Source organism: Fusibacter sp. A1 (genome assembly GCF_004125825.1).
Taxonomy (GTDB): Bacteria; Bacillota; Clostridia; order Peptostreptococcales; family Acidaminobacteraceae; genus QQWI01.
The window spans coordinates 1-40,397 of the sequence record NZ_QQWI01000019.1; the positions used below are offsets into that span (position 1 = coordinate 1).

Sequence of the window (40,397 nt, forward strand, 5' to 3'; positions counted from 1 at the left end):
TGCTCTTATTAGACGTAGCTCTTTTAGCTGTGGCTTTTCTTGGTTCTGCAGTCTTTGGTTCAACCACTTTTGTTGGCACAACCTTGGCGTTCGGGTCTTTTTTTAGTAGAACGACTGTTTCCACGTGGTAGGTCTGTGGGAACATGTCTACCGGTTGGATCTTTTCTACCTTGTAGCCTTTGTGGCTTAGCTGGCCTAGGTCTCTTGCTTGTGTCACAGGGTTGCACGACACGTAGACGATTGTTTTTGGACCAAGTTCTGCTAGGCTGTCGATAAACTTTTTATCACTGCCGCTTCTTGGTGGGTCCATGATGACCACATCGGCGTGTTTGCCTTGGTCGGCCATTTCTACCATAAAGTCGCCGGCATCCGCCTGATAGAATTTGATGTTCTTTACATTGTTCTTCTTGGCGTTATCGATGGCGTTTCTTACCGCCTGCTTGTTCAGCTCGACTCCAATGACCTCTTTTGCATGTTTGCTCGCGATCAGGCCGATGGTTCCGATTCCGCAGTAGGTGTCGATAACTACCTCGTCGCCTGTCAGACCTGCCATTTGGATGGCCTTTTGATAAAGTTTTTCTGTCTGTACAGGGTTGATCTGATAGAAGGATTTTGGCGAGATTTCGAAATGAAGTCCGCTAAGTGTATCTTCTATGAATCCTTTTCCGTACAATATCGTTTCGTGTGAACCAAGTATCATGCTTGTCTTTTGGTTGTTTACATTCATGACGATCGTAGTGATTTCTGGGTGTCTTTCAAGCAGCGCACTGACGAAGTTGGCTTTAGATGGGAACAGTTTGTCCGCCACTACAAGCACCACCATGATCTGGCCGCTGACTCTGCCTGTTTTAATCAGGATGTGTCTTAAGAATCCGTGTCCTTCATCTTCGACATAAGCTTTCATTTTAAAGGATTTCATCAGTTCTTTTATCGTAAGGACGATGTTGTCGGCTTTTGGGTTCTGGATCAGACAATGGTCGATCGATATGATCTTATGGCTGTATTCAGCGTAGATTCCTGAGATGACTTGTTTTTTATAATCAAGCCCGAAGGAGTAATGGCTTTTGTTTCTGTATTCATATGGATCTTCCATGGTGATGATCGGCATTGCCTTGCCATATGGTTTAAGCTGTTTGGTGACAGCCTTTTGCTTAAATTTATTCTGTGCGTCAATCGACATGTGCTGTAACTGACATCCACCGCACTGCTCGTAGTAGGGGCATGGTGCTGCGACTCTGTCTGGAGCTGCTTTGATTATTTCTTTCACACGGGCGGAAAACCCGAATTTTTGCTTGAATATAAGTAGTTCGGCCTCTTCTCCAGTAAGAAAATTTGAAACTTCAATCAACTTACCTCTGTACTTGAAGAGTCCTTTTCCTTCTTGGGTCATGCCTTCACACTTCGCTCTGTATTCGATCGGTTTCATCAATAGCCTTCTTTCATTATGGTTCTAATTAACAACACTCTATTATACATGACCACTAACCAAATAGCTACATCGAATTTGAGCCCTACTTTGGCAGTTCCATGACCAGTGACAAGAACCCGTCGTCCGTTTTTGAGGCACGAATGCTCCCACGCATTCTTTCTGTAACCACATGATGAACGGTATACATCTCAAATCCCGTGTTTTTCTTCCCCCTTGAATAGTTGGACAATGGATGGAACAGACTCTCCAGGTCAATATGCTTGTAGTCATTCGAGTCGATATAGGTGAACTTGACGCTGTCCTTATGAAGTTCTGTACTGATGCTGATTTCTGGCTTTGTTGTTTCTGAAATATTAGACCTTGTAAAAGCAAGTAGCTGACCCATGATCACATCAAATGACTTTGGATAGGTTTTGATGGTCACGTTTTTTGAAACATCAATGTTCGCCTTGATCTGATCGGTCATCCCATCTACTGTGAAGGTATTCAGCGATGTCACTACCGATTCATATAAGTTGACTTCTTCCTTGGCTCCGTAGTTTTGAGTGCTTAGGACCTCACGCATGCTCGTATTGATTTCAATTAGCTGGTCAATGCTTTTTTTCATGACATCATGGGAATACCTGAAGCCTTCGACCGCTTGCTCATCGATGTATCGGATGAGCTCGTTCCTATTTTCTGTGATCAGTTCATCAAAAAATGAGAAGCTCATGAACAGGTTGCCTAAGGGGGTTCCCAGTCGATCATTCAATCCTTTGACAATGGCTGTTACCGCAAGCTTGTTTTCATTCTCAATAAGTTTCATCTGCGTATTTTGTAGCTCGTCAAGCGTTGCTAAAAGCTCTTCGTTCATCGAAGTCAACTCGTCTGTGCGTTCAACAACCATTTTCTCCAGTTGCTGACTTCGTTCAAGTTCGCTTTCTATGTACTCTTGATACTGCATCTCGTGTGCGATCCTAACAGAAAAAGTGGTCAGTAACTGTTCTGTCAGTTCTTCGCTTAAGAATTTTTTTCGCCCCAATAGGACAATGAGCCCTAAGGGCTCACCGCTCGCCTTCCATAGGGGTAATCCAGCGTAGGACTTGAAGTTGTTATGTACAAGTGCCATGTCCTCAGGGAAACACTCGCATACGTCCAGATGATAATAGGTGAACTGTTTACCGATCACGTTTTCGCATGGGGTGCCATGAAGATCGTAGGTAAAGTTTGGCTTTACTACACCCCTATCGACCACCGCTAGAGTTTGTACTTGGCTAGGCGGTTTGAACTCGTTGATCATGACTTGATCGACTTCCAAAAGTTCTGCAATAAAGGTTGCAGTTCTGATTAAAAAACTTTCCCCAGTTTCAGACCAACCCGTTTTTGCTATATATGTATTCGCCTTGTCGATTAAGAACCTTTCATGCAGTTCTCTGGCGATTTTCTCATTCTGAACCGTAGCATTCTCGTTGTATCTTATCGAATCGGTGATCTTACCTAACCACAGATCCATCAGGCTGTTGAAAAACGCGATATGGCTATTGATCTGTTTTTTAGATAGGACAGGAAGTTCCTCATAAAAAAGCTCCACATCACTTTCGCTGAAGCCCAAAATCGATGACACTTCTGTGACAGTATTTTGATCAATTTTGTTTGATAATACCTGCCCCACATATGCATAACCCAAGACCTGGTCATCAATGACCAGCGGTCTTGCGTATTCAATTAGCTTTAAGGGGCATTCGTATTGCTGAAAAGAGGGTATATCAGCATTAAGCTTTCCTAAATCCCTTTGCATGCACGATTTCTTCACATCAAGATCTTTTTCATTGACCAGATGACAGATGGTGCGCCTACCTGCACCGATGAACTCTCCATAGCCTTCTAACTTGATCAGGCAGGTCATTCCAGAGATCTCATGATACTGTTTTATGAATCGGTCCAAGTTCAATACTTCCGCCTGCTCTAAAAATGCATCTAAATACTTCATGGGTCACCTCGACTAAATAACAACGATTGGCATTATAAAACAAATACCCTACCAATATCTAGTTTACTCGTTTAAATCCCTTTTTCATAATAATTTTTCATTACATCTTCTGGCACCATTCCACCACCTGTAGCCCACATGATATGGGTCGAATTTTCAGTAGCCAGTTTACGCTCAGTTACTAGCACAGGACCTTTCATTCCAGCAAGTGCCGAGGGCTCAAGCCATATTTGCTCGGTGTCCGCCATCATTTTCAGTAGGATGAACAGCTCGTCATCATCAATGGTATAGATGCCTTCCAGCAAGCCCTGCATAACATGTCCTACAAAGCCTGATGCTCTACCTACTGCAAGGCCATCCGCTTGGGTGCTGTTGCTAAGTCCAAATTCCTGTACGCATACCTTATCATGTAAACCAGTCTCCATTCCTATCAACATGCAAGGCGATTGTACCGGTTCGACAAAATAACAGTGGACGTCATCTCCAAATATGCACTTTAAACCGAATGCAACACCACCCGGGCCACCGCCTACTCCGCATGGCAGGTATACAAAGAGCGGATGATCCGAATCTACGATGATATCGCGTTCTTTCAGTTGCTCCTTGAGTCTCAGGGCAGCTACTGCATAACCCATAAATAGGTCTTTTGAATTCTCATCATCCACAAAGTGCATGTCGGGATCGTTTTCACTCTGTTTTCTACCCTTTTCTACAGCAACGCTGTAGTCGGAATCATACTCCACGACGGTAACCCCTTTTGATCGAAGCATCTCCTTTTTCCAGGCTTTCGCGTCTGATGACATATGCACAAACACGTTGAATCCGAGCTTTGCACTTACGATTCCAATGCTTAGTCCTAAATTTCCTGTTGAACCCACTGCAATGGAATACTGCGAGAAAAACTCATGCATTTCACTCGAGTTAAGCACTTCATAGCTGTCTGTCAGTTTGAGTCTACCGCTTGATAAGGCCAATGCTTCAGCGTGTTTAATGACTTCGTAGATCCCTCCGCGTGCCTTGATGGAGCCAGCGATAGGTAAATGAGAATCTAGTTTTATGTATAGGTTTCCGGGTATGTCTTGTTGGTAGTGCCTTTCAACCTCAGATTTGAAGTTAGCGACTTCTTCCAGTTTCGATTCGATGATTCCACCACTGGCGGTCGTCTGAGGAAAAGCCGCCTTGAAGTAAGAGGCGAATCTGTCTAGGCGCTCGCTTGCGTCGTACACGTCGTCGATGCTTATCTCTAAATGGTCCATGACCTCGCTTGTAGATTTCAGTTTGGGATTGATCCAAAATACCTGTCTTGCCTCAACTACCTCTTGAAGAACTTCATGTTCTTTAATAAGTTCAATTATGTTTGGGGTCATCGTTTCTCCTCATTATCTTGTGTCGATGTCAGTTAATTAATTCTAAACTATCGATGATTGTTCGTCAAATAAAGGAAGTTAAAAAAGGCACCCTTTTGTAGGATGCCTTCTCATCATCTATCAGTCGCCAAAGATTGTTCCTGCAAGCTTTGCAGATTTGATCGCAATATGGTCCTTTGGTACGAATTTTGTTCTTCTAGCAACCTCCTCAAGCGGAACCGCTACGATTTCCATACCCCTTAAGGCAACCATTTTTCCGTAGTTTCCCTTTGCCATCAGTTCTGCGCCCTTTGTACCGAACTGTGTCGCAAGCACCCTATCATATGCCGCCGGCGAACCGCCTCTTTGCATGTAGCCAAGTACCGATACCCTAGCTTCGTAGTCACCTAAGGCGTTTAGTTCTTCAGATACCCTGATCGCGGCACTGGACTGCTTGGTTCTGATTTTTTTCAACTCTTTTCTGGAAAGCTCGCTATCCTCAACAGAAATCGCACCCTCTGCGACAACGATCACAGAAAATCCTGCACGGCTTTCAAGTCTCTCGTCCACATGTTTTTTTAGTTTTTTGATGTTGTAAGGAATTTCTGGGATGATGATGGCATCCGCACCACCAGCCACTCCCGCATACAAGGCAAGCCACCCCGCAGCGTTTCCCATGATTTCTGCAATCAGCACGCGTTTGTGTGAAGCGGCCGTTGTATGCAACCTGTCCACAGCGTCTGTGGCCATATCAAGTGCTGTATGAAAACCGAACGACATATCAGAACCAAACACATCGTTGTCGATTGTTTTTGGCAAGTGTATCACATTCAGTCCCAGTTCACTGCACATCAGGGCTCTTTTTTGAGTGCCATTGCCACCAAGGCATACAAGACAGTCGAGTTCCCATTTTTTATAGTTCTCGACGAGTTTCTTCACTTTCTCAGGGTCCTTGAAGGGCCTTTCTCTAGAGGTACCTAAGATCGTGCCCCCCTTGTGGATGATGCCAGAAAACTCACTGGGTTTCATCAAATGCATATGCCCTTCGACAAGCCCTTTGAATCCGTCTTCGATCGCTACTATCTCCATACCGTATTCATTGTATGCCGCCTTACATATGCCTCTAATAGCAGGGTTTAGGCCCGGCGCATCTCCACCGGCTGTCAATATCCCAAATCTTTTGGTAACTGAATGTTCCATGAGTTCCTCCTTAAATGGCTGATTTAAGTTTGTTATACCCAATAAATAAAAATAAACGCACAACCGAAGTTGTACGTTTGTCTAGGAGATCATGTTCTGATCCAGAATCACCAGTGGCTTTTCCTGCATCATCTTATGAATCATTTTTTCAAAGTGGTTGAAGAGAACACTGTCAAACTTGACTGACTCTTCTTTTAGGATAGAAAGTGCATCCTGCCAGCTGTAAGCGGGTCGATAGCACCTATGCTCTGTGAGGGCATCAAACTTGTCTACCAGGCTGATGATTTGAGCCGGATATGGAATGTCGTTTCCTTTGATTCCGTAATATCCCCGACCGTTGAAGTCCTCATGATGATAAAGAACCCAATTGGCAAATTCAGAAAGAATCGGATGATTGTAAGCGATCGAATAGCTGAGCCACGAATGAAGTTTTATCACTTCATACTCCTTAGAAGTCAGCGGACTCGTCTTGCTGTAGATCACAGGATCTGTGCAGATTTTTCCTACATCGTGCCATTCGCAGGCCAATCTGATTTGATTGAGCACCTTCGCATCGTAACCAAGTTCTGCCCCCAATATCTGAGAAAGTTCAGAGACCCTGCTGCTGTGTATGATCACTTCTTTGAAAATGGCATCTAAGGAATGGATGTCATAGCTGATATGGCTAAGTTGCTCCTTGAGTGTCTTGAACGCGCGAATCACAAACTGATCCACATCGATCTTACCATAAACGATCAGAAGCACATCCAAAGAAGCCGTGAAAAACACTTCGTCGTATAATCTTGCAATTCCTGTAAAGACAGTCCTGACTTCTTCAAACTGCTCTTCTGTAAGCAGTGTAGAGTTCATAAGCTTGAACCTGAAGATTGAAGTTGAGGTCTGTTGCCTAAAGGATTTTGATACCAAGTTCGACAAGGACGTGGCTGACTGCTTCAATACTTGAATATCCGAAGTAGACACGGTAGTTTTATTTCTTCCACACTGCTTTGACACATATAAGGCGTCATCCGCCTGCTTCAACAATTGGCTGTAGGAATTGATGCAGCAGGACGTCCCAACCGTACTAATCCCAGCGCTTACCGTGTATCCTGTCTCTTCTGTAAAGGTCTTTCTGACCTGATCTGCCAAGTGCAGCGCCTTGGATTCCCCACCGTCGGTTTTGATGACGAACTCTTCACCGCCGAACTTGAAAGTGAAGGATCCCGGCGTGTCAGAATACCTTGCCAAAATCTTTGAGAAATGCTTTAAAATCTCATCGCCGAACTGATGCCCGCACGTATCGTTTATCTTTTTAAAATGGTCGATATCGAACATGATGATACTTTCACCTAGGATAGGCTGAGTCGTCGCTTCAATATTTGAAAAGTAAGACCTGTTATAGATACCGGTTAAAGGGTCTATCACCGCTAGGCTTTTAAATTCATCAATCAGTTTGGCACTTTTCAAGTACATGCTGACCTGAGTGCTGATGATCTGTAAAAATACAAGGCTACTCTTGCTTAACTCGTTTGCAAACGCCCAGTGACAAGCTAAAAATCCGTAAAGCTCATCGCCGACACTTAATCTGATTAGAATAAGCGTTCCTTTATCAAGCGTAGTGATCGACGATTCTGAAACGTCATGGATCACTAAGCTATCACTGACTGCTTTTTTTAGTGTTTCAAAATTGAAATGTTCATATAATTCGTTGCTGATACTCAAATGCCTTTTCTGGTCATCAAAGATGACTTGCGTAGAGCTCGTTCCAAACACACCTTTTATACTGTCGGCGAGTACCGACAATACGACATGTGTTTCCGGATCTGATCCAATGTACCGAGATACACTGAATAAGGTCTCTAGCATGTTCAAATCACTGTTCGCCTTATCCAGTTTAGCTTGCAGATTAGCAAATTCATCTGAAATATTGAGCATTGATTGTATGGCGTTTTCTATATCTCTACCTACAGATGACATCTTATCCCCCAAATTCGATAGTTCATGGTTTTGTACTTACTACTATATCATATTTAGGCTTTTATCCATGAAAAAATATTGAAACAGTACCCTGAAATTCGAATTCAAAACATTACAGTTATTTTACAATTATTTTATAACACCAAAAACCACAGTATTAACAAGGTTTTGAAAAACCCGCTAAAATAAAGGGTTTTAAAAAACACGTAACTCCTATTGACTTTGTGTGTATTAGTCTGTAAGATGCATTTATCGACATGTTAAGGAGGAAACGAAACATGAAAAGAAATCTATTGAAACTAACGATCACCATGCTTGTACTGACATTGGGGTTGACTGCTTGCACCACAGGAAAAGTCGACACAGAGGTCGGTACACTCTCAAATGGCGATAAGCCCATTGTAAAGGTGGGAATGAGCGGTGGTTACAAACCCTATACTTTCATTGATCAGAATGGCGAACTCACAGGCTTTGATGTTGCCGTATGGAACGCAATCGGTGAAAGAATCGGGGCTCAGATCGTCTTCGAAACATCTGAATTCAGCGGTTTATTCGGAAAACTCGACAATAGTCAGTTGACCACCATCGCCAATCAAATCACGATCACAGACGAAAGAAAAGAAAAATACCTGTTTTCAGTTCCATATGTCTACTACGGAGCCCAGCTGGTCGTTCATAGCGATAATGAGGACATCGTAGACCTTAGTTCACTCATAGGAAAAAAAGTAGGTGTAAGTTTAGGATCCAACTATGAGACGATCATTAGGGAGTATGATGTCGAAAACGAAATTGAGATCATCACCTACGAGGATTACCAGGCTTCTCTTCGAGATGTCTCACTTGGCAGAATTGATGCGGTTCTTAACGATAAGCTTGCAGGACTTACCGCTGTGACTGAATCGGGTTTGGACATCAAGCTTGGTGGAGAACCAGTCAGCGAACTGTTCAACGCCTTTCCATTTATAAAGACAGACGATTCTCAAGCTTTGCTTTTACAAGTGAACGAGGTGATTGAATCATTGAAATCGGATGGTACGTTATCTTCCATTTCACTGGAGTGGTTCCCGATCGATATCACACAGGAGTAAACCATGAATGAAGCATTTCAACTAAAGGCATTTATCAGCGTCATACCAAAACTTATCGCGGCACTTCCAATCACCTTGGCGATTGCAAGTGTCGCCATGCTTTTCGGCTTGCTGCTTGGAACAGTGATAGGAATCCTGCGCTTCAAAAACCGTGGAGTATTGACCTTGCCACTGGCGGCATACGTCTCTTTCTTTAGAGGCACACCCCTGATGGTTCAGCTGTTCATTTTCTATTACGGGTTGCCGCAGCTGATACCTGGACTAGCAAGCCTAAGTGCGGTTCAGGCCGCTATCCTTGTGATGTCGATCAACGCGAGCGCCTATATTTCAGAAGTCGTACGGGCTGCCCTGTCCAGTGTGCCCATTGGACAGTTTCACGCCTCAAGTGCCGTTGGAATGACAAGCTGGCAGACACTCACTCATGTGATTCTGCCCCAAGCCTACAGAATAGCCATTCCAGCTCTTGGCAACACCTTTATCAGCATCATTCAAGGGACTTCGATCACCTTCATGCTTGGGGTCAGAGATATCATGGGAACAGCCAAAATGAACGCGGCGGCCAACTACCGGTTTTTAGAGACCTACCTTGCAGTAGGCCTGATTTATTGGTCGTTGACGATTGTGCTCAGCAAGATCAACAGTCATCTAGAGGATCATTTCAGCAAAGGTTATAAAAGAAAGTAGGTACTATGCTGTTATCACTAAGAAACATACACAAAAGCTATGGTGATTTACATGTGCTAAAAGGGATCGACCTCGATATCAAGTCCGGAGAAATCATCGCAGTGCTTGGACCGAGCGGCTCTGGAAAGTCGACTCTGCTAAAGACCATAAACTTTTTAGAGACTCCGCAAGCCGGCGAGTACGCCTTTAAGGGCTTTAGAAAGAAGGTCGCACATATCACTCACAACGACCATGTGGATCTACGAAAGCTCATCAGCATGGTCTTTCAAAACCACAATCTCTTTGATCACTTCACCGTGAGGGACAACTTATCAAAACCGCTTCGGATCGTACATCATCTATCTAAAAAAGAAGCAACGGAATTGGCTTATAAAACGCTTGATACGGTAGGGCTGAGTGACAAGTACGACGCCTATCCCAGTCAGCTCTCAGGCGGTCAGCAGCAGCGCGTCGGAATAGCCAGGGCAATCGCCCATCAGCCCGATCTTGTGCTCTTTGACGAGCCCACATCGGCGCTTGATCCCGAACTGGTTCAAGAAGTCTTGTCCGTCATCCAAGCGCTGTCGAAAACGGAGATGACCATGCTCATCGTCACCCACGAGGTGCAGTTCGCGCTCACAGTAGCCGACCGTGTACTCTTTATGGAGGACGGACTGATTATCGCAGACCAGACTTCCCAGCAAATCAGACAAGAACCCCACCCACGCTTCGAGGCCTACCTCAAAGGACTTCAAACACAAAGCCACTAATCGCTTCATTAAGGGACTAGTGGCTCTTTTTACTTCCTATTGATCTGTTCTTTCATTTTAAGCATATGGTACATCATGTCGTTATAGGGAGTTGAAACACCTAGCTCCGCTCCAAGTTTTCGGATAACGCCGGCAAACATATCCACTTCCGTGAGTCGTCCAGCGTCGATGTCTTGCAGCATCGATGTTTTCGATTCAGGAACCATTTTCTCTAAGATTACCAGCCATGCCTTAAAGTCCTCGTCGGTGATCTCGACGCCTTTTTTTAGTGCCACCGCTCTTACCTCTTGTACAATCATAGCCATCAGTTCATGGCCGTGCTGCGTGTTCAGGTAATGATAATTCGCACCCAGAATAGCCGTCGGCTGATTGCTGCATACATTGATCATAAACTTCCACCATAGCTTCTTGTACATGTCCTTAGGGCATTCGTAAGGGACTCCTGCAAGCTCAAACGTTTTTTTGATCTTTTCAACACGGTCTGTCAGTTCTCCTGATTTTTCACCGAATACGATTCGACCGGCACTGCCGTAGTCCACTTTCAACCCGCTTCGCTGCGCATCGATTCCAAGACACATGCTGTATAGCATCTTGTCCATTCCGTAGACTTCACCGATGATTTCTTCAGAGTCGATGCCGTTTAGCAGCGACATGATGGTGGTCTGCTCGCCCACATGGTGTTTTACAGCCTGAATTGCATCTGGCAGGTCCTGATATTTTACTGCGATGATCACAAGATCGGCAGGCTCTGATGCTTCATTGGCACCGACATAGTTGAACGTCTGCACCGCTCCATTGACTAAAAGCTCTTGTTCCCGATAACGCTTAAGTCTGTCGTCATCCAAAACGACGGTTAGATCGACACCCGCATGACGGTTTAAAATTGCCGCATACGAAGCTCCGATCGCCCCAAGGCCGATGAGGCTGATTTTCATAAGAATCCTCCTTGAATGTTCACTTGCTTGCATGTTCATCTATATAGTAGCATATAAGAGATCTTGCATCACTTTACTTGGTTGAAATATCTCGCATGGAGATTTTCAACATCAAAGCCATACCATATTTGCTTCATTTACAGCCTAAAATGTTATTATTACTTCAAGAATCTAAAAAAAGACATAATTATGAAGGTTTTGTTTGATTCCTTCATAATTATGTTATAAAATACCTATAGACGTTAATTATTAGATGCAATTGTCAATTGGAGGTAATTATATATGAAAGCTACTGGAGTGGTAAGAAAAGTAGATGAGCTTGGTAGAGTAGTGTTACCTATCGAGTTGAGAAGAACGATGGGTATCGATATCAAAGACCCGTTAGAGATTTTCACTGAGGAAAATTCAATCATTCTTAGAAAATACGAGCCTGCTTGTGTACTTTGCGGTGAAGCCGGAAACACAACTAGCTTCAAAGGCAAATTGATATGCCAAGGATGTATCGATACATTCAGCAAAATGGAAAAATAGTCATATTTGAAGAAAACCAGCTGGTCTCAGCTGGTTTTTTTAGTATAGTTCCATACGTCTGTGTTTTAGTAAAGGCAATTGTTCTCTGATAGAGTCCACCATGTCAAAATCAACTTCTGTGATCAGGATCCCTTCGCCTTCATCCAGAGAGTCAACTACCATGCCCCAAGGATTTGTGACCATGCTATGTCCATAAGCCACATAGCTCGCACCTTCGACTCTTGCTGGCGAGCATAGGGCATAGAACACCTGATTGTCAAGCGCTCGAGCCCTTGCGGTGAGCTCCCAGTGGGCAGGTCCGGTTGTCATGTTGAATGCTCCGGGTACGATAATCAACCTGGCTCCATCAAGAGTCATCCTGCGCGCAAGTTCTGGAAAGCGGATATCATAGCAGATGCAAAGTCCAACTCTTCCGAAGTCCGTGTCAAAGACAGTCGCTTGATCACCCGGAGTCAGCACATCCGATTCCATAAAGCGAATACCATTTTCTATAGCGATATCGAACAGATGTGCTTTTCTGTGCTTTGCAAGAAGTTTTCCATTTTTGTCGAATATGTAGCTAGTGTTATAGATGTTTGATCCTTCACGTTCAGGGACCGACCCCCCAACCAACAACAAATTATATTCTTTCGCCTGCTCGCTTAAAAACCGGTAGGTCAGTCCACCTTCCACTTCGGCAAAATCTTCAAAATAACTGTTGTCATAGGGGCAGTTGAACATCTCTGGCAAAACGACCACTTGCGCCTTCTCTTGCGACGCTTTTTCTATCCAGTCTTTCGCGGTCTTCATGTTTCGAGTCTTATCGTCAGTAACCGTCATTTGAATCAAAGCGATTTTCATTAAAGCACCTCCATGACCCTGCCTAATAGTTCACCGATTGCCTCATCGAACGTTAGCCTCGCAAGATGGTCCGCGGGTGTTTTGCCTTTATTGATCAGCACAATCCTACCCTTTTTATGATACTTGATCAGTGAAGCTGCCGGATAAACCACCAGCGAAGTCCCTCCAATAATCAGCAGATCGGACATTTCAATATCTCTTACGGCATTATCGATCACCTTTAGGTTGAGTCCCTCTTCATATAACACCACATCCGGTCTTACAACACCACCACACTCAGAACACCTTGGCGTGACTGCGTTGAAGCAGATGACATAGTCGGCACTATAGTTTTTCCCGCAGTCGACGCAGTAGTTTCTTAAGACTGATCCATGGAGTTCATGAACCCGCTTGCTGCCTGCCTTTTGGTGCAGTCCATCAATATTCTGCGTCACCACGCTAGTCAACTTATCCATTTGTTCTAGTCTTGCCAGTGCCAGATGCGCCTTATTGGGTATTGCGCTCGTGTTGAGCACCTTGTCCCTGTAAAACTTGAAGAACTCATCTGTTTCCTGTTCAAAAAAACTATAGCTTAACATGGTTTCAGGCGGATACTTGTATTTTAAGGCATACAGCCCGTCAACCGATCTAAAATCGGGTATTCCGCTTTCAGTAGAAACACCGGCTCCACCGAAGAAAACGATACGGCTGCTGCTTCTGATCAAATCCACTAACTCATCAAATTGCGACATAAAAATACCCCCTACCTAGTTCCAAACTACTAAACAACAGAGCCTGTGTCAAGTAATTGAAGCGTTAGAGGGTTTAGATTACTTTATCTTATACTGCAGACTTTCAGTCGGACATGCCTCCACACAGGATAAACACTTAGAACAATTGAACGCCTCACATGCGTTTTCCTTTGATGTGTCAAAGACACTCTTTTTGGTGTTCACTGCAGAAACATAGCATACTTTATCGCATGCGCCGCACGATACGCATTTGCTTTCATCGTTTCTGATTTTGAAAAGTGAGAACTTGTTGGTCACACCTTGCACCCAAGAAACCGGGCATCCGACCTTATAGTAATTGTACATGTGTACCTTGGCTTCATTATCCGACAGGTTCCGTGACATATGCTCCATCACTAGTCCCATGGGACACATCCATTTGCAGTAGGTCTTTCCAAAAATCGCGCCTAGTAGGATAGACGCGCCGAACACATAAGCAAGTCCGTTGGCAAGTGCCATAATCACATAAACCGTCACCCCGCCAAAAGCAAACTGAACCGACTTCCTATACTTGATTATATTTTTCATAGTCTCCTCCGAATTACCCCTCCCATAGAGGGGTCTTGGATAGTATAACATAAAAAAACAAGCTTGCGAAGATTGCAAACTTGTTTTATAGATTTCTTGTTTTAGAAGTGCCCAGTATCGGCATCACATTTTTATAATCAGGACACAGTTTACCCACAAGACGCCAGAAGGACCTATCGTGATTCAAATGCTCCAAATGGCATAATTCATGGATGACGACATAATCCACCGCTTCTATCGGAAAAAGCATCAACTTCCAGTTGAAAGTCAGGTTTCTCGTCGAGCTGCAGCTTCCCCATTTGGAATCGTCGCTTTCTATGGTAAAGGCCTTGTACTTGGTTTTTATCTGAGGTTGATAAAGCCTTAAGCGCTGTTCGATCACTTTTTTTGCCTCTTTTTTATAAAAGGTCTTCAGCGCCTTGGTCACATCCACTTCTCCGCTTTTGGGGCTAAGACACGTGAACGTCTTCCCATCGAACCGGATCACTTCTTTTTTAACACTTTCATCGACAACAGCTATCAAAGGATAGGCTTTTCCCAAGTATCTGCATTTCGGTTGTTCCTTTGACATATCCTCTACTCCGATTTCATCAATAACATCACTCATCATTCAAAACTTTTGAGGATTATTCGTTCAAATTCTTCCCTTAAAAGTCCCATACAAATAATATCATGATACGCGCCTTTTCCAAAGAAACTTCTTCTGATTCTGCCTTCTTCGACAAAGCCCAACTTCAAGTGAAGGTTGATCGACTCGGTGTTGTAGCTGTAGATTTTCACATTGCATTTTTGATAATTCAGTTCATTAAAATAGAAATCAAGCACCAGTCGTACTGCGTCGCTTGCGTAGCCTAAGCCCCTGTGCTTCTTCCTTATTCCAAGACCGTATTCGAACGTTCCATCGGTCCTACTGCAGCTATGCGTATTGATATTGCCTACAGGATTCAAGAAGATGTCTTCGATGATATAAAAGTTGTCCTCCTCCCCCGGTATCTGATTCGACAGGTCTTCAACCCTTTTCTTCACCATATCCTCTCCAATAGGCGACTTCATCCTATCACCAGACCTCTGCGCCTCGGTGTCGATAGCTTCGCCGTTATTGAAGTATTCCAAAAAATCGCTAGACCTTACAGCCCTCAAACTCACTAAATCTGTTTTCCAGTCCATCATAACCTCCACCATAACGCATCAAATCGTGCCAGGCACATTCTGAATACCCCAAATCGTGCCAGGCACGATTTGGGGTATTCTTTTATTTTATACTGTCTAGTTTTCCTTCAAATATCCAGTAGAACGGATACGAGAGGTGCATTTGTTCAAACTTATGTTTTCCGTCGCAAGTCGAGATTACCGCCGACATTCTGATAGGACAAGTATACTCTTCGCCATGCGAGGCTTCTTTTAGCGCATAGGCAACCTGTCTGTGCAGGTGGTACAACTTGTCCTGTGAAGGCTTTTCACTACTGCTGATTTCTTGCAGTGCTTCTAGGGCCCTTCGTGCGACTTCTTCCTGAGGGATTGTCTGCTTTACCGTACCGTTCAAGGTAATCCAGGTCTTGTCTTCTCTTGTGGTCGTAATCGCTGATTGTGTATCGAGCTTCAAGGACGAACACTCGCATTCCTTCAAAAAAGTTGCAATCGCTTCATGCCCGACAAACCACTCCGTATCGGGTGATATCACATGGGTAGTCTGTTCCTTAGTGAAAAACTCATCTACAAGCTTCAAGGTCGGGTCTGGATTACCGACACATTTGGCTGCAAACGCGTGAATTAGCGTTTCTACTTGCTCCTTCATTGTTTCTGAGTTGTGCTTTGCCAGCGCCTGCTTTTCTGATGCAAATTCTTCGACAAACTCCGTTCCGCTTTCAAGCCGTTGATCCGCAAAGACACCTTTTGGCATCGAAAACTTGCCCTGAGCAATTTTCCATGTTTCGTTTTCTTTTACCATCACCCCAGAAAACCTCATCGGGCAGAAGTAATCTCTAGAAGGCTCGTCCTTTTGATGGTAAGTCAGCGCCATCGCCCAGTTGATAAGGGCTACGCGCTCAGATGCAGACAGGCTTTCATCCTTAGCCTTCTCTTTGGCAAAATCGACGTATCCGTCATACCGTTCCTGCACGTGTTCAAAGTTGTATTTGACCGTTCCGGGAGTCGCAAACCAGGCCATATCCCCGTCGACCTTGATAATCGCTTTGTCAAGATCAAAGGCCGCATCACCCCAGTACTCCCAGTCCGATTCCAGCAGGTCTTTTACTTCATCAACACCTGAACATAATTCACCTGACGCTGTACCAAGTAGATAAACAGAATCGTCTCCTACAAATAAGTCAAGATACCCACCAGCAAGTTTCGGGTCTCTTTTTTGGTAGCCTTCGTTGAGTTTCAAAAGAACCTCTTTTACCGCCTGACATTCCTCGTTTTGTCTTATAGGATGAAGGTTCAATGTATTCGTATAATGTACTCCAAATTTTTTCATCGATATTCCTCTCACTTCTTATGGTAAACGGTATATTCTCCCGCCAGTTTGAAATCGAGTTTTTCCAAAATGGTCAAATCGTGACTGGCACGATTTGACTCTTGTGTGGGTTATTTAAAATGTCTGTAATACATGTTCAGCGCTTTTTCTGTTTCGATGAGTGTTTGCAGCAGTTCTGAGCCGGCGTTGAGATGAACTAGGCTGAAGTAGATGCTTCTGATGAAATGGTTGCAGTTTTGCTTGGCCATGAACTTGCGCTGGTAGTCCTCGATTTCATTTACTTTTACAAATGTTGCCAACCACTCGCTTATCTTATCTGTGCCCACTCTTTTTTCGGGTATGATGGTGAAGCTGACTAAAAACGACAGTCGTTCGTCTTCATTGGCTCCAAAGCAGGTGTCTACCATAAGCAGTTTATCCCTAACCGCATTGAGCACATCCAAGTAGTCCTCTTCACGCATGCTATCGAAATTGACGATATAGTTTAGCGCGTCCGCGCAGTGGGCGATGCTGTGCGCCCAACCCTTAGCTTCCACAAAGCCTCTTGTGTCTTTCTCTCTCATCAGATAGTCGATCAGTTTTTCCTTAATCTCGACCACTTCTGAATCATTAAGGCACCCCTTGTTCAGGCAGTAGCTGAGAACAGGGCTCATCGCCAGTATCGAAAAGCTTCTCCTTAAAACCGAATCGTCACCGGTAGTACCTATTTGGTAAAACGCATAGTCATCACTTAACAGCTTGCCGCATAAGGCTTTGACCTCATCCCCAGGCAAGTAGTCCTTTTTTACTATCCAAAAATAAAAACACTCATAGATCAGCTCATCCCTAAGTTCTGCGTCTGGATCACCGATATGCGCCAGCATAGCTTCCAGATAGTCTGACACTGTTTCACTCTCTGTCAACTCAAATCCCTTGGCTTTGACCGCTTTTAACCTTATTTTGAGCTCCTGTTTCGTCAACATCATATTCTCCTCATTAAACTTCACTTATCCGTCCGGTCTCTACTTTTTAGTCTACTATAAGCCGTGTTTTATGCATGATTTACTTTTATTATAGTCAACTATTCCTCCAACTAAAAAAAACTTTCATTCAAAAGTTTTTTTAGGTAGCAGCTGAAATTGTAGGATAGGTTTTCTTAGCGATTCGTAATGGATGACCAGCTCGTCTTTGGTGCGGCTCTGGTCTTCCCAGAAAAATGAATCCGACGAGTTCAGCAGGTCATAGTCCTCGACAATCCAGTTTAGAACAGCATCCAACCTTTTTAATGTATTTACGGTACAGGACTGGCCTGCAAGGTCATCGTGTATGTCAAGTATATGCGACCGGATCGCCTCTTTTTTATAAAGGCCGTACAGATTTTCTTTTGAATCGATCGCGGCTTGCCACTCGTTCACTAGCGCTTTGAAAAAGTCGACCACCTCAGCGCATGCATGGTGATCTGTGAGCCACAGGACATGGTCTGAATAATGACGTATGGCTACTTCCTTTGTCATTTTATAAATTTTCAGCGCTTGCGCTAAGCTGTTTTCCTCCTCTATCTTAAGCAGTTCAAACATCGAATATCTCGTTTCAAATCTTTCAAGCGCATGAAACATAGGTGCATTTAAACCTTCCGGATTGATTTCCTTAAGCGGATCAAAGCGATAGCAGTAACCGAAGTCGAACAACTTCAGTGTCCCTGAGGGGTCGATAAGCAGGTTTCCACTACAAAGATCCCACTCAAACGTTCCCTTTCGCTGCATCGCAAAGCTGACATCCAACAGCTGGTCCACAAAAGACTCGGTGATGGTAGCGGGATGATTTCCTTCTATCCATTCAGAAAGCAGCACTCCTTGTCGATAATCCGCATAAACGGTTTTTACCATGTGTCTTTCAATCACACTGTCTGTCTCGCTTAGTTCTGCAAATTCAATTCTTCGCTGTATTTCATTAAGAAACGAAGTCTGTCCGTCAATATTTTTAACAAGACTGGTCGCTCTTTTCTTTTTATAGTTGAAGAGCCTATGGGTTTTCACTTTAAAAACGGTAGCTGTGAGACCGCTATCATAAGTCTTTACCACATACTTGTGGCGGAAGTCCATACAAACCAAATCTTCTAGTGTCAAACCGGTACCGCTTAGCGAACCAAATGTCAGGTTCTGTACGGACCGATCGAATGCAAGTTGTTTTTCCTGTCTATCATTCATGGTACACCTCCATGACCATTATCTCAAACCAAACAGGACTTGGGCAGTGCCAACTGTTGAGAAAACACAAATGCATGGTGTGGGCTTAACTCGTAAAAATTTTAATTTCTGTTCAAGTATGACTTGACCCTCCAGCATAGGGGATAGTATATAATAGTGTCATAAGGGAGGTTTTAGTATGAAACACGAATGGAGAAAACACGAAAAAGAAATCTACTTACCGAAGAAAACGCCGCAGGTCATCGATTTGAAATCGATAGGCTATTTTACACTTAAGGGAGAAGGCAATCCAAACGATCCTTTTTTCGCGGATTATATACAGGCGCTTTACGCCGTGTCTTATGCGGTGAAGATGTCATATAAATCAGATGACGTACCTCAGGGCTATTATGATTATGCGGTCTATCCGCTGGAGGGTGTTTGGGATTTGAAGGATAAGGCCAAAGGAGCCAAAGATAAGGACAATCTTGTTTTTGAGCTTATGATCAGACAGCCTGATTTTTTAACCGAGGATCTGGCAAAATGCTTTATTGAAAAAGCCTACGCTTCAAAAAAGCTAGACCTTATCAAGCAAGTCGAATTCAAGACAATCACCGACGGATTATGCGTTCAGATGCTTCACCTTGGATCCTATGACGATGAACCGGCAAGTTTTGATCTGATGCAGGCCTACTGCAAGGAACATGGCCTGACCCGCATCAGCATGACCCACCGCGAAATCTACCTGACAGACGCAAGGAAGACAAGTCCCGACAAGCAAAAGACCGTTCTACGGTTCAAAGTGGAATAAAGCAAAGACAGCCTGTCCTCAAACCATTGTTGAGGACAGGCTGTCTTTTTATTTTATGGTCAAGATGAACTTAAAGCCGATATCCGAGTTGATGACCCGGTAGTCGAATCCGTGAAGGTCGAGTACATGCCTAACGATGGCAAGCCCTAAGCCGTTGCCACCGAGTTCTCTAGACCTCGACTTTTCGATGCGGTAGAATCTGTCCCATATCTTGCCCAGATCCTCTTCAGTCAGTTTAGAACATGAGTTTTCGATCTCAAGTGTCGTAATTTCTTGTTCACCTTTTAGTGTCACTGTGATAAGCCTGCGCTCATCCACGTACCTGAAGGCGTTCGAAAGCAGGTTGCCGATCACAAGTTCCATCTTCTTAACATCCAGAAACACCGAAGCGTCCTCCATCTGCACCGTAACATGTAGGTCCTTTTCTTCAATGGTCTGGTCATAGCGCCTTAAGACATTGCTGATCATCCGCTTGAGGTTGATCTGTTCAAGCCCGGCAAGCTGATGGTTTGCCTCAAGGCTTGTCAGCTCGAGCATGTCGATGACAAGCTCGTTCATTTTAGCCACCTCGTCTATGATGACCTGCAGGTAATCCTCTTCCCTGTCTTTTGATATGCCATCCCTTATGCCCTCGGCATAGCTTTTGATGACGCCAAGCGGTGTCTTCAGCTCATGGGAGACATTTGAGACAAACTCTTTTCTGAGTTCTTCCTGCCTTCTCTCAAACTCGATATCATCCTCAAGCTTCACGTTGATCCTACCCAGCTCGTCGATCCTGTCTTTTAAGGAATTCGCCAGATAATTGATGCGTGAACCCAGCATGCCGATCTCATCTTCTCTTTTCACGGCGTACGACTCTTCAAAATCCATCTTGGCATAGGCATCCGCCGCCCGGCTCAGCTTCACGATAGGCTTTGAGATCAGCTTTGATACTGCCACAGCGATAAACAAGGTCATCACAAGCATGACGGCGAGCACATACCACTGAAACTTGTTCTGAACCGCGAGTACATCGTTGATCGGTTGCAGGGCCACCATCGATACAAAGTAGTAGGTTTGGCCATCTATCTGTTTTTCGACTTCGATGAACTCGAACATCGGATTGACATAGCCCTCGTCTCCATAAAAATAGGAATCGATCGCGTTGATTTTGGAAAACATTTCGTCATCGATAAAGCTTTCTTGATAATCGACGATGTGCTGCGCCGATTCCTTAAGCTCATACTCTTCTTCTTCAAAGACCGCAACTTCCTCTTCAAACATCAGGTAGTACAGCTCGTCTCCTAAGATTAAGCTATATGGGAAAATCGACGTATCGTCTTCGTAATAGGATAAGACGACAGGCTGACCGATGACTGTATAATCAAGTATCAGGGATTCGAGGTTGGGGTCGACAAACTCATCTATGGGAACCACACTCAGGGTGTTCTGATCATCCGCTAGGGTGAGTGATTTTTCATAGGCTACCTGATAGGACGCGGGATGGTAGTCATAGTAGTCGTCGTACACTAAAATAGGCTCACCGGTGACTGCCATATAGGTTTCTAGAATTTCTTTTTGCTCTATCAGGTCCGTGCTGGCAGAAAAGGTTTCTATGGCTTCAGACAATGCGCCGTCCACCTCGTCGATCTTAGACAACTCATAATAATCGGCCAAAAAATATTTTTGAAACCCGACCTGTATCAGACTTTGAAACAAGAACAGCATGAATATGAGGATAAATAGTTTAAGTGTGATGCTCTTTTTTATCATGCGCTCCTCCTATTCAAGCCGATACCCTACCTTGATCACGGTCTTGATCATCTCCCCGTGACTACCAAGTTTTTTTCTTATTTTTTTAATATGGGAATCCACCACTCTCAACTCGCCATAAAAGTCATACCCCCACACTTTGTTGAGTATGGCCTCACGCGAAAGTACCAGCCCTTTGTTTTCTATCAGATAGACCATCAGATCGAACTCTTTAGGTGTCATTTCAATTTCTTCGTCATCCACAACAATCAAATGGGCGTCTAAGTTGATTATGATCGGACCATGGGTCAGATAGCCAAGTTTCACCGTCGTCTCCGTAATTCGTGCAATCAGCCTAGCTACCCTTGCGACAAGCACTTTGGGACTAAAGGGCTTAGTGACATACTCATCCGCCCCAAGCTCAAATCCCAACAGCTTATCGTCCTCATCCGCTCGTGCGGTCAAGATGATTACGGGCACGCCGGACTGTTTTCTGATACGGCGGCAAACGGACCAGCCATCGATCTTGGGGATCATGATATCAAGAATCACCAAGTCGATTTTTTCCGATTCGAACAGGTCAAGCGCCTGTTCTCCGTCAAACGCCGAAAACGTTTTAAATCCGGCATCCTTCAAATAATCCACAATAATCGCATTTATCTTTTGCTCGTCTTCGACAACAAGTACCGTTTTCATGACCGCTCCTTTAACCTGCATAAGAGACGGATGGGAGTCCGCCTCTTAACCTATTTCAGTTTGTATTCATGTTGGCTCTAATTTCATTTCTTAATTTCACAAGCTCTTCGTAGCCATAAAAGAAGTTGACCTTTTCATCCGCAAGCGTATCACCGGTTCTTTTTTCACCGACCACAAATTCTGCAAAGGATTCTGCCATGTCTTCCATGACATTCGATGCCGCATAGTCGCTTACAAAATCACTCGCATGCTCTTCATACATCTTATCATAAGCTTCATCGTCCAACTCCTCATAAGCATGCTGACCTACCCAAAACTTCTGATAGAAGCTGTTCAGATAGCTTGCGGGTTTTGAAATGCCCTCATCCGTCTGATAGGTATTTTCAGCGCCACCCTCCTGGTCGATCTGAGTCTGGTTAAGCGTCAGAATATGTCCGAACTCGTGGATCACCGTATAATCAAAATCACTTGTGAATGAACCATTGTCACCTATCGAATCCTCAGTGTCTAAAAACAGCGTCCACTGGGATAGGTCGTTCATCTCGACAACAGATGCCATGATGTTCTCCTTGCCGTCTGTTCCGATTTCAAGCTTTTTAAAGTAAGTCAGATACTCGCTAGGAATCAGCTTGTTCACCCTTAGCCACAATTTTTGATGCAAGGCTCTCATTTCTTGTGAGAGCTCTTTTGGCGACTGACCCTCCGGGTAATCCTCAGGATCGACGCTCAATACCAGTTTACCATTATTTACTTTATATACAGCCGTTAAATCGATACTCTCCTCAAAATTTGATTCCTCATAATATTCTTCCAGCTGTGTTTCATCAAGCAGGCTTTCAAGTGCTGTGTCATATGCTTCCCATGCCTCATCGGTGTCCTCAGCATAAGCGCTGTCGAACAGCACTGTCAGTTGTACTATCTGATCGTCTGTGAGTTCGACGCCAAACTCGCTTAGGTAGTCAAGCTCATCGCTGAATGTATAGTCCTCAAAGTCGCTCTCATCCCATTCCAGTTCGTGGCAGATGCAGTCGCAATCCTGTTCAACCACTATAGGATCGGTTTCATCCTGGTTGTTCATGGCAAATACGGCTCCAGATACTATCAGGCATAAAACTATGAATAGGGCTCCAAAACCTTTAAATTTCTTTTTCATGATTACACTCCTTTTTATTTTTTTAGCTTGGTAAGTTCTTTCAACAGCTAAATAGTAACTAAAAGATGTGCCCGATATGTGTTCTTGGTGTGTTTCTTTACAAAAAAAACGTTTCATCAACCTCTGAAACGTCTTTACCAATCGTATATCATTTTTTATAGTAAGGTTCTAATGATTTTTGACAGCTGGCTTATTCCGGACTCGAGCTCCTCGTCAGTGGCATAGGAATAGGATATTCTAAAAGCCTTGCTGCTGTGGGACTGATAGATATATCCAGGATACAGAAGCACTTTATATTTGAAGGCCTCTTCGAACATCTTATGCAGATTGATCTGTCCATTCATTTCTACCCAAACATAATAACCTCCCTGAGGGACATTCCATGATGCGATACCTGAAAAATAGACACCGAGTAGCTGCAGCGTCAGGTCTCTACGCTTTTTAAGCGCATGCCTCATCTGATTTAGATGCACCTGGTAGAGTCCTGTTTCAAGCCACTTTTCGACTGTCAGCTGCGCTATCGAGCTCGATCCGTAGTCCATCTGCATCTTGATATCGGACAATCGGTCGATTACGGATTCAGGACCGACGATCCAGCCTATCCTAAGCCCTGGACTCAAGGTTTTGGAAACACTACCCACATAGATGACATTACCCGACCTATCAAGGCTTTTAAGACTCGGCGGTGGCGGATTATCGATCCAAAGTTCGCCGTATACGTCATCCTCGATGATAGGCAACTTCTCTTTTTTGCATATTTCCAAGAGCTCGTTTCTTCTTTCTAGGGACATCGTGGCACCAGTCGGATTTTGAAAATTAGGAATGGTGTAGATGATGGACGCATGGTTCTTTTTTATAAAACCAGGAATCAGCTTAGCCTGCATGCCATCCTTATCAAGAGGAATACCTACCCTTCTCATACCCAGTGTCTGTAAGATCTGAAGCGAATAGATGTAGGACGGTTTTTCGACAAACACGGTCGATCCTGGCTGCAAAAGGCTCATTGCAATCAGTTGAATCGCCTGCAGCGCTCCGGAAACAATCAGAATTCCTTTCGGATTCGTCCTTATCCCTAGGGTCAGCAGATACTCACTTAGCTGTTCCCTTAGGCCCAGCATTCCTCTTGGCCATTCATAACCCATGTTTCCGATATCCTTTGCGACTTCCTCGAGCACAATCCTCATGCTGTCCTTTGAGAACATTTCTGGTGAAGCTTCACCAGAACTCAGCCTGAGCATGCTCTCATCGGGTTCGGACTGGTTGATTCGCTTGATGGTCGAATCATTGGCGATGTGTATGCCATCCTCAATATAATGCTGCCATCTCGGCTGACTCGCAGCACCCAAAAAAGAAGGGATATCGATGACTTTCGTGCCTCCTCTGCCGTTGCCGCTGATGATGCCGTCTGCTTTAAGTTCATCCAGCGCAGATACGATCGTGCTCCTATTGACTTTAAAATATTCCGCCAAAGTCCTTTGTGTCGGCAGCACTGTTCCTACCGGCCAGTCGTTGCTTCTGATCTTGCTGGTCAGATAAGTGATGATCTGCGTCCTTATGGGCACATTTGAGTTTTTATCCGGTTTCCAATCGATTTGAATCATCACATATCTCCTATCCCTCACTCAGGGCTTATAAATACTTTACTTATCTCAGCGTTCGCACACAAGTGCAACATCGGCTGATAGTACATGTTGAAGACCAGGACATCGCCTGTCTTATAGTGCTGCTGGTCATCAGTCAGATCGACTATCAGATGGTCGCTGCTGCTCCCCACCAAGTCGATCTCCTTATTGAGGGGGATCAGCTTTTCATGATCGCCAAAATCCTGTTTTCCGATAGCGACAATCGCACGAATTCTGAAGCCCTTATCGACATATTCAGGCTTGTTTCCGAACGCATCGATAAATAGTTCGCCGACAGGATAAGACGGTTTGGTCTGAATTTCGATGATTTGTCCATAAAGCTGAAAAGCGTCTGAATGAACCTCGGGCATCGAAATACCAAAGTAATCCTTTAAGTCGCGACCAAGCAGGATATTCTCACCGATTCTCAGGTGGTTGATTTTTGGAGGCATTTCTTGGTTTAAAACCAAGGGGTAAGATGATGTCGCCCCGCCCGAAACAATGTCTAGCGGTCTTCCTATGGCCATTTCAATGGCATCGGCTCTATCAGAAAGCTCCATCATCTTTTCCTTTGTAGGTTTAATGGATCCGTAACATCCCAAATTGGTACCAACACCGTGTAGATCTATCCGCTCCAGCTCGAACTCTACAAACATCGCCAGCTCGACCAGGTCATCAAGATACCAGATTCCTTCTCTCAAGTCTCCCAGATCAGCCATCAGAACCACTTTATGCCTGGTGTTTTTTCGTTTGCATGATTGATTGAGCAGCGCCAGGGTTTCTTTGTCCGAATTCAGACTGCAGTCCGCATAGGTGATCACCTCGTCGATTTCAGACTGCATCGGCAGCCTTAACAGCAATGTCTCAATGCGCCCATCGTACTTTTTTATCTCTTTTAATTGATCTATTCGAGAACTTCCCAAGCTTTCGCAACCGCCATCAAGCATCGCCTGACAGACCTCGAGCATTCCACCGCAGCCCTTGACTACTCCGGACACCGTGATACCGCTGTCCGCGCACGTTGACGCGATACTTTGTGCATTATCCTTCAGTTTACCTAAATCTATTCTTAATTGTGGATAGCTCTCTGTATTCATCGCTTACCTCCCTCTCTTTATGATTTAACTATAGTGGAGTGAGGCGCGATTTGAACCATCCATATGGTTGATTCATCAACCAACCGTAACTTGATTTTATTCTATCACCAAACCAGTATATTTTAAAGACTTTCCATACGGACCCGTTGACACATAATGCCAATTGCACTATAATTCACAAAGATTGACCTTTCGTTTTAAGGGTAAACTACTAGTAGACAAATTTTAAGAAGCATATGGAGGTACTATGAAAAAAAATCTATTCATCCTCATGACCACAATCGTACTTATTCTTTCTCTTGTGGGTTGCCAAACCACACAAAAGGTAATCGAAAAAGAACCAGAACCAGTGCAAAAACAAGAACTGCACATAGGCACCCTGAAAGGTCCCACTGGAATGGGCATGGCTTATCTGATGGATCAAAACGAAACAGGAGCTAGCGCTATCCAATATACCTTTGATATCGTCGGCGCCCCAGACCAGCTGATCGGCAAAATAGTTCAAGGTGAAGTGCAGATCGCCGCTGTTCCTACCAACCTTGCTGCCATACTGAACACAAAGACCGAAGGCAAGATCCAGCTGCTTGCAGTGAATACGTTAGGTGTATTGTATGTGGTTGAAAATGGCGATACCATTCAAACGATCGATGATTTGAAAGGCGCTGAGATGATGTCCTCTGGAAAAGGCGCCTCTCCTGAGTTTGTCTTCAACTACATCTTAAATGAAAATGGAATGACAGCGGGTGATGATGTGATTGTCGATTACGCGCTTGAACATGGTGAACTTGCCGCCACAGTCGCTGCCGGTGACACAAAAATCGCTTTACTTCCTGAACCATTTGTGACGACCGTCCTATCAAAAAATCCTGACCTTCGTATCGCACTCGACCTAACCGATGAATGGTCAAAGACTACCGGTGGAGCTGTACTCCCTATGGGAGCGATCGTCGTGAACAAGGCTTTTGCAGCTGATAATCCAGAAGTAATCGCTCAATTTATGATAGAATATAGTGAGTCTGTGGATTTTGTCAACAGCAATCAAACCGAAGCGGGAAACCTCATTTCCAAGTTTGATATCATCCCAGATCCCCTTCTTGCGACTAAGGCGATTGATGGGTCGAGCATCACCTTAATCACCGCTGAGGATGCAAAAGACGACATTATCAAGTTCTTCGAGATACTGAAGGGATTCAATCCTCAATCCATTGGAGGTCAAGTACCCGATGAAAGTTTCTTCTACAAGCAAAACCAATAAGAATACCAGTTTTTTTGAAGCCATGGTCATACTATCGGTATGGCTTGGACTTTGGACGATAGTCTCAGGGCAGATAAGCATTTTTTATCTGCCTTCTCCATATGAGACCGGTCTTGTGCTGCTTGACTTGCTGCTTACTCCCACCACCTATCTGATTGTGGCTACCAGCCTTTTAAGAGTGCTTGTCGGACTCTTTTTCGCATTCGTGCTTGGACTTTTGACGGGGCTTCTGTCCGGTCGTTTTAGCCTCTTCAATAAATTCATGCAGCCCATGGTCGTTTCAATCAAATCCACCCCGGTGGTATCCTTTATCATGCTCGCACTTCTTTATCTTGATGGACCGGTCGTGCCCAGTTTTTGTGGTATGCTCCTTTGTTATCCGATTATCTATAGCAACGTGCTGGAAGGATACTCTAATGTGGATAAGGAGCTGATCAACATGTCCAAGGTCTATCGGGTTTCCTTTAAGGATCAACTGTCCTCACTCTATCTGCCGAGCATGGCGCCCTATATCATCTCGGGAACCTTGACATCCATCGGTATCGCGTGGAAGGGAACTATCGCCGCAGAAGTACTAAGTGTGCTGAGAAACTCTATCGGACTTCAAATCTACAACAGTAAGATCTACATAGAAATTCCTTCAGTTTTCGCGTGGACCATCATCATCATCGTCTGCAGCCTGTTCATCGAAAGAACGACCAGAAAACTGATAGCAAAGAACAAATACTACGAACAGTTCAAGGTGATATGATGATACGGCTTAATAAGATTTCTAAAAATTTCGGATCACTTGTGATCCTTAGGGACTTCAGTATCGATTTTCACTCGAATGAGGTTACTTGCCTGCTTGGACCTTCAGGATGTGGAAAATCGACCATACTCAAAATGTTATCTTCACTGGACCACCATTATCAGGGGACGATCGAGGGACTTAAAGATCAGGCGGTCTCCTTTGTATTCCAGGAGCCCAGGCTTATACCATGGCTAAGCGTCAAAGAAAATCTGACCTATGTCCTAAACGGCAAACTGCCTGCTGATACCATCGATTCCTATGTGATGGGTATTTTAAACAGGGTGGGTCTAAGCGAGTTTAAAGATGCTTATCCAAATGCTTTAAGCGGCGGAATGAAACAGCGCGTCTCCCTGGCGAGGGCCTTTGCCACACCACATGACTTGTTGCTTTTGGACGAGCCTTTCCAAGGACTCGATCTTGCGCTTAAAGAGCAATTGATGACGCTTTTGGAAGATTTACTCAGTACGGAACAAAAGACGGTGATCATGGTCACACACGACCTCTACGAAGCTGAACGGCTTGCAAATAGGATCATCTACCTTGGTAAACAACCGCTAAAAATTCTTAAGGATTCTACCACCGGGAGTTATTTATGAGAACGTATCAGTGCATAGTCTGCAGCAATGAATATACAGTAAGGATCAACCGCTTTGTTTGTGATTGCGGTGGAGTGCTTTGTTTGACACCAGCAAAAGCCCTCTTTGATGTTGAAAAGATCGATTCGGGCATCTGGAGCCTATTTAGATACCACCACGCACTCCCACTTCCTAGTCCTAGGGAATGGAGTAAGCTCACACTCGGCGAGGGCATGACCCCCCTTGTTCCAGTCAAAGACCATCCAAATGTCTACTTTAAGATGGATTATCTGATGCCCACTGGTTCATTCAAGGACCGAGGCGCTGTCATGCTTGTAGCAAAGGCTGTAGAACTAGGCGCCAAGGCCATAGTCCAGGATAGCAGCGGCAATGCGGGCGCGTCGGTCGCCGCCTATGCCGCCAGAGCGTCGATCCCTTGTGAGATCTTCGTTCCTGCCTCTACATCGTCGCAGAAGACGCAGCAGATCAGGGCATACGGAGCTAAACTCACTCTTGTGGACGGCTCACGGGAAGATACCGCAAGAGCCGCACTTCAGGCTGCCTTAGAACCTGGTGTGTTTTATGCGAGTCATGTCTATAATCCCTATTTTCATGAAGGCACAAAGACCTATGTCTATGAAGTATTTGAACAGCTAGGTGGAGCGCTCCCCGATACCTTTATTGTTCCTGTGGGCAATGGCACACTCCTACTTGGAATCTATCAGGGATTACAGGATTTGAAAGACTCAGGACTCATTGAGATGCTGCCACGAATCGTTGCGGTCCAGTCGGCACATTGCAGTCCGATTCACAACAGGATTCATAAAAAAGACCAGGTTGAAGCTTTTTCACCGACCCATGCCGAAGGTATCGCCATAGCCGATCCAAAGCGTATCGAGCAGATTTTAAATGCCCTTCGACAGACCGGTGGCACAAGCATCCTTGCTCCAGAAGACAAGATAATACCCTGCAAAGAGAGCCTTAGTCTTGAGGGTATCTATGTCGAACCGACAACCGCTGCGACCTTGGCCGCCTATCTCAGTCACCAGTACTTATTTTCGAAAAGGGAGACCATTGTCATTCCCATGTGCGGCAGCGGACTAAAAAAATAAGGGTGGCCGAGGCAACCCTTATCGCATTTTGTCTAATGTTTGGAATTCTTATGACTTTTTATAAAATCTACAGAACCTTTGATCAACCTGCCGTTTACCATGTGTAATACGGCATTTATTTTTCTAAAGCTTATCTTACCCCTGCTCATCAGAACGATGCTCCTTAGGGGAGTGTCCTCTATCATGGCATCCACCAGTTTTTTAAATGACTTGTCGTGATCTTTGGCCATCTCGTTGAATCTGCCTTTTCCGATTTTGTATAGGACTCGGCCGGCAAGAGTATGTTTGATATCGCCTACTGTCGCATTTAATGTGAAGTGTCCCTGTTTATAGGGATGATTGTTAGGTGGTTTTCTTCCAAGCAATCTTTTAAAGGTGGCATCACTCACGTTCAAGTATTCCCTATTATGATACGCGGATAGCAGGTCCTTTAGGCTGACAAGAATCTTATCGCTGCCTTTGACCTCCACATAATCCACTAAAACGATATAATCGGATGATTTTCCTATCATGATTGAGAAATCACCGGATTCCACTTCCCATTTCTCTTCAAGGGTATTGTAAAAGGCGAACGCCCTTCTGTCCAGTGTCATCTTGACCACCTTACGCTCACCGGGCTTGAGCGTCACTCTGGCAAAGCCCTTTAGTTCCATGTTCGGACGATGGACCGTCGATTGAACGTCTGAAACATACAGCTGTACGATTTCAGAACCGGCTCTTTCACCGGTATTTGTCACCGTCACATAAACGTCGACTTCCTCATTCTCAGAAATCTTCGACTTTGATACACGTAATTTGTTATATTCAAAAAAGGTATAGCTCAGACCATAACCGAACGGAAACAGAACTTCTTTGTTAAAGGTATTGAAATAGCGATAGCCTACATATAAGCCCTCCCGATATTCCACCGAGTTCGGACCCATCCTGAACCATTCTGTCGATGGACAATCCTCAAGTGCCAGGGGAAAAGTCTCTGCAAGCTTACCGCTAGGATTTTGATTTCCATAAATCAGATCGATGGTTGCGGCACCGCCCATCTGTCCGCTCAAGTAGGTTTCAAGAACACTTCTCACTCCTATCAGCCACGGCATCACGATTGGAGCTCCGTTTTGAAGCACGACCACCACATTGGGATTCACCCCTGCGACAGACTCTATCAGTAGGCTGTGTGACATAGGTAGATTCAGGTGTTCCCTGTCGAACGCCTCTGACTCGTAATCGTCTGTCAGTCCTGCAAAAATGACAACCGTCTTCGCCTGACTCGCCTTTTTAACTGCCTTTTGCATCAACACCGCATCCGGTATGTCCGTTTCCATATCGTAGCCCTGCTCGTAGTCAAAGGGGTATCCAAGAGCACTTACAGCATCAAAGGCGCTGACAACTCGCGTCGGATTGATTCTCGAGCTTCCGCTTCCCTGATACCTCGGTTTTTTAAAGAACTCACCGATGAAAAGAACCGGTTCCTCCCCCGATAAGGGCAATAGCTGTCCTTCGTTCTTTAGCAGCACAGAAGACTCCACAGACGCTTTGTAGGCCAGTTCCTCCTGTTCCCTAATGGGTTCTTCCGCCGTGGTTTTCGCATAGTGCTTCGCATCTTCAACAAGTTTTAAAAATCGGAACACCACCTTATCTAGTTCCGCCTCAGTAAGTGTTCCATCTTTTACAGCCTGAATGATTTTTTCATCGTTTAATCCGCCGCTACTGGGCATTTCAAGTTCAAGACCCGCCTTGATTCCTTCGACCCTATCGTTGCACGCACCCCAATCGGTTACGACTACCCCCTGGTAACGCCATTGGTCTCGCAAGATAGTCGTCAGCAAGTATTTGTTATCGCTGCAATAGACCCCGTTTAGCTTGTTGTATGCGCACATCACCGTCCATGGATTGGATTCCTTGATGGCTATTTCAAATCCTGTCAGATAGATTTCCCTTAGAGTCCTCTCATCCACCACAGAATCGATCGTCATTCTCCTATGTTCCTGATTGTTTGCTGCAAAATGCTTAATCGAAGTGCCCACGCCATTGTTCTGCACTCCCCGGATAAAGGCCGCGGCCATCTTTCCGGTAAGATAGGGATCTTCAGAAATGTACTCGAAATTTCTTCCGCAAAGCGGGGATCTTTTTATATTCGCACCCGGACCAAGCAGTACACCGACCCCTTCATGATTGCATGCCAGGGCAAGGGCTTGTCCTATATCGTAAAGCAGGTCCCTGTCCCATGAGCTTGCAGTGGCGGATGCCGTAGGAAAGCAGACCGCTTCTGTTGCGGCATTCATCCCCAAATGGTCTTCCGTGTCATCTTGTTTTCTAAGTCCATGCGGTCCGTCCGCAAGCCTGATCTGAGGTATCGCCAGTCTTTTTATCGCTTGCGTTTCCCAAAACCCGGACCCAGAGCAAAGTGAGGCTTTCTCTTCAAGAGTCAATTGGTCGATAATTTCATTTCTATCCATATCCTCACCTCCTATCCGATAGTATACCCATTATTGAACTTCTGAAAAACTATTGAAGTACTAAACAGCAACTATTTGATATACTATTCATAACGACAAAAATAATCATCCGCATACCAAGGAGAACCTCATGATCTATGATCTTGCAAAACAGATTGAACTTGATTTTTACATAAAGCAAAAACGCATCACCACCTTGATACCCGAACTCTTAAAACGCTATGGCATCGATCTATGGATTGTGGTGTCCCGTGAATACAACGAGGATCCGCTTTTTCATCAGCTGACTCCCATGCTCGAAGCCCATGCATCTAGAATGTCCATACTGCTTTTTCAGCAAGACACCCAGTACAGCATCAGCGGCGACGGCTACGGCCTTTACGAACTTTATTGGGATCATGGCACAGAAAACCAGTGGCAGGCACTTGAGCGCTTTATCCGCGAGAAAAGGGTAAAAAAAGTCGCAATCAACACCTCGGATGATTATCCCATCGCTGACGGACTCAGTTCTTCGCTTTACCACACGCTGTTTCCTTATCTTGAGGACTGCGAGGTGGTCTCCTCACAAGAGCTTGTCTGCTCCTTTTTAGAAACAAGGACAAGCGAAGAGCTTAAGCTCTATACTCTGGTGTACGATACCGCCCTTAGCATCTTAAAAGATTCGTTCTCAAGTCATGTGATCCAACCGGGAACAACCACCACAAAAGCGCTTGAACTCCATTTGGTGGAACAGACAAAAAAACTGGGCCTGATCAACTGGTTCAAGCCCGATGTCGCACTTCAGAGAAAGGGTGAGACGGACGCGCGTATCTTCAATGAGACCATCCAGTACGAGGATCTGATTCAGATAGATTTCGGTCTGACCTATCTCGGCCTTTGCACGGACACACAACGCCTTTTGTACATCAATCGTCCAGGCGAACCCTTACCACAAGGGTTTTCAGACGGTATCTCTAGGAGCAACCGGTTCCAGACAATCGTAATGGAACAGGCGTCAGTCGGTAAGACAGGAAATCGAATCCTCAAGGATTCCCTTGAACAGGCCCTAAAGGAAGGCTTGTCCGCAAAGCTGTACACCCATCCCATCGGCACTCACGGTCACGGTATCGGACCCTCCATCGGAATGTGGGACCAGCAGGTTTCAGTGCCTGTCAGAGGCGACCTGAAGCTCAACGACAATACCTGTTACGCGCTTGAACTGAACACAAGAAGCTTCATCGAGCAGTGGAATCAGGAAGTGGTGTTTTTCCTAGAGGAAACGGTGAAGGTGGAAGACGGAAAAATGCAGTTTATCCTGCCCCATCAAGAAAAAATATACTTACTGAACACCTAAATAAAAAAAGTGTGCGAACCGGTGTAGCTGATGCCACGCCGTCCGCACACTTTTTACAGGTTGATCCAGTACCTTCTTGTAAGCACCCCTTCGAAAACGGGCTTGTCCTCTAGAACGCCGCCATTATTCTCAATGGTTCTGGCAGAGCCTAGATTGTCATCATCACAGGTGATCAGGACCTTTTCATAGCCCATTTCATTAACGAGTGAAAGCATCATGGCCAGCATTTTTGTCGCGTATCCTTTACCCCGTTCAGTCGGTCTGACACCGTATCCGATATGCCCGCCGTTTTCCAGCAGCCTATCATTGAGCTCGTGGCGTAAATCAATGGCTCCGACTAACTTTTCCTCGTCTTCTAAAAAATACACGGTATGCGTCACAAATCCCTGTTCGACCATCCCCGCCACATCCGTCGCCTGTATCTCCCAGATGGCGACCTGCTTTAAGAAGTTTTCACTTCTGCGTTTTGCGTTTCCTGGAACAATCAGTTCTCCAGAAGCCTCCCACTCACAGATATAGTCCTCATAGGCTTTCTCATCAATTTCGTCATACTTAAGCAGTCTCATCTGTTGTCCCCCTAAAACTAGTTTCTATTCAAGTCACAAGAAATTATCACTTCTTGCGAAAAAGCTTCAAATCCCATTTTTTTTGCGAGTTGAATCGAAGGCAGGTTGTCATGGTCGACTAGGTAGACCGGCAGTACCTCATGCTCCTCGCACCAACTGACGCACTTTTCAACAATAGCTTCAGCGTAACCTCGCCTTCTATACCCAGGGTCTGTAAAAATTGCGATATTGCCTGCGCCGCAGGTTACATTGCTGACCTTGCCAGATGCAGCGTACTTGCCGTCCCTTTCAATAAAAAACCTTCGTCCTTCGATTATTTCGTCGTGGCTTCTTGCGAGTGTAGCCGCTTGCTCATCAGCGCTTCTGTGGCTGATTTTGCTTTTCAAGTACACCATGCTCATTTGAACCGCTTCGTTGTTCTCCGAAGGTACTATCGTTTTCGACCTTCCCATCCTTATCAGTTTTCTGACGCGGTAATGCTTCAGATGACAAGCCACAAATTCCTCAAGCATAGCTTGCGCCGCTTCTAGATCATCTATTTTGCGACCTTCACATGCCTCACAAAAAAGATCAAGTAATTCAGGCGCCACCGAAAAAACCACTTTGCCCCTTATCACCGTACAGATGATACTGTATAAGTAGAACTTGTTCAGCGGCTCTCTTCTGTACTCGCTACTGTAAATCAGTTGCAGCGTATCGCACTCATCGCTTTCCGCACCTAAAAACGCACGGTAATGGTCCATATACCCTTTAGTCATTTCGCCCCTCTTAAACCGCCTTCTATCACCAATCACCAATCATCCTTCAACATGCACATATTTGACCACTACTGAAAAATCGCTGTCTTTGGAGTAAACGACGACAGGACCTTTTATGATCCTCATTTCATTTCCATCATAAAGTCCCACGTACGAACGGTGAAGGGTTTTGTTTACAAACCTTGTCATATTGAGCGGATCGTAGGCCCTGATCTGAAAATGTCCCTTGACTACCGCTGCATCAAAATGTGTTTCCACATCGTAGATCTCGCTCTGAATGCTTTCGAAATGCTTTTTCAGAATACGTTTTGAATCCCCTTTTAAGTAGATCGGACTCATCGGCGCTTTGATCTGCTCGGGTTGAAGTTTATCAAACACCACATCGAAGATGTAGTTCTCGCTCGATCCGATCTTATTTCTAAATTCGATTCCAAGCTCGTCACAGATCTCACACAGGAGCGCACCTGAATAACAGGCACTACGCCTTGTATCGATCAGTTTTTCATCATGCGAATCCAACCACTTCAAAGTGGCTGCAATCCTCTTTTGATACTTTTGGGGGCTTAATGTTTTCAAAACCTTAAGCGACACATATTCAACACTGCCTTCGATACTCTGAACTGATTTCTCATAGTTGAGCATTTCGCCTATGAGTCTTTTCCGATTGCTTTTGGAGTACATGTACATCACAAGCAGTTCTCTTTTTATCGAGTGTTCTTTATGACGATATGCGGCTGTTAAAAAGCAATGTTCCGCATACTTGCTTTCCAGATTGTCAAAATCATAAGGATATTCCAAGGCCTTTAGTTCGCAGTAATAACGATCCTCACTGGCTGTCAGCTGATGTGTGGTGAACATCGTGCCGACAATCCGCGCGGTCAACACATCGAGATCCACCATGTCTTTTTCTGACACCTTTAAAATCGCGATGAACCTACCTTCAAAAAAAAGTCCGGTATCACCTGCAAAACTTGCGTCCCAAGGTAGCACCACATCGTTAAGGTAAACCGCATCCTCTGAATACAGTGCAAACTCGTACGGAATAAATCCAGGCCATAGGCCTTCAAAATCAATCCTCTGGATTTTCTTTCTTATCTTTTTAATCAACCCGATCATAGTAGCACCTCTTATAGCCTTCTGATTGCTAATACATATATTGTATCATAACCAATTTACTGTATCAATTTAACTTACCTGGCCTTCCTTCTTTTCACTTGTCGTATGTTAAATTAAGTATTTCTTTCATAGAATCATCCAAATTCTTATTACCCATATTCTTTACCCACACGCAAGATTAGCGTTCCGCCTCCAAACCATTGTCTAACAATTCAGAAAAAAATAACAGAATATTAGCTTTAACACAGATATCGACTTAATTAATTAGGGACTTTGGCATCTTTGCCAATTATATTGGCATTTTACTCACAAAACGGGGTATGAATGTGCTGTTAAGGGCAAACGTTTACTCGAAATGGCGCTTTTGAGCAATTATAAAAAAGTGTATAATCAACACAATGTGTTCAAAAATACATGTATACAATCTGATTTTATAGAGTTGAACCTAACCGAGGAGGAGTTATGAATCTACGAAAGAAACTGGGAATAGACTTTGGAAACATCAATCCACAGACAAGCAGTGAAGATCAAATCAAATACATCAACTTCAAACTTGCGGCACTAGGACTACCCGTCTACAGGAGTAAGGACATCAACGATCAGTCGAGTTCCTATTTTATCGATCTATTCGACGATATCATCAAGGACTATCAGGAAAAGACAAGACTTGTCGATGTGCACGCTATCGGAATCAATAAGCGGATCAATGCTTTTTTTTGCGCTTACTTTGAAAATGAAAACTTGAAGGTCGTTGACCGCTACTTCACGCTCGATCATTACGGTTTGGCTCGTGAGCTGTCTTTACCACCCGATCAGACTACTTTTTCCACCGACTACATAAAAAGCTATCGGATCAAGCAGGGTGTCTTGCATAACCCAAGAAACGATAGAAGAACGACAAAAGGTTCCTTTCATATCGTAGACGGAGGACTCAACATACCCTTTGATAAGAAAGCAGTTCCTAAAGAGACGTTTGCAAAGCTCTACACGCAAGCTGTCAATCCACCACAAGAACTGAACATGCTGCCCTTTACATCGGCTCTCGAGGATAAGGCGTACAGCTTCGTATCGCTACTGGTCAAACCTGTGGTTTCACCCGAGGTTCCAGGAGTGCTCAAAGAAAAGCAAATGGAGGTTCAGTTCATAGCGCCCGGCAGTCTCGTTGCCAACCTTGATTTTGTCGAATCGGTATTTGGAAACGCAGGTGATCCAAGTCTGCATGTCAACGATGCAGGACTCGATGTCGACGGTTGGTCAGGACACACCGGTTATATCATTCTTGCGCCACATCTTCCTTCGTTAAGAAAAATCGACTTGGGTCTGCCAAGGTATGAAGATGCCACACCACGTCAGATAAAAGACGGTATGTGCTATAAGGATGAAGCAGAACTCTATAATGACGGAGTTCCCTTTAAGATCACTTGCCGTGATGAAAAAGGGGTTGCGATCACACTGATCGGCGACAACTATTTCGGCTATTCAAAAAAAGAAATCAAGACGCAGATCGGATTTGCCGCAAACCTGTACGGCAACGTTGAAGAGGAACACGCAGGAGGCACTATCGCCTATCCCCGCATGAACCTAGGCGAAAACTATAATGCCAAAGAAAACCTAAGTCTTGAAGGTTATACTTTTGAAGAAATCAAAAATGACTATGGCGACCTGATGGACCTTCATGAGGACAACTACGGTATCGATAAAGAGAACAGGCAGATCATCTATCTACCGGAAAACGTAGAAATCGATCTTCACAAGACTCAAATCAAATGGATCTATGAAGATAAGGTACGAACGCTAAAACTACTTCCAACCTATTTTTACATTCTCCCTAACGGAGATAAGATTCATATGGAAAAACATCCAGCCGCACCCGCATGGAAGCTGATCGGCACCGAAGCGGAAGGCACCTTCTGCCACAAGCCATGTACTGTATCCGGCGGTGGTAAATCAGAGATTTCAAAATCACTGAGCAACTCGATCATCTATGGAACCTATTATGTCCATAACCTAGAGAATGACCTGAATTATGTAGAGCGCATCCTCAATTACGACTATACGGACAGATGGAAGATGAAAAGGGACAGGGACACCCCGTCACGTCCGATCCTATCGATCGACAGGACGCTTGGTTCTGTAATCAAGCTACTTACTCCGTCAAGCGCCTATACAGACGTGTTCAACGCCTATATCAACGAGATTCCCAACCATGTCAAAGCGCTTGTGTTCATGGTAAAACGCTTCTATCAGGTGGAATGGGCCAATGACTGGAGAAATCACTTCACAGTCGACCAGATCAACGGCAAGCCCGGAAACGAAATCAACTTCAACGGTCGTAAGATCAGACCGTCCTACTTGAGGGTGGGCTTTGGTGAAGACAACTCCTGGAGGGTTTTCAAACTGAGAATGGACTTTATGCCTTCTGAGAAAATTCAGATGGAAGACGATATCTCGGCTTCTGTGGTCGTACCTTCCAATCAGTTGAAGCATCTGAATCCTGAATACAGCAATTCAAGCTACAAGTTTTCGACCAACTGCGAGTTCCGTTTCTTCCAGCGACCGGACGATGCGATTCACAAAGGGTACGACAAGCAGGCTGAAAAAGATTTATCTAGCGGCAATCTGTTCGTCACCAACTATGCGCCACTGACAAAGGACGACGTCCAGACGATAAAGGACGATGTCATGGGTTATATTTCTTATACTGACGCTGTCAAAAATCATATCACCGAGTTCTTGGAAGGCGACGACGAGTACTGCGTTGTTTCATCAGAACCAAGAATCGTGGATGGAGCACCAAGTAAAAACCCTCGCTACCTGGAGACCCGTTCCGATTTCATAACACCGATAAAAACCAGATTGTCCGAACTCGGCGCAAGATTCGCACGGAGAGTTCCGCTTTCAGAACCTGTCCTGATGCCTGTAAATGCAATCTTAGCCGGTAGAAGGAACAATCCTCCAGGCGAAGAGAACGGCAAGAAAATTCTTCCGCTTAGCGTATACAGTCCTATTCATTATCAGGAGCTGCCAGAGTTGTTCATGGACTACATCAGCAGTCTGACAGGCAAATCGCCTTCGACGACCGGAGCCGGTTCTGAGGGAGCACTGACAAAAGCGCCGTTCAACATGCTTCTTCCGATCTATGATCTGAACAACGCTTTGTTATCGTATATTCTTGGGGACTACGCAGGCTATACCACACCTGCAGGTCATATCGGTCCAAAGGTCCGTGTGGATCACGACATCTCCATGCTGGTTCCGGAAATTTGGGCTAGGCTCACAGAAGTCGAACGAAACCCTGAGCTGTTGATTGAAAATGGAGCGCTTGAAAAAATCGAAGACTTTGTCTACGAAGGCGAGCTTATCCCGGCAAGCAGGCTTGGCTATAGAATTACCGATATTTTCGCCTATAAGTACTTAGGGAAAATATTTGACGAACCGCAGACCATCTTCAGCGAGGAGATCTTGCGACCAGAAAAGCAAAGCCTAAGCGCCTTTGTCGACGGGGTGCTCAATATAGCCAACGGACACAAAAAAGCCGCAGACGCTTACTTTGAGGATGGAAGTGTCGAGGCAGCCATTCCACCACTTAAGGCGCTTCTTAGTATCATGGCGACAGGATCGTACGATGGTCATGATGTAACATCGGATGAAGTCAGAAGGCTATTCAAAAAAGATGTGGTGCTTGACAGCGACTGGTATCAGACTCGCCTGAAGAACAAACAGCAAATTGAGATAGGACTCATCAAGACCAAAATCGCCAATATCGAAGACTTTATAGCAAACCCTGTAAATCAGACGATTATCAAAAGCTTCGCTTATGATTCAAAACTGACAAGGGCAAAATCCGAGTTGGCCTATTATGAATCAAAGGATTATTTAGACTCCTTGGTCGGCACGTTAGGTGCAGACGGGATTACACTGAAGTCATAGCATACACACAAAAAGAACGCTGCGGCGTTCTTTTTTTTGCGTGCTATCTGACAGGCATCTGAATTTCTGTCCTGTATTTTTCCGGATTGCCTTTCATGAGCATACCGGGACCCTTATGATAAATCTCCCTGCTAGGGGCATAGGATGTAAGTCCCTTTTCTATGATATAGTCCTCTATGGCCTTATAGGATTTTGAAAGGGTTTCGTATGGTCCGACATGAACGATGCTGACTACTTTGCAGCCCTTGAGTGTTCTCGATGTCACCCCACCCTTGTCCACCTTCTTTTTCACTTCGACACATACTTCGACATCGGCGTCTTCTTCTGTATACTCCTCATCGTAATACAGTGAAAAAGGAGCACCTACAGCATGCATGCCGACCTGCTTGAACAGTTGGCCTAGGTACTGCCCCACCTCTTGGTACTTTCCCTTATACCTGATACAGGCGACCTGTAAATCTTCTAGTTCCTTGATCATCACTTCTTGTACTTCACTCATGAACTTAACCTCCTTCAAGTCATCCACTTCGCTTCTGATCTGCTTTTGCTTCTCCCTCAACTCACGCACCTTAAATTCCAGTTGCTGTGCTTTTTCCATTAAATATGCACTGGCGTTGCATTAACACACTTGAGCTTGTTCTTGATATAGATAAAAAACCTATTATTGTATAATTTTTACTCAACCTTCCGCTGATGATTGAAAAAAGAACAACCTCAACAAGAAGGTCTCATT

The 40,397-nt window shown here is 44.7% G+C and carries 35 protein-coding genes; 11 read left to right on the forward strand and 24 right to left on the reverse strand.

The window, feature by feature from the left end; all coding sequences use genetic code 11:
- From rlmD to DWB64_RS18315, 5 genes are all read right to left on the reverse strand, one after another.
- A partial coding sequence (gene rlmD / locus DWB64_RS18295) for a 23S rRNA (uracil(1939)-C(5))-methyltransferase RlmD (RefSeq protein ID WP_129489668.1) occupies nt 1–1,426 on the reverse strand: 1,426 nt, incomplete at its 3' end.
- Between the two features lie 85 nt (nt 1,427–1,511).
- Nucleotides 1,512–3,398 (reverse strand): PocR ligand-binding domain-containing protein, encoded by a 1,887-nt coding sequence (locus tag DWB64_RS18300; RefSeq protein WP_129489669.1) that lies wholly within the window; start codon nt 3,396–3,398, stop codon nt 1,512–1,514.
- Nucleotides 3,399–3,469: 71 nt separating this feature from the next.
- Nucleotides 3,470–4,765 (reverse strand): D-serine ammonia-lyase, encoded by a 1,296-nt coding sequence (locus DWB64_RS18305; protein ID WP_129489670.1) that lies wholly within the window; start codon nt 4,763–4,765, stop codon nt 3,470–3,472.
- A 120-nt stretch (nt 4,766–4,885) separates the two neighbouring features.
- Nucleotides 4,886–5,944, reverse strand: a complete 1,059-nt coding sequence (locus DWB64_RS18310; protein ID WP_129489671.1) for a 6-phosphofructokinase — start codon at nt 5,942–5,944, stop codon at nt 4,886–4,888.
- Nucleotides 5,945–6,025: 81 nt separating this feature from the next.
- Nucleotides 6,026–7,900, reverse strand: coding sequence for a diguanylate cyclase (locus tag DWB64_RS18315; RefSeq protein WP_129489672.1), 1,875 nt, complete (start codon nt 7,898–7,900; stop codon nt 6,026–6,028).
- 278 nt (nt 7,901–8,178) lie between these two features.
- Between DWB64_RS18315 and DWB64_RS18320 the strand changes: the two genes are divergently transcribed.
- The 3 genes from DWB64_RS18320 to DWB64_RS18330 are packed head-to-tail and all read left to right on the forward strand — an operon-like array spanning nt 8,179 to nt 10,421.
- Nucleotides 8,179–8,988, forward strand: coding sequence for an amino acid ABC transporter substrate-binding protein (locus tag DWB64_RS18320; protein ID WP_129489673.1), 810 nt, complete (start codon nt 8,179–8,181; stop codon nt 8,986–8,988).
- Nucleotides 8,989–8,991: 3 nt separating this feature from the next.
- Nucleotides 8,992–9,672 (forward strand): amino acid ABC transporter permease, encoded by a 681-nt coding sequence (locus DWB64_RS18325; protein ID WP_129489674.1) that lies wholly within the window; start codon nt 8,992–8,994, stop codon nt 9,670–9,672.
- Nucleotides 9,673–9,677: 5 nt separating this feature from the next.
- Nucleotides 9,678–10,421 (forward strand): amino acid ABC transporter ATP-binding protein, encoded by a 744-nt coding sequence (locus DWB64_RS18330; RefSeq protein WP_243119005.1) that lies wholly within the window; start codon nt 9,678–9,680, stop codon nt 10,419–10,421.
- A 29-nt stretch (nt 10,422–10,450) separates the two neighbouring features.
- Here the strand turns inward: DWB64_RS18330 and DWB64_RS18335 are convergent, their stop codons facing one another.
- On the reverse strand, nt 10,451–11,356 hold the full coding sequence (locus tag DWB64_RS18335) for a ketopantoate reductase family protein (RefSeq protein ID WP_164980494.1): 906 nt from the start codon (nt 11,354–11,356) through the stop codon (nt 10,451–10,453).
- 282 nt (nt 11,357–11,638) lie between these two features.
- On the opposite strand from DWB64_RS18335, the gene DWB64_RS18340 reads away from it, so the two are divergent.
- Nucleotides 11,639–11,887 (forward strand): AbrB/MazE/SpoVT family DNA-binding domain-containing protein, encoded by a 249-nt coding sequence (locus tag DWB64_RS18340; protein ID WP_129489676.1) that lies wholly within the window; start codon nt 11,639–11,641, stop codon nt 11,885–11,887.
- A gap of 39 nt (nt 11,888–11,926) precedes the next feature.
- On the opposite strand, the gene DWB64_RS18345 is transcribed toward DWB64_RS18340, so the two are convergent.
- The 8 genes from DWB64_RS18345 to DWB64_RS18380 all read right to left on the reverse strand — a co-directional run bounded on the left by DWB64_RS18345 (nt 11,927) and on the right by DWB64_RS18380 (nt 18,687).
- The gene (locus tag DWB64_RS18345) at nt 11,927–12,727 is read right to left on the reverse strand and encodes a carbon-nitrogen hydrolase family protein (protein WP_129489677.1); all 801 of its coding nucleotides are present in this window, start codon (nt 12,725–12,727) and stop codon (nt 11,927–11,929) included.
- Nucleotides 12,727–13,458: an NAD-dependent protein deacylase gene (locus DWB64_RS18350; RefSeq protein ID WP_129489678.1), complete on the reverse strand. Its 732-nt coding sequence runs from the start codon at nt 13,456–13,458 to the stop codon at nt 12,727–12,729. The genes DWB64_RS18345 and DWB64_RS18350 overlap by 1 nt, the downstream gene beginning before the upstream one ends.
- A gap of 78 nt (nt 13,459–13,536) precedes the next feature.
- Nucleotides 13,537–14,025, reverse strand: coding sequence for a 4Fe-4S binding protein (locus tag DWB64_RS18355; protein WP_164980495.1), 489 nt, complete (start codon nt 14,023–14,025; stop codon nt 13,537–13,539).
- Between the two features lie 85 nt (nt 14,026–14,110).
- Entirely contained in the window at nt 14,111–14,596 is a 486-nt protein-coding gene (locus DWB64_RS18360) for a M48 family metallopeptidase (protein WP_164980496.1), read from the reverse strand.
- A gap of 35 nt (nt 14,597–14,631) precedes the next feature.
- Nucleotides 14,632–15,192 (reverse strand): GNAT family N-acetyltransferase, encoded by a 561-nt coding sequence (locus DWB64_RS18365; RefSeq protein ID WP_164980497.1) that lies wholly within the window; start codon nt 15,190–15,192, stop codon nt 14,632–14,634.
- Nucleotides 15,193–15,277: 85 nt separating this feature from the next.
- A complete protein-coding gene (locus DWB64_RS18370; RefSeq protein WP_129489682.1) occupies nt 15,278–16,501 on the reverse strand; it encodes a nuclear transport factor 2 family protein in 1,224 nt (407 codons plus the stop codon).
- Between the two features lie 110 nt (nt 16,502–16,611).
- On the reverse strand, nt 16,612–17,463 hold the full coding sequence (locus DWB64_RS18375; RefSeq protein WP_164980498.1) for a DUF2785 domain-containing protein: 852 nt from the start codon (nt 17,461–17,463) through the stop codon (nt 16,612–16,614).
- A 123-nt stretch (nt 17,464–17,586) separates the two neighbouring features.
- Nucleotides 17,587–18,687, reverse strand: coding sequence for an AarF/UbiB family protein (locus tag DWB64_RS18380; protein WP_129489684.1), 1,101 nt, complete (start codon nt 18,685–18,687; stop codon nt 17,587–17,589).
- Nucleotides 18,688–18,865: 178 nt separating this feature from the next.
- Between DWB64_RS18380 and DWB64_RS18385 the strand changes: the two genes are divergently transcribed.
- Entirely contained in the window at nt 18,866–19,477 is a 612-nt protein-coding gene (locus DWB64_RS18385) for a GyrI-like domain-containing protein (RefSeq protein WP_129489685.1), read from the forward strand.
- Nucleotides 19,478–19,525: 48 nt separating this feature from the next.
- On the opposite strand, the gene DWB64_RS18390 is transcribed toward DWB64_RS18385, so the two are convergent.
- The 5 genes from DWB64_RS18390 to DWB64_RS18410 all read right to left on the reverse strand — a co-directional run bounded on the left by DWB64_RS18390 (nt 19,526) and on the right by DWB64_RS18410 (nt 25,776).
- Nucleotides 19,526–21,229 carry a HAMP domain-containing sensor histidine kinase gene (locus tag DWB64_RS18390; protein WP_129489686.1) on the reverse strand — a complete coding sequence of 568 codons (1,704 nt, stop codon included), beginning with the start codon at nt 21,227–21,229 and terminating at the stop codon, nt 19,526–19,528.
- Nucleotides 21,230–21,238: 9 nt separating this feature from the next.
- On the reverse strand, nt 21,239–21,904 hold the full coding sequence (locus DWB64_RS18395; RefSeq protein WP_129489687.1) for a response regulator transcription factor: 666 nt from the start codon (nt 21,902–21,904) through the stop codon (nt 21,239–21,241).
- A 55-nt stretch (nt 21,905–21,959) separates the two neighbouring features.
- On the reverse strand, nt 21,960–23,057 hold the full coding sequence (locus DWB64_RS18400) for a hypothetical protein (RefSeq protein ID WP_129489688.1): 1,098 nt from the start codon (nt 23,055–23,057) through the stop codon (nt 21,960–21,962).
- Between the two features lie 155 nt (nt 23,058–23,212).
- Nucleotides 23,213–24,658, reverse strand: coding sequence for a PLP-dependent aminotransferase family protein (locus DWB64_RS18405; RefSeq protein ID WP_129489689.1), 1,446 nt, complete (start codon nt 24,656–24,658; stop codon nt 23,213–23,215).
- A gap of 17 nt (nt 24,659–24,675) precedes the next feature.
- Nucleotides 24,676–25,776, reverse strand: coding sequence for an alanine/ornithine racemase family PLP-dependent enzyme (locus tag DWB64_RS18410; protein ID WP_129489690.1), 1,101 nt, complete (start codon nt 25,774–25,776; stop codon nt 24,676–24,678).
- Nucleotides 25,777–26,023: 247 nt separating this feature from the next.
- Between DWB64_RS18410 and DWB64_RS18415 the strand changes: the two genes are divergently transcribed.
- The 4 genes from DWB64_RS18415 to DWB64_RS18430 are packed head-to-tail and all read left to right on the forward strand — an operon-like array spanning nt 26,024 to nt 29,511.
- A complete protein-coding gene (locus DWB64_RS18415) occupies nt 26,024–27,031 on the forward strand; it encodes an ABC transporter substrate-binding protein (RefSeq protein ID WP_129489691.1) in 1,008 nt (335 codons plus the stop codon).
- Nucleotides 27,000–27,782 carry an ABC transporter permease gene (locus tag DWB64_RS18420; protein ID WP_129489692.1) on the forward strand — a complete coding sequence of 261 codons (783 nt, stop codon included), beginning with the start codon at nt 27,000–27,002 and terminating at the stop codon, nt 27,780–27,782. The genes DWB64_RS18415 and DWB64_RS18420 overlap by 32 nt, the downstream gene beginning before the upstream one ends.
- The gene (locus DWB64_RS18425; RefSeq protein WP_164980499.1) at nt 27,782–28,420 is read left to right on the forward strand and encodes an ABC transporter ATP-binding protein; all 639 of its coding nucleotides are present in this window, start codon (nt 27,782–27,784) and stop codon (nt 28,418–28,420) included. Before DWB64_RS18420 ends, DWB64_RS18425 begins: the two co-directional genes overlap by 1 nt.
- Nucleotides 28,417–29,511 (forward strand): threonine synthase, encoded by a 1,095-nt coding sequence (locus DWB64_RS18430; protein WP_129489694.1) that lies wholly within the window; start codon nt 28,417–28,419, stop codon nt 29,509–29,511. Before DWB64_RS18425 ends, DWB64_RS18430 begins: the two co-directional genes overlap by 4 nt.
- A gap of 32 nt (nt 29,512–29,543) precedes the next feature.
- Here DWB64_RS18430 and DWB64_RS18435 read toward each other — a convergent pair whose 3' ends face one another.
- Nucleotides 29,544–31,961 (reverse strand): glycoside hydrolase family 3 C-terminal domain-containing protein, encoded by a 2,418-nt coding sequence (locus tag DWB64_RS18435; protein ID WP_129489695.1) that lies wholly within the window; start codon nt 31,959–31,961, stop codon nt 29,544–29,546.
- A 130-nt stretch (nt 31,962–32,091) separates the two neighbouring features.
- On the opposite strand from DWB64_RS18435, the gene DWB64_RS18440 reads away from it, so the two are divergent.
- Nucleotides 32,092–33,294: a M24 family metallopeptidase gene (locus DWB64_RS18440; protein WP_129489696.1), complete on the forward strand. Its 1,203-nt coding sequence runs from the start codon at nt 32,092–32,094 to the stop codon at nt 33,292–33,294.
- Nucleotides 33,295–33,347: 53 nt separating this feature from the next.
- Here the strand turns inward: DWB64_RS18440 and DWB64_RS18445 are convergent, their stop codons facing one another.
- Genes DWB64_RS18445 through DWB64_RS18455 form a run of 3 tightly spaced genes read right to left on the reverse strand, consistent with a single transcriptional unit; the run spans nt 33,348 to nt 35,734 of the window.
- Entirely contained in the window at nt 33,348–33,860 is a 513-nt protein-coding gene (locus DWB64_RS18445; RefSeq protein ID WP_129489697.1) for a GNAT family N-acetyltransferase, read from the reverse strand.
- Nucleotides 33,861–33,877: 17 nt separating this feature from the next.
- Nucleotides 33,878–34,618, reverse strand: a complete 741-nt coding sequence (locus DWB64_RS18450; protein ID WP_129489698.1) for a GNAT family N-acetyltransferase — start codon at nt 34,616–34,618, stop codon at nt 33,878–33,880.
- Between the two features lie 39 nt (nt 34,619–34,657).
- Nucleotides 34,658–35,734, reverse strand: coding sequence for a hypothetical protein (locus tag DWB64_RS18455; RefSeq protein ID WP_129489699.1), 1,077 nt, complete (start codon nt 35,732–35,734; stop codon nt 34,658–34,660).
- A gap of 462 nt (nt 35,735–36,196) precedes the next feature.
- Here DWB64_RS18455 and DWB64_RS18460 point away from each other — a divergent pair, with 462 nt between their 5' ends.
- On the forward strand, nt 36,197–39,664 hold the full coding sequence (locus tag DWB64_RS18460) for a hypothetical protein (protein WP_129489700.1): 3,468 nt from the start codon (nt 36,197–36,199) through the stop codon (nt 39,662–39,664).
- Between the two features lie 43 nt (nt 39,665–39,707).
- Here the strand turns inward: DWB64_RS18460 and DWB64_RS18465 are convergent, their stop codons facing one another.
- Nucleotides 39,708–40,262, reverse strand: coding sequence for a GyrI-like domain-containing protein (locus DWB64_RS18465; RefSeq protein ID WP_129489701.1), 555 nt, complete (start codon nt 40,260–40,262; stop codon nt 39,708–39,710).
- Nucleotides 40,263–40,397 lie beyond the last annotated feature (135 nt).

Bases quoted from the DNA above. Each gene is read 5' to 3' on its own strand.
- DWB64_RS18430 (WP_129489694.1), top strand. From the start codon at position 28,417: ATGAGAACGTATCAGTGCATAGTCTGCAGCAATGAATATACAGTAAGG.
- DWB64_RS18315 (WP_129489672.1), bottom strand. From the start codon at position 7,900: ATGTCATCTGTAGGTAGAGATATAGAAAACGCCATACAATCAATGCTC.
- DWB64_RS18325 (WP_129489674.1), top strand. From the start codon at position 8,992: ATGAATGAAGCATTTCAACTAAAGGCATTTATCAGCGTCATACCAAAA.
- DWB64_RS18370 (WP_129489682.1), bottom strand. From the start codon at position 16,501: ATGAAAAAATTTGGAGTACATTATACGAATACATTGAACCTTCATCCT.
- DWB64_RS18440 (WP_129489696.1), top strand. From the start codon at position 32,092: ATGATCTATGATCTTGCAAAACAGATTGAACTTGATTTTTACATAAAG.
- DWB64_RS18455 (WP_129489699.1), bottom strand. From the start codon at position 35,734: ATGATCGGGTTGATTAAAAAGATAAGAAAGAAAATCCAGAGGATTGAT.
- DWB64_RS18385 (WP_129489685.1), top strand. From the start codon at position 18,866: ATGAAACACGAATGGAGAAAACACGAAAAAGAAATCTACTTACCGAAG.
- DWB64_RS18445 (WP_129489697.1), bottom strand. From the start codon at position 33,860: ATGAGACTGCTTAAGTATGACGAAATTGATGAGAAAGCCTATGAGGAC.
- DWB64_RS18450 (WP_129489698.1), bottom strand. From the start codon at position 34,618: ATGACTAAAGGGTATATGGACCATTACCGTGCGTTTTTAGGTGCGGAA.
- DWB64_RS18400 (WP_129489688.1), bottom strand. From the start codon at position 23,057: ATGAAAAAGAAATTTAAAGGTTTTGGAGCCCTATTCATAGTTTTATGC.
- DWB64_RS18425 (WP_164980499.1), top strand. From the start codon at position 27,782: ATGATACGGCTTAATAAGATTTCTAAAAATTTCGGATCACTTGTGATC.
- DWB64_RS18410 (WP_129489690.1), bottom strand. From the start codon at position 25,776: ATGAATACAGAGAGCTATCCACAATTAAGAATAGATTTAGGTAAACTG.
- DWB64_RS18435 (WP_129489695.1), bottom strand. From the start codon at position 31,961: ATGGATAGAAATGAAATTATCGACCAATTGACTCTTGAAGAGAAAGCC.
- DWB64_RS18310 (WP_129489671.1), bottom strand. From the start codon at position 5,944: ATGGAACATTCAGTTACCAAAAGATTTGGGATATTGACAGCCGGTGGA.
- DWB64_RS18420 (WP_129489692.1), top strand. From the start codon at position 27,000: ATGAAAGTTTCTTCTACAAGCAAAACCAATAAGAATACCAGTTTTTTT.
- DWB64_RS18330 (WP_243119005.1), top strand. From the start codon at position 9,678: ATGCTGTTATCACTAAGAAACATACACAAAAGCTATGGTGATTTACAT.
- DWB64_RS18320 (WP_129489673.1), top strand. From the start codon at position 8,179: ATGAAAAGAAATCTATTGAAACTAACGATCACCATGCTTGTACTGACA.
- DWB64_RS18345 (WP_129489677.1), bottom strand. From the start codon at position 12,727: ATGAAAATCGCTTTGATTCAAATGACGGTTACTGACGATAAGACTCGA.
- DWB64_RS18375 (WP_164980498.1), bottom strand. From the start codon at position 17,463: ATGTTGACGAAACAGGAGCTCAAAATAAGGTTAAAAGCGGTCAAAGCC.
- DWB64_RS18350 (WP_129489678.1), bottom strand. From the start codon at position 13,458: ATGTCGCAATTTGATGAGTTAGTGGATTTGATCAGAAGCAGCAGCCGT.
- DWB64_RS18405 (WP_129489689.1), bottom strand. From the start codon at position 24,658: ATGATTCAAATCGATTGGAAACCGGATAAAAACTCAAATGTGCCCATA.
- DWB64_RS18460 (WP_129489700.1), top strand. From the start codon at position 36,197: ATGAATCTACGAAAGAAACTGGGAATAGACTTTGGAAACATCAATCCA.
- DWB64_RS18415 (WP_129489691.1), top strand. From the start codon at position 26,024: ATGAAAAAAAATCTATTCATCCTCATGACCACAATCGTACTTATTCTT.
- DWB64_RS18355 (WP_164980495.1), bottom strand. From the start codon at position 14,025: ATGAAAAATATAATCAAGTATAGGAAGTCGGTTCAGTTTGCTTTTGGC.
- DWB64_RS18340 (WP_129489676.1), top strand. From the start codon at position 11,639: ATGAAAGCTACTGGAGTGGTAAGAAAAGTAGATGAGCTTGGTAGAGTA.
- DWB64_RS18365 (WP_164980497.1), bottom strand. From the start codon at position 15,192: ATGGACTGGAAAACAGATTTAGTGAGTTTGAGGGCTGTAAGGTCTAGC.
- DWB64_RS18300 (WP_129489669.1), bottom strand. From the start codon at position 3,398: ATGAAGTATTTAGATGCATTTTTAGAGCAGGCGGAAGTATTGAACTTG.
- DWB64_RS18465 (WP_129489701.1), bottom strand. From the start codon at position 40,262: ATGGAAAAAGCACAGCAACTGGAATTTAAGGTGCGTGAGTTGAGGGAG.
- DWB64_RS18335 (WP_164980494.1), bottom strand. From the start codon at position 11,356: ATGAAAATCAGCCTCATCGGCCTTGGGGCGATCGGAGCTTCGTATGCG.
- DWB64_RS18360 (WP_164980496.1), bottom strand. From the start codon at position 14,596: ATGTCAAAGGAACAACCGAAATGCAGATACTTGGGAAAAGCCTATCCT.
- DWB64_RS18305 (WP_129489670.1), bottom strand. From the start codon at position 4,765: ATGACCCCAAACATAATTGAACTTATTAAAGAACATGAAGTTCTTCAA.
- DWB64_RS18395 (WP_129489687.1), bottom strand. From the start codon at position 21,904: ATGAAAACGGTACTTGTTGTCGAAGACGAGCAAAAGATAAATGCGATT.
- DWB64_RS18390 (WP_129489686.1), bottom strand. From the start codon at position 21,229: ATGATAAAAAAGAGCATCACACTTAAACTATTTATCCTCATATTCATG.
- DWB64_RS18380 (WP_129489684.1), bottom strand. From the start codon at position 18,687: ATGAATGATAGACAGGAAAAACAACTTGCATTCGATCGGTCCGTACAG.